Source organism: Streptomyces sp. PA03-5A (assembly GCF_033792725.1).
In the GTDB taxonomy this organism is placed as follows: Bacteria; Actinomycetota; Actinomycetes; order Streptomycetales; family Streptomycetaceae; genus Actinacidiphila.
In genome coordinates this window covers 55,298-101,861 of sequence record NZ_JARAVL010000036.1, presented here as the reverse complement: position 1 = coordinate 101,861, position 46,564 = coordinate 55,298, and the positions used below count along the sequence as shown (strand labels likewise).

Here is a 46,564-nt window from a genome sequence, read left to right as displayed (position 1 = left end):
CGCCGGGGCCGCGGCGGCCGGGGCCGGAGCGGGGGCGGCGGGGGCCGGGGCGGCGGGCGCGGCACCGGCGGCACCGATGACGGCGAGCTTGGCGCCGACCTCGGCGGTCTCGTCCTCGCCGACGAGGATCTCCAGCAGGGTGCCGGCGGCCGGCGACGGGATCTCGGTGTCGACCTTGTCGGTGGAGACCTCGAGCAGCGGCTCGTCGGCCTCGACGCTCTCGCCGACCGACTTCAGCCAGCGGGTGACGGTGCCCTCGGTCACCGACTCGCCCAGCGCAGGCAGCAGCACCGGGGTGCCCTCGGCGCCACCGGCCGGGGCCGGGGCGGGGGCCGCGGCGGCAGGCGCCGGGGCCGGGACGGGGGCGGGGGCCTCCTGCACCGGAGCCGGCGCGGGCTCCGCCGCGGCGGCCGGGGCGGGGGCGGCAGCGGGGGCGCCCGTGCCGTCGTCGATGACGGCCAGCTCGGCGCCGACCTCCACCGTCTCGTCCTCGGCCACCTTGATGGAGGAGAGGATGCCCGAAGCGGGCGCCGGGATCTCGGTGTCGACCTTGTCGGTCGACACCTCGAGCAGCGGCTCGTCGGCCTCGACGCGTTCACCCTCGGCCTTGAGCCAGCGGGTGACGGTGCCCTCGGACACGCTCTCGCCGAGCGCCGGCAGGGTTACGGAAACCGCCATGGTTTCGGTTGCTCCTAACGATCTGTGCGGATCTGTCTGCGTGTCCGTGGGTCAGTCGTGCGAGTGAAGGGGCTTGCCCGCGAGCGCGAGGTGCGCCTCGCCGAGGGCCTCGTTCTGCGTCGGGTGCGCGTGGATGAGCTGCGCGACCTCGGCCGGCAGCGCCTCCCAGTTGTAGACCAGCTGGGCCTCGCCCACCTGCTCGCCCATGCGGTCGCCGACCATGTGGACACCGACCACGGCGCCGTCGCGGACCTGGACGAGCTTGATCTCGCCCGCGGTCTTGAGGATCTTGCTCTTGCCGTTGCCGGCCAGGTTGTACTTCAGGGTGACGACCTTGTCGGCGCCGTACAGCTCCTTGGCCTTGGCCTCGGAGATGCCGACGGAGGCGACCTCCGGGTGGCAGTACGTGACGCGCGGCACGCCGTCGTAGTCGATCGGCACGGTCTTCAGACCGGCCAGCCGCTCCGCGACGAGGATGCCTTCGGCGAAGCCGACGTGGGCCAGCTGCAGGGTCGGGACGAGGTCGCCGACCGCGGAGATGGTGGGCACGTTGGTGCGCATGTACTCGTCGACGAGGACGTAGCCGCGGTCCATGGCGACCCCGGCCTCCTCGTAGCCCAGGCCCTGGGAGACCGGGCCGCGGCCGACGGCCACGAGCAGGACCTCGGCCTCGAACTCCTTGCCGTCGGCCAGGGTGACCTTGACGCCGTCGGCGGTGTACTCGGCCTTGGAGAAGAAGGTGCCGAGGTTGAACTTGATGCCCCGCTTGCGGAAGGCGCGCTCCAGCAGCTTCGAGCTGTTCTCGTCCTCGACCGGCACGAGGTGCGGCAGGCCCTCGACGATGGTGACGTCGGCGCCGAAGGACTTCCACGCCGAGGCGAACTCGACGCCGATGACACCGCCGCCGAGGATGATCGCGGACTTCGGCACACGGTCCAGGACCAGCGCGTGGTCGGAGGAGATGATGCGGTCGCCGTCGATGGCCAGGCCCGGCAGCGACTTCGGCACGGAGCCCGTCGCCAGCAGGACGTGCCGGCCGGTGTAGCGCTGGCCGCCCACGTCCACGGAGGTGGGGGAGGAGAGCCGGCCCTCACCGGTCACGTAGGTGACCTTGCGGGAGGCCACCAGGCCCTGCAGGCCCTTGTAGAGGCCCGAGATCACGTCGTCCTTGTACTTGTGGACCCCGGCGATGTCGATGCCCTCGAAAGTGGCCTTGACACCGAACTGATCGGCCTCGCGGGCCTGGTCCGCGATCTCACCGGCGTGCAGCAGAGCCTTCGTGGGGATGCAGCCGCGGTGCAGGCAGGTGCCGCCGAGCTTGTCCTTCTCGATCAGGGCGACGTCCAGACCGAGCTGCGCCGCACGCAGCGCTGCGGCGTAGCCGCCGCTACCGCCACCGAGGATCACTAGGTCGAAAACGGTGCTGGCGTCGTTCGCCACGTCACGTCCTCCATGCATGGATACGCCGGAGCCGGTCCGTCATGACCGGGCGGCGGCTTTTGTTCGGCCGCTTCTGTTAAACGGGGCCCTGTCGTGCCGAGACAACATCTTCGCACTTGTTCGGGGCCGACGAGGCACCGGGCCGGTGTCTGAGACGTACGGAACGTCCCCGGCCGGGGCTACTCGCCGGTATCCCTTGCGAAATACGGAGCGGTTGCACTCTTTGCTCGCCCTTGGCGAACGCGTACGGCCCCGGATGCCATACCCGGGGCCGTACGGAATGTGCCGAGGCTTACACGCGGTCAGAGCAGCTCGCCCTCGCCGGCCTTCTCGGCCACGCGCACCAGGGTGCGGATGGCGGAGCCGGTGCCGCCCTTGGGGGTGTAGCCGAAGGGGCCGGACTCGTTGAAGGCGGGGCCCGCGATGTCCAGGTGGGCCCAGGTGATGCCCTCGCCGACGAACTCCTTCAGGAACAGGCCGGCCGCCAGGCCGCCGCCCATGCGCTCGCCCATGTTCGCGATGTCCGCGGTGGGGGAGTCCATGGCCTTGCGCAGGTCGGCCGGGAGCGGCATCGGCCAGGACTGCTCGCCGACCTCGGTCGCGACCTCGTGCAGCGCGGTGCGGAAGGCGTCGTCGTTGGCCATGACGCCGAAGATGCGGTTGCCCAGGGCCAGCACCATGGCGCCGGTCAGGGTCGCCACGTCGATGATCGCGTCGGGCTTCTCCTCCGAGGCGCGGGTGAGGGCGTCGGCCATCACCAGGCGGCCCTCGGCGTCGGTGTTGAGCACCTCGACGGTCTTGCCGCTGTACATCTTCAGCACGTCGCCGGGGCGGGCGGCGCTGCCCGAGGGCATGTTCTCGGCGAGCGCCAGCCAGCCGGTGACGTTGACGGGCAGGCCGAGGCGCGCGGCGGCGACCACGGTGGACAGCACGGCGGCGGCACCGCTCATGTCGCACTTCATGGTCTCGTTGTGACCGGCCGGCTTCAGGGAGATGCCGCCCGAGTCGTAGGTGATGCCCTTGCCGACCAGTGCCAGGTGCTTGGCGCCGCGGCCCTTGGCACCCGTGTAGGCGATCTTCACCAGGCGGGGCGGGTTCGCCGAGCCCTGGCCGACGCCCATGATGCCGCCGTAGCCGCCCTTGACCAGCGCCTTCTCGTCCAGCACCTCGATCTTGAGGCCGTGCTCCTTGGCGGCCTCCTGCGCGAGCGCGGCGAAGGACTTCGGGTGGAGGTCGTTCGGCGGCATGTTGATCAGGTCGCGCGCCCGGTTGACCTCCGCCGCGATGACGGCGGCCCGCTCGGCGGCGGCCTTGAACGCCTTGTCCCGCGGCTTCGCGCCCACCAGCGCGACCTCGGCGAGCGGGGCCTTGCCGTTGGACGACTGGTACGCGGTGTACGTGTAGGCGCCGAGCAGCGCGCCCTCGGCGACCGCCTGCGCGGCGTCCGCGTCCTGCACCGGAAGGGCGTAGGCGGCCTTCTTCGACCCGGCCAGCGCGCGGGCGGCGGCGCCGGCGGCCTTGCGCAGCGCCTCGGTGTCGTACGCGGCGCCGTCGGCCGGGGCCTCACCGAGCCCGACCGCCAGCACGACCGGGGACTTCAGGCCGTCCGGGGCGGGGAGCTTGGTCACCTCACCCTCCGCGCCCGAGGCGCCCAGTGTCTCGAGCGTCGCGGCGAGCCGGCCGGAGAAGGCCTGGTCCACCGCCTCCGCCCCGGCGGCGACCTCGGGGCCCTTGGCGCCCTTGGTCACGCCGACGACGACGGCGTCAGCGCGCAGCGCTGCCGCGGAGGAGGTGCTGAGAGTCAGTGCAGTCACGGTGATGCGGATCCTGTTCCTTCGGGGGTCCAATACTTGACGCCGGACTCCGTCCGGCTCCCTCGTGCCCGACGCCGGGCGTCCTTCGCGGCACGGGCGGGGGTGCAGCACCGACCTTACGCTCACTCCTGTCGCTTGCGACCACGACCTGCGCCCATGGCGGCGAAGGCGCGGGTTTTCCCTATGGGAACGCGCCCGCGCGGCACCCCGGGCAGGGTCCCGATCCCCTTCCGCCCGGCGGGAGTCGGGGCGCCGGACCGCATCGCGCCCGGTCGCCGTGCGGCGCTCAGCCCAGGGTGAGCACCAGCAGCGCGGCCGTCGCGGCGGTCTCGCACAACGCGCCGAAGACGTCACCGGTGACGCCGCCCAGGCGCCGGCGGCACCGCCGCAGCAGCAGTTCCGCGGCGGCCAGGGCCACCGCCGCCGCCGCCGCACAGCGCGCCGCGTCCGGCACGCCGAAGGCGGCCCCGCAGCCGGCGCAGACCGCCACTGTCAGCGCGGCCGACGCCCAGGCGGTACGGGCGGGGACCGCGCCCGCCACGGCCGCGCCGAGCCCGCCGGGGCGAGCCGGGGGCACACCGTCACGGCAGGCCAGCGTCATCGCGGCGCGGGCGGTGAGCCCGGCCAGGGCGGCGGCGACCGCACCCCGGGTCCAGGACTGGCCGTACAGCTCGGCGAGCGCGGCGACCTGGGCCAGCAGGACGAGGACCAGGGTGAGCACACCGAAGGGCCCGATGTCGGACTGCTTCATGATGCGCAGCGCGTCCTCGGCGGGCTTGCCGCTGCCCAGCCCGTCGGCGGTGTCGGCCAGCCCGTCCAGGTGCAGCCCCCGCGTCAGGGCGGCCGGTACGGCGGCGCTCGCCACCGCGGCGGGCAGCGGCCCCGAGCCGAGGAGCAGCAGGAGTCCGCCGGCCGCCGCCGCGCACAGCCCCACGACCAGCCCGGCCACGGGCGCCCAGAGCATCCCGGCGCGGGCCGCCGGGCGGTCCCAGCGGGTGACCCGGACCCGCAGCACCGTCAGGGTGCCGAAGGCGAAGCGCAGTCCGTCGGCGGCCGTGACGGCAGGGTCCGCGGGAGCGGGTGCGGGGTCGGCGGTCATGGCGTGCAGGGTAACCGCCGGGCCGGAACCGTATAGTGCCGCGTACGGGGCGAATCTGGAGCAATCGGCATGGGCGACTGGTGGTACCGCAACATCATCGAGCCGGGAAAGCTGCCGCTGCTCCTTGCGCTGGGCGCGTTCGTACTGACCTTCCTGGTCACCCGGATGATCACCCGTCTCATCCGGGCCGGCAGGGGCCCCTTCCGCAACATCTCCTCGGGCGGCACCCACATCCACCACGTGGTGCCCGGGATCATCCTCATGACGATCGGCGGCTTCGGGGGCGTCGCCAGTTCCTCACGGGGCTTCGGCGCCTACCTGTCCGCGGCCCTGTTCGGCGCCGGAGCGGGCCTGGTGCTCGACGAGTTCGCGCTCGTGCTCTACCTCGACGACGTGTACTGGAGCGATCGCGGCCGCAAGAGCGTCGAGGCCGTCGTCGTCACCTTCTCCGTCGTCGTGATGATGCTCCTCGGCCTGGTCCCCTTCGGCGTCAACTCGGTCAGCCCGGACGAGCAGCAGAGCCGCGTCTCGGTGATCCTCACCATCGCCGTCAACTTCCTGTTCGTCCTCGTCGCCCTCGTCAAGGGCAAGCTGCGCTCCGCCGTCGTCGGCGTCTTCGTGCCCTTCGTCGCGCTGTACGCGGCCCTGCGGCTGGCGCGCCCCGACTCGTTGTGGGCCGAGCGGCTCTACTCCCGCAGGCCCGGGGCGGTCCGGCGGGCGGAGGCCCGCGCCGCACGGCACGACGCGCGCTGGTCGGGCCCGTTGCGGCGGCTCCAGGACTGGATCGGCGGCTTCACCGAGCGCTGAGCCCCGGCGCGTCCGCCGGGTGTGCGGCGCGTGTGGTGGCCGCGTGCCGGGTGCAGGCCGCCGCGGCGCCCCGGCAGGGCCCGCCCGCGACGGTTTCCTCGTCGGCACCGCCGGTGGCGGTCGGCCGCTCCAGGTGCCCGATCGTCTCCGTGCCGCCGTGCCGCCGTGCCGCCGTGCCGCCGTGCCGCCGTGGCGTCCCGGCGATCCGGGCCGGCTCAGCGCCGCGGCGAGGGCATCCGGGGCGCGGCGAGGAAGCCCTCGGCCCGTGCGCTCGCCAGTCCGATCCGGGGCAGTTCGCCGCCCTTCTCGAAGAGCAGGAAACGCGGCTCCCAGACCGGCCGGTACTTGGCGTTGGCGCGGTACAGCGACTCGATCTGCCACCACCGGGAGAAGAAGGTCAGCAGCGCCCGCCACATCCGCAGCACCGGCCCGGCGCCCAGCCTCGCCCCGCGCTCGAAGACCGAACGGAACACGGCGAAGTTGAGCGACACGCGCTCGACCCCGGTCTCCTCCGCGCGCCGGATCAGCTCGATCACCATGAACTCCACCAGCCCGTTGTCGGAGTCCCGGTCACGGCGCATCAGGTCCAGCGACAGCCCGTGCCGCCCCCACGGCACGAAACTGAGCAGCGCCCTCGGCTCGCCCTGCCCGTCCGCGCACTCCACCATGACGCACCGGCCGTCCGCCGGGTCGCCGAGCCGCCCCAGCGCCATGGAGAAGCCCCGTTCGGTCTGCCCGTACCGCCAGCGGTCCGCGCGCTCCAGCAGGGCCGTCATCTCCCGCGCCGGGATGTCCTCGTGACGCCGTACGCGGACGGTGTACCCGGCGCGCCCGATCCGGTGGTACGCCTGCCGCACGGTGCGCATCGCGCGGCCCTCCAGGGTGAAGTCGGCGACCTCGACGATCGCCTCGTCGCCGAGCTCCAGGGCGTCCAGCCCGTGCCGTGCGTAGACGGTGCCTGCCTCCTCGCCGGCCCCCACCACCGCCGGTACCCAGGCGTGCTCGCGGGCCTCGGCGAGCCAGGCCTCGATCGCCCCGGGCCAGGCCTCTGGGTCGCCGATGGGGTCGCCGGAGGCGAGGGACACCCCGCCGACGACGCGGTAGGCGATCGCCGACTTGCCCGACGGCGACCAGACGACGCTCTTGTCGCGGCGCAGCGCGAAGTAGCCGAGCGAGTCACGTTCGCCGTGCCGGTCGAGCAGGGCCCGCAGCCGCATCTCGTCCTGCGGGCCCAGCAGTTCGCGGCCGCGGGGCGAGCGGAAGGCCGCGTACAGCACCAGCAGGAACAGCACGGCGCTCATGGCGTTGATGGTGACGTCGACCCAGCCCGGGGTCGAGATCCCCGGGAAGGACTCCTCGGCGTCCGCCAGCGAGACCACGCGGAGCATGGCGTACGCGTACCGCTGGCCGAAGGTCGAGCCGTGCCCCGTGTCGGTGACGGTGACCAGGCCCGCGGCGAGGAGTCCGCCGGCCGCGACGCCGCCGACGGCGACCGCCGCGGCCAGCCGGGGGTTGGAGGGGTCGCCCTTGGCGCGGAACGCACGGCGCCCGGCGAGCAGCGCGGCGCAGAAGGCGGCGGTGATCCCCAGCGACACCCAGTTCTGCGGGTGGCCGCGGAACGCGGGGACGGCCGTCGCCGCGGCCAGGAACAGCAGGTAGAGCCCGGCGAGGACGAGGTTGAGCAGCCAGGCCGCGCGCTTCCTGCGGCGCATCGTGACCGCCAGGAAGAGCGCGAGGAAGGCCGGGGTGTAGCCGGCGGTCAGCAGGTACGGGGTGACGTACTCGTCGACGTCATGACGCCGGATGTCGTTCCCGAAGGACACCCACACCGCACCCAGCAGGTCGACCAGGCCGACCAGGCGCAGGTACCGGACGGTGGACACCGCGCCGCGTTCACGCCAGACCGAGACGGCCGTTCCCATAGGTCCGGATCCTACGGGAACGACCCGGTTCGCGATGGGTCAGAAACGTTCCGGCAGCTCCGCCGACAGGGCCGCCGCCGCCTTCAGAAGGGGCAGCGCCAGCAGCGCGCCGGTGCCCTCACCCGCCGTCACCTTCTGGTCGAGCAGCGGCTCGATGGACAGCCGGTCCAGCGCCTTGACCTGCCCCGGCTCACCGCTGGCCTGCCCCGCCAGCCACCAGTCCGGCGCCCGGAAGGCGATCCGCTGCGCGACCAGCGCGCACGCCGCGGACACCACGCCGTCCAGCACCACCGGCAGCTTCCGCACCGAGGCCTGCAGCAGGAAACCGGTGATCGCCGCCACGTCCGCGCCGCCGACCGCCGCCAGCAGCTCCAGCTGGTCGCCCAGCACGGGCCGGGCCCGGCGCAGCGCGTCGCGGATCGCCGCGCACTTGCGCATCCACGCGATGTCGTCGATGCCCGAACCGCGGCCGGTCACCACGGAGGCGTCGGTACCGCACAGCGCTGCGATCAGCACCCCGGCCACCGTGGTGCCGCCCACGCTCAGATCGCCCAGGAGCACCAGGTCCGTGCCGGAGTCCGCCTCCTCGTCCGCGACGGCCATGCCGGCCCGGAACGCCGCCTCGGCCTCCTCGGCCGTCAGCGCGTCCTCCACGTCGATCCGGCCGGAGCCGCGCCGCACGCGGTGCGCCGTCACGTCGGCGGGCAGGTCATCGGCCGGCGCGTCCACGCCGACGTCCACCACCCGCAGCGCCGCGCCGTACTGACGGGCCAGCACATTGACCGGGGAGGCCCCGTCCAGGACCCGCCGCACCAGCTCGACCGCGGTGCCCCCGGGGCGGGCGGACACCTTCAGTGCCGCCACCCCGTGGTCCGCCGCGAAGAGCACGGCCTTGGGGTGCTCGATCGGGCGTAGGGTCGCCGCGCCCTGGACCGCCGACAGCCAGTCGGCGAGCTCGGCCAGCCCGCCCAGCGCGCTCGCCGGGCGCACCAGCCGCTGCCAACGGTCGCGTGCGTCACGGCGCACACCGGCGTCCGGACGCTCCACCAGGGTCGCGAAGTCATCAAGGTTCAGGCCGCTCACGGGGTCGAACACTACCGGTCCGCGGGGTCGCGCGCCGAGGTCAGCCCCGCAGTGACAGCGCCTGTCCCGCGACCACCAGCACCACGTGCTCGGACTCGTCGGCCAGCGCGAGGTTCAGCCGCCCCAGCTCGTCCCGGAATCTGCGCCCGCTGGCCGTGGCCGGTACGACCCCGGAGCCGACCTCGTTGCTGACCGCCACGGCCGTACGGCGGGTCGCGCGCCACGCCGCGGTCAGTTCCCCGACGCGGCGGCGCAGTTCGCGTTCGGCGCCCTCCGCCCACTTCTCGTCGTCCCACGCGCCGAGTTCGTCCATGGTGTGCGTCAGCCACAGCGACAGGCAGTCGATCAGCAGCGCGGGCCCGTCCTCCTCGGCCAGCAGCGGCAGCAGGTCGCAGGTCTCCACCGTCTGCCACGACTGCGGACGCCGCTCGCGGTGCAGCGCCACGCGCTCCGCCCATTCCGGGTCACCGCCGCGCGTCCCGCCGGTGGCCACGTACAGCACGTCGGGGAAGGCCGACAGCCGCCGCTCCGCCTCCACCGACTTGCCCGACCGCGCCCCGCCCAGCACGAGCGTGCGCCGCGGCACGTCGGGCACGTCGTGCAGGTCGCCGACGGTCAGCGTCGTGCCGTCCGGCACCGCCCGTACGCCGAGCGCGGCCAGCCGGCGCCGCAGCTCCGGCCCGGGGTGGGCACGGTGGTCCAGGTGGACCGCGACGACGTCGGTGGTGCTCCCGACCGCGCCGGCCGCGCGCAGCCGCGCCAGCCCGTCCGGCCGGCCCACGGCGTCCAGCAGCACCATCCGGTACGGCTCCACGGCCTCCGGCAGCCCCGCCGGAGCGCACTCCGGCGGCAGGTACAGCAGCCGCTCGCCGTACGGTCCTGTCACCTCGTAGCCGGTCCCGGGCGCGTCGAGGGGCACCGCCCGCACCCGGTGCCCGGTCAGCAGCGTGATCTCCTGCCCGGCCGCCACCCGGCCCGGCGCGGGCAGCCCCGCCGGGATCTCCACGGCCGGCCCGTCGTGCGGATGCGACAGCAGCACCTGGCGGACCCCGGCGAGCGAGTGACCGGAGCGCGCCGCGGTCAGCGCGAGGCCCGGCGTCAGGTCGAGCAGCAGCACCCCGTCCACGAGCAGCGAGGTCGCCGCCCGCGCCTGGTCGCCCACCGCCGTCGCGCACGCCGCGCACGGGCAGCCGGGGAGGGGCAGGCCGTCGGGGCCACCGGTGCCGAGGAGAGTCAGTTCCACGTGCAGATCCTCTCGCGTCCGCGCACGCTACGCTGCCGGGCAGGCACCCCCAGGGACGAGGAGACGGACATGGCGTGGACGTGGCGTTTCGAGAAGACCGACGGCACGGAGGTCACCCCCGCGGTCGAGCCCGAGGAGTTCCCCACGCAGGGCGATGCCGAGTCCTGGATCGGCGAGGTCTGGAAGGACCTCCTCCAGGGAGGCGCCGACCAGGTGCACCTCTTCGAGGACGGCACGAAGATCTACGGCCCGATGAGCCTGCACGCCGACGAGTAGACCGGTGACCGGGCGGCCGGGGGTCCGGCCGCCGCACCACGGCGGGGGCGGGGTCGTGGGACGTCCCACGGCCCCGCCCCCGGCTGTGCGTCCGGCCGCTACTGGAGCTGCCCGAGCGTGACCTTGACGGTCTTCTCGCTGCCGCCGCGCTGGAAGGTGACGTCCACGGCGTCGCCGGGCGCGTGCTGGACCAGGGCCTCGGAGAGCGACTGAAGGGTCGTGATGTCGTCGCCCCCGACATCGGTGATGACGTCCCCGGGCTTGATCCCGGCCTTGTCCGCCGCTCCGCCCCGGGTCACCTCGACGACGCCCACCCCGGCGGGCTGGAAGTTCTCGTCGAGGACGGTGCGCGCGACGATGCCCAGCGCCGCGCGGCCGGAGTCGACGACCTTGCCGTGCTGGATGATCTGGTCCGCGATGCGGGTGACGGTCGCCGCGGGGATGGCGAAGCCGATGCCCGGGGCCGAGGAGTCGCCCATGGTGGGGTTGACCGCGGCGAGCGTCGGGATGCCGATGACCTGGCCGGAGAGGTTGACCAGTGCGCCGCCGCTGTTGCCGGGGTTGATGGGAGCCGAGGTCTGCACCATGTCGGCCAGGGTGGCGCCGGTGCCGCCCTCGGCCCCGGTCTCGCTGACCGTACGGCCGACGGCCGAGACGATGCCCTGCGTGACGCTGCTGTTCAGGCCGAGCGGACTGCCCATGGCGAGCACGATCTGGCCGACCTGGACGTCGCGTGAGCGGCCGAAGGACGCCGCGCGCAGCCCGCTCGGCGGGTCGTCGAGTTCGATGACGGCGAGGTCCTGCTCGGGGTAGGCGGCCACGAGCCGGCCCTTGTGCGGGGTGTCGCTGTTGGCGAGGGTGACCTCGAAGGTGTGGGAGTTGCCGACGACATGGGCGTTGGTGACGATGTGGCCCTTGGTGTCGTAGACGATGCCGGAGCCCAGTCCCTCGGACGTGTTGATCTGGACGACGGACGGCAGCACCGCCTTGACCACCTGCTGGTAGGAGCGCTCCAGATCACGGGCGCCGGCCAGCTCGGAGGCGGCGACGGGCGCGGGCGCCGAGGATGCCGCGCTGGGGGAGGGGGAGTCCCCCGTGCATCCGGCGGTGACGCCACCGCAGCACGCGACGGCCAGCAGCAGGGCCGCCGCCCGGAGCGCCGTCGGCGGCCGCCATCGGTTGGGCTTCGAATCGCGCATGACCGAAGTGTCGCGTTCGTGACGTCCCGTCCTCGGTATCCCGCCCCGGTCAGTTCCGTACGCCGCACAAATGCAGCAGTGCCGCGACCCCGCGGTAGGGGTCGGTGCGGCCGGCCAGCTCCTCGGCGGCCAGCAACTCCTCCGGCACCTCCACGGAGTCGTCCGGCGCCGTGTCGGTGAAGACCCGCACCCCGTACCAGGCGTGCAGCGGCGCGCCGATGGCGCTGAGGGTCGTCGTCAGGTCCGCGCGCCGGTCGGCACGGGCGGCGAGCCCCAGCCGGTTGGTGTACGTGTCGCCCGCGAAGGCGGACAGCGCACCGGCCCAGTCGCCCTGCAGCGCGGGCCGCATCGCCAGGGCGTCGGCGTTGCGCACCAGCAGCGACAGCAGCCCGCCGGGGGCCAGCACCCGGGCGAGCCCGGCGACCATCGCGTCCGGCTCGGGCACGTACATCAGCACGCCGTGGCAGAGCACGACGTCGAAGCTGCCGGGCCCGAAGTGCCGGCCGGTCTCCCGGCCGTCGCCCTCGACGAGGCTGATCCGCTCGCGTATGCCCTCCGGCTCGGCGGCCACGGCCCCGCGCAGGACCCCCGCCATCTCCGGATCGGCCTCCAGGCCGGTGACCAGGTGGCCGGCACGGGCGAGTCGCAGCGCCTGGGTGCCCTGGCCGGGGCCGACGTCGAGGATCCTGAGCCGGCGCCCCACGGGGAAGCGCGCGGTGATCTGCTCGTCCAGCTGGCGCGCGACCAGCTCCTGGCGCACGGTGTTCCGGAGCCCGCCCAGCCGGTCCAGCCAGGAGCCGGCGGCGCCGGCGAAACCGCCGTTCCCGCTCAGAGCTTGGTGCCGCGCTTGACCTGCGGCTTCGGCAGGCGCAGTCGGCGCATCTGGAGGGTCCGCATGAGGGCGTAGGCGACCGCGCCCTTGGTGGGCTTGTCCGGGAAGCGCTTGGCCAGCTCGCGGCGGAGCAGGAAACCGGTGAAGGCCGAGTCGACGACGATCAGCACGATGACCACGAGCCACAGCAGCAGGGAGAGGTTCTGCAGCGCGGGGTTGCGGAGCATGCTGAGCACGAGGATGACCACGGCGAGCGGCAGGAAGAACTCGGCCATGCGGAAGCGCGAGTCCACGTAGTCGCGCGCGAACTTGCGCACGGGGCCCTTGTCACGGGCGGGCAGGTAGCGCTCGTCCCCGTTCATCAGGGCCTCGCGCTGCTTGGCCAGGTCGGCCCGCCGGGCGTCGCGGGCCTGCCTGGTGGCGGCCTTGCGGTCGGTGGGCGCGGTCACCGCCTTGCGGCGCTGGCCCTGGGCATCGCTGCGCTTGGGCGTGGGGCGACCCTTGGGAGCCTGCGGGTCGCGGGGCTGCCGGTCGTCCACCACAGTGGTGGACGCGGTCTGCTCGCTTTGGGAACGACGTCGGAACACGACTCCAAGGTTACGTGCTCGCCGACGGGACCCCCAGCCCCTCACCTACTCCCTGCGCCTGAGGTCATCGAACTGTGATCGTTCCTAAGGATGAGCGCATCAGCAACAGAACAGTGGGGTAATGGAACCAGGCCCCGTACTGTGGGGTCTGTAGAGGTGTGCTGGCGAGCTGAATGAAGGGGGCGCGCGAGGCCCATGAGCGGTGTCATGAAGCGGATGGGGATGATCTTCCGCGCGAAGGCCAACAAGGCCCTTGACCGGGCCGAGGATCCGCGCGAGACCCTCGACTACTCGTACCAGAAACAGCTGGAGCTGCTGCAGAAGGTTCGGCGCGGTGTGGCCGACGTCGCCACCTCGCGCAAGCGCCTGGAGCTGCAGCTGAACCAGCTGCAGCAGCAGTCCGCGAAGTACGAGGACCAGGGCCGCAAGGCGCTCGCCCTGGGACGGGAGGACCTGGCCCGCGAGGCGCTGTCGCGTCGAGCCGCCCTCCAGCAGCAGGTCACCGACCTGGAGACGCAGCACCAGACGCTGCAGGGCGAGGAGGAGAAGCTCACCCTCGCCGCCCAGCGCCTGCAGGCCAAGGTGGACGCCTTCCGCACCAAGAAGGAGACCATCAAGGCCACCTACAGCGCGGCCAAGGCACAGACCCAGATCGGCGAGGCCTTCTCCGGCATCTCGGAGGAGATGGGCGACGTCGGCCTGGCGATCCAGCGGGCCGAGGACAAGACCGAGCAGCTGCGCGCCCGGGCCGGCGCCCTGGACGAGCTGCTGGCCTCCGGCGCCCTGGACGACCCGACCGGGATCGCCAAGGACGACATCCAGGCGGAGCTCGACCGCCTCTCCGGCGGCAGCGACGTCGAACTGGAGCTGCAGCGCATGAAGGCCGAGCTCGCCGGCGGCTCCCCGCAGCAGGCCATCGAGAGCGGACAGCAGGGCCAGACCCCGTCGCAGACCCAGGACCAGCCCCGGTTCGACAAGCAGTGAGACACCCCTAGAGGAGGGCGTCGTGATCGTGAGGATCATGGGCGAGGGCCAGGTCACGGTGGACGAGAGCCACCTCACCGAACTCAACAAGCTCGACGACGAGCTCCTGGCGGAGATGGAGAGCGGTGACGACGCCGGGTTCCGGCGCACGCTCACCGCGCTCCTCGACGCCGTCCGGCGGCTCGGCACACCTCTGCCGGACGACTCCCTGGAGCCGTCCGAGCTGATCCTGCCGGCCTCGGAGGCCACCTTGGAGGAGGTCCGGGCACTGCTCGGGGACGGCGGGCTCATCCCCGGCTGACACCTCGCCGACCAGCGCACCCGCCGAGTGCCCCGGCCCGGTACCGCACCGGACCGGGGCACGGCCGTTCCTGGGGGACCCGTACCGTTGGTGAGCGTGCAGCATCGATCGATGAAGGACCGGGCCCGGCTGTGGCCGCAGGCCCACCCCGTAGCCCTCGACGCCGGGCTGGCGCTCGCCGTCCTCGCGGTGATCCTCGGCAACATGTTCATCGGGCCGCACACCGAGCGGTACGACGCCTCGGTCCCCGACATCCTGCTGGCCGTCCTCGGCTCCGCCGCGCTGATGGTGCGCCGGCGCAGCCCGCTGGGCGTCCTCGCCTTCACCGGCGCGGTCACCGTCGTCTACCTGCTCACCGCGACCGGGGAGGGCCGCGCCCCGGTGGCCGCCACCGTCGTCGTGGCGCTCTTCTCCGCCTCCACGCGCACCGACCGCACCACCACCTTCCGGCTCGGCCTCGCCACCTGCCTGCTGCTGCCCGCGATCGCCATGCTCTTCGGGGCCCGGCCCTGGTACTCCGCGGAGAACATCGCCCTGTTCGCGTGGAGCGGCATGGCCGCAGCCGCCGGCGAGGCCACCCGGCACCGCCGCGCCTACGTCGCCGCCGTCGAGGAGCGCGCCGAGCGGGCCGAGCGCACCCGGGAGGAGGAGGCCAAGCGCCGCGTCGCCGAGGAGCGGATGCGGATCGCCCGCGAGCTGCACGACGTGGTCGCCCACCACATCGCCCTGGTCAACGTGCAGGCCGGTGTCGCCGCCCACGTCATGGACAGCCGGCCCGACCAGGCGAAGCAGGCCCTCGCACACGTCCGCGAGGCGAGCCGTTCGGCGCTGGACGAGCTCCGTGCGACCGTCGGCCTGCTGCGGCAGTCGGGGGACCCCGCCGCACCCATGGAACCGGCACCCGGCCTCGGTGTGCTGGACCAGCTCGTCGACGGCTTCCGCCGGGCCGGGCTGCCGGTGGAGGTGGCCGAGGAGGACCCCGGCACGCTTCCCGCGAGCGTGGACCTCACCGCGTACCGGGTCATCCAGGAGTCGCTGACCAACGTCCACAAGCACGCCGGCCCGGGTGCACGGGCGCGGATCCGCATCGCGCGCGGCGACGGGACGCTGGAGGTCACCGTGGTCGACCGTGGCGGCAGCCCGCAGGCCCCGGGCACCGCGGGCGGCGGCCACGGCCTGATCGGCATGCGCGAGCGGGCCGCGGCCCTCGGCGGCACCTGCGAGGCCGGCCCCTGCACGCAGGGCGGTTTCCGCGTCCACGCCCGCCTGCCGCTGGTGGTGCCGGGCCAGCCGGCCGCCCGGCGGGGGGATGGGAGGATCCCGGCATGATCAGGGTGTTGCTCGCGGACGACCAGGCGCTGCTGCGGGGCGCGTTCCGCGTCCTCGTGGAGTCCGAACCGGACATGGAGGTCGTGGGGGAGGCCTCGGACGGCGCCGAGGCCGTCGCGCTGGCCCGCAGCACCCGGGCGGACGTCGTCCTGATGGACATCCGGATGCCCGGCACGGACGGCCTCGCCGCCACCCGCGAGATCACCGCCGCCGAGGACCTGACCGGTGTGGCGGTCCTCGTCCTGACGACGTTCGAAGCGGACGAGTACGTCGCGCAGGCGATCCGCGCCGGCGCCGCCGGGTTCCTCGGCAAGGGCGCCGAGCCGGCCGAGCTGCTCGCCGCGATTCGCACCGTCGCCGAGGGCGACGCGCTGCTGTCCCCGTCGGCGACCAAGAGCCTGATCGCCCAGTTCCTGGCGCAGAGCGGCGGCCAGCGCCCGCTGCCCTCGGAGGGCGGATCGGCGGCCCCGGACCTGGACGCGCTGACGGCACGCGAGCGCGAGGTGCTGGTCGAGGTGGCGCTGGGGCTGCCGAACGACGAGATCGCCGAACGCCTCGGGGTGAGCCCGCTCACCGTCAAGACGCACGTGAACCGCACCATGGCCAAACTCGGTGCCCGCGACCGCGCGCAGCTGGTCGTCGCCGCGTACGAGTCGGGCCTGGTGCGGCCCGCGGCGCGCTGAGTACGACCGGCGTGTACCGCATCCGCAGTACGCCCCCGGAACCAATCACGACCTCGGGCTGAGGAAACCACCCTCCGCGACAGGAGAAAGTGGCGTGGGCTGACAAAAGTCCGCAACCCGAGAACACCCGAGCACTCTGAGCACAGAGAAGAGACCGCACCACGATGTCCTGGCTGTCCCGGTTCAGCCTCGCCCAGCGCAGTCTGGTCGCGCTGATGGCGGTGGTCGCCATCGGCTTCGGCGCCATCGCGATACCGTCCCTCAAGCAGCAGTTGCTGCCCTCCATCGACCTGCCCATGGTGTCGGTGATCACGACCTACCCGGGCGCGTCCCCCGACGTCGTCGAGAAGCAGGTCGTCGAGCCGATCGAAGCCGGCGTCAAGGGCGTCGACGGCATCACGGGCATCACGTCCACGGCCAGCGAGGGCGCTGCCGTGATCATGGCCCGGTTCGACTACGGCAACGACAGCGACACGCTGGTGGCCAACGTCCAGCAGGCGGTGAACCGGGTCTCCTCGCGGCTGCCGGAGGACGCGGACCCGCAGGTCATCGCCGGCTCGACGGACGACATCCCGACCGTCGTCCTCGCCGCCACCTCCACCGGCCTGGACCAGCAGGCACTGGCCGACGCGCTCGACCGGTCGGTCGTCCCGGTCCTGCAGGACATCGACGGCGCCGGCCAGGTGACCGTCACCGGCGTCCAGGACCAGATCGTCACCGTCACCCCCGACGACAAGAAGCTCGCCGCCCGCAAGCTCGGCGCCATCGCCCTGGTGCAGGCGCTGCAGGCCGGCGGCCACCCCGTCCCGGCCGGCTCCTTCGACGACAGCGGCAAGAGCCGCACCGTCCAGGTCGGCGGCGAGTACGCCTCCGTGCAGCAGATCGAGGACCTGCGGATCCCCGCCGGCCCGGAGCCCGTGCGCCTCGGCGACGTCGCCACCGTCGCGGAGCGCCCGGACGCCGCCGCCTCCATCACCCGGACCGACGGCGAGCCGAGCCTCGGCGTCGCCGTCACCATGGACCAGGACGGCAGCGCCGTCGCGATCTCCTCGGCGGTCAAGGACAAGCTGGCCGACCTCGAGCGCGACCTCGGCAAGGGCGCCAAGCTCACCGTCGTCAGCGACCAGGGCCCCGCGGTCTCCAAGTCCATCGACGGACTGACCACCGAGGGCCTGCTCGGTCTGCTCTTCGCGGTCGTGATCATCCTGGTCTTCCTGGCGTCTCTGCGCTCGACGCTGGTGACCGCGGTCTCCATCCCGCTCTCCGTCGTGCTGACGCTGATCGTGCTGTGGACCCGCGACCTGTCGCTCAACATGCTCACCCTGGGCGCGCTGACCATCGCCATCGGCCGTGTCGTCGACGACTCGATCGTGGTGCTGGAGAACATCAAGCGGCACCTCGCCTACGGTGAGGAGAAGCAGTCCGCGATCATCGCCGCCGTGCGCGAGGTGGCCGGTGCGGTCACCGCCTCCACGCTCACCACGGTCGCCGTCTTCGTGCCGATCGGCCTGGTCGGCGGCATGGTGGGCGCCCTGTTCGGCTCGTTCTCGCTGACCGTCGCCGCCGCGCTGCTGGCCTCGCTGCTGGTGTCGCTGACGGTCGTCCCGGTGCTCTCGTTCTGGTTCCTCAAGCCCCCGGCCGACGCCGGCACCGTGGACCCGGACGAGATCCGCCGCAGGGCCGAGGAGGAGGAGGCCCGCAGCCTGCTGCAGCGGCTCTACGTGCCGGTGCTGCGCTTCGCCACCCGGCGCCGCCTCACCAGCATCGCGATCGCGGTCGCGGTCCTGCTGGGCACCTTCGGGCTCGCCCCGATGCTCAAGACCAACTTCTTCGACCAGGGCGACCAGGACACCCTGACCGTCAGGCAGGAGCTCCCGCCGGGCACCAGCCTGGCGGCCTCCGACGCGGCGGCCCGCAAGGTCGAGAAGCTCCTCGAGGGTATCGACCAGGTCCAGGACTACCAGGTCACCGTCGGTTCCTCCGGCTTCCTGGCGGCCTTCGGCGGCGGCACCGGCGCCAACCAGGCCAGCTTCCAGGTGAAGCTGAAGAACGCCGACGACAGCGCGGACGTCCTCGACGAGATCCGCGCCGGCCTCAAGACGCTCGACGGCGTCGGCACCACCTCGGTCTCCGGTGGCGGCGGCTTCGGCAGCCAGAACCTGTCGGTCGTGGTCAAGGCCGCGGACGCCGACACCCTGGCCAAGGCCAGTGCCGAGGTCCGCGACGCCGTCGCCGGGCTGGACGACGTCACCGACGTCACCAGCGACCTCGCGCAGAGCGTGCCCCGCATCGAGGTCCACGCCAAGCAGGCCGAGGCCGCCAAGTACGGCCTCAACGACGCCACCATCGGCGCCGCCGTCACCCAGGCCGTGCGCGGTACGACCGTCGGCACCGCGGTGCTCGACGACACCGAGCGCGACGTGCGGGTGGTCTCCGAGCAGAAGGCCGGGACGGTCGCCGAACTGAAGGCCCTCACCATCCCCGCCCCCGCGGGACCGGTGAAGCTCGGCAAGGTCGCCGAGGTCGTCGAGGCCCCCGGCCCGGTGCAGAAGACCCGGATCGACGGCGCCCGCGCCGCGACGATCACGGCGACGCCGGCCGGTGACAACACCGGCGCGGTGAGCACCGCCCTGCAGTCGAAGATCAAGTCGCTCGACCTGCCCAAGGGCGCCACCGCCGAGATCGGCGGTGTCTCCTCGGACCAGGACGACGCCTTCGTGGGGCTCGGGCTCGCGATGCTCGCCGCGATCGCCATCGTCTTCATGCTGCTGGTCGGCACCTTCCGCAGCCTGATCCAGCCGATGGTGCTGCTGGTGTCCATCCCGTTCGCCGCGACCGGCGCGATCGGCCTGCTGCTGATCACCGGCACCCCGATGGGCGTCCCGGCGCTGATCGGCATGCTGATGCTCATCGGCATCGTCGTGACCAACGCGATCGTGCTGATGGACCTCATCAACCAGTACCGCGCCCAGGGGTACGGCGTCGTGGAGGCCGTCATCGAGGGTGGCCGGCACCGTCTGCGGCCGATCCTGATGACCGCGCTGGCGACCATCTTCGCCCTGCTCCCGATGGCCCTCGGGGTGACCGGCGAGGGCGGCTTCATCGCCCAGCCGCTCGCCGTCGTCGTCATCGGCGGTCTGCTCACCTCGACGCTGCTGACCCTGCTGCTCGTCCCGACCCTCTACACGATGGTCGAGATCCGCAAGGAGCGCCGTGCCAAGCGCAAGGCGCTGAAGCGGGCGGCCGGGGCCGCGGGCCCGGGCGAGGAGGAGACGCAGAAGAAGTCGGAGCTGGCCGGGGTCTGAGACCCGGCGCAGTACGACAGGCGGCAGGGCCCGGGGCGTTCACGAACGCCCCGGGCCCTGCCCCGTCTACAGGAAGAACCCGGACGGGATGTACGGCTCCGGCGGACGCATCCCGCGCAGGCAGACCCAGCCGGACGTGCTCAGCTCCAGCCCGGCCGTCAGGCCCACGTCCACCGCCCACTGCTGTTCGGCCGTCAGGTTGGGGACCTGCGCCGTCGTGCCCTCGGGCAGGCTCAGCAGCGCGGCGGTGAGCAGCCGGGACGCCAGGCGACGGGAGGTGGCGGCCAGCAGCCGTACGTTCCCGTCCCGGTCGACGTAGCAGTAGCCGCTCCCGGCGAGGTCGTCCACGACCAACAGGGGGCACTCGGTGAGCAGTTGGTCGTGGTCGGGGCCGTGCGCGCCGCCACGGGTGCGCCGGTCCACGGAGTCCATCAGGTCGCGGTGCTTCGCCGAGCCCTCGTGCACCGCCCCGTCCGGCGCGGGCAGGTCGCCCTTGCGGACGGCGCCTTCCAGGCGCATCGCCGGGTGCAGCGCGAAACCCGCCCGGCGGTAGGTCGCCGCCGCCCGCGGGTCGCGGGAGCTGCAGATGATGCCGCGCAGGCAGCCGCGCCCGTACGCCATCGCCGCGGCGAGCAGTTCGCGCCCGACCCCCTGCCGCTGCGCGGAGGGCAGCACGGCGAAGAGCGACAGCCCCCACGTCCCCTCGCGGCGCGTCGACATGGCGACCCCGAGCGGCATGCCGGAGGTCTCGTCCACGGCCAGCCAGCAGCCACCGGGGTCGGTGCGCGCGACGTACCGGTTGCGCCGTCGCAGCAGGGCGGCCCGCTCGGGAGGCATCTCCTCGGGCGGGCCGCCACCGGGCAGGGCGTCGGAGGCGCCGAACGCGGCGGCGGCCACGACCGCTACGGCGTCGGCGTCCTCGTCGGTGTCGTGCAACGGGCGCAGGATCATGCGCCCATCCTGCCCCTAGGGCAGGGCGAGCATCCGCTCCAGCGCCAGCTTCGCGAAGTGTTCGGTCTCCCGGTCGACTTGGATGCGGTTGACGACCTTGCCGTCGGCCAGCGACTCCAGCGCCCACACCAGGTGCGGCAGGTCGATCCGGTTCATGGTCGAGCAGAAGCAGACGGTCTTGTCGAGGAAGACGATCTGCTTGTCCGGGTGCGCCTTGGCCAGTCGGCGGACCAGGTTGAGCTCGGTGCCGATCGCCCAGGACGAACCGGCCGGCGCCGCCTCCAGGGCCTTGATGATGTACTCGGTCGAGCCGACCTGGTCGGCCGCGGTGACGACCTCGTGCTTGCACTCGGGGTGCACCAGGACGTTGACGCCGGGGATGCGGGCGCGCACGTCCTCCACCGAGTCCAGCGAGAAGCGGCCGTGCACCGAGCAGTGCCCGCGCCACAGGATCATCTTGGCGTCGCGCAGCTGCTCCGCGGTGACCCCGCCGTTCGGCTTGTGCGGGTTGTAGAGGACGCAGTCCTCCAGCGAGAGGCCCATCTCCCGGACCGCGGTGTTGCGGCCGAGGTGCTGGTCGGGGAGGAAGAGCACCTTCTCGCCCTGCTGGAACGCCCACTCCAGGGCGCGCTTGGCGTTGCTGGAGGTGCAGATCGTGCCGCCGTGACGGCCGGTGAAGGACTTGATGTCGGCGGAGGAGTTCATGTACGAGACGGGCACGGTGACGTCGGCGACGCCGGCCTCGGTGAGCACGTCCCAGCACTCGGCGACCTGCTCTGCGGTGGCCATGTCGGCCATGGAGCAGCCGGCCGCCAGGTCGGGGAGGATCACCTGCTGGGCGTCGGAGGTCAGGATGTCCGCGGACTCGGCCATGAAGTGCACACCGCAGAAGACGATGTACTCCGCCTCCGGCCGGGCGGCGGCGTCACGGGCCAGCTTGAAGGAGTCGCCGGTGACGTCGGCGAACTGGATGACCTCGTCGCGCTGGTAGTGGTGGCCCAGGACGAAGACCTTCTCGCCGAGCTTCGCCTTGGCGGCGCGGGCGCGCTCCACCAGATCCGGGTCCGAGGGGAGGGGCAGGTCGCCGGGACAGTCGACGCCGCGCTCGCTGCGCGGGTCGGACTCGCGGCCCAGGAGGAGCAGGGCGAGCGGGGTCGGCTGGACGTCCAGCGGTTCGGATGTGGTGGTCACGGGCCCGAAGCCCTTTCTCTGCGGAACTACGGCTCAAACCTTTTCGTCTATTTGACGCTATCTATCATAACCCGTTCGCGTCAGAATGACGATGGCCCTCGCGTCAATGTGACGCATTACCCGAACAAGGCCCGGTGTGCGAGCATGGATGGCGCCAAGACGCATGGGACCCGGAGGAATGAATCCGGGAAGCCACCGGTTCACCGTTGTGGCAGCATCCGTACAACCCGGGAGTGGATCAGATGACGGTTCAGGACGAGACCAGCCAGAGCGAGGGCATCATCCTGTCCGACGCGGCGGCCTCCAAGGTCAAGAGCCTGCTCGAGCAGGAGGGCCGCGACGACCTCGCGCTGCGCGTCGCCGTCCAGCCGGGCGGTTGCTCCGGCCTGCGCTACCAGCTGTTCTTCGATGAGCGCGCGCTCGACGGCGACGTCGTGAAGGACTTCGGCGGAGTGAAGGTGGTCACCGACCGCATGAGCGCCCCGTACCTCGGCGGCGCCTCCATCGACTTCGTCGACACGATCGAGAAGCAGGGCTTCACGATCGACAACCCGAACGCCACCGGCTCCTGCGCCTGCGGCGACTCGTTCCACTGAGCCCCGCGCGAAAGCGGCGGACACCCGGGGTGCCCGCCGTTTTCGGCATGTCCTGACGCGCCTTCCCGGCGCCCCGGTTACTTCCGCGGCACCGTGCTGCCGTCGGAGAGGTCGACGACCTTGCGGTCGCCCAGCGGCGTGTCGAGCCGGACCGTGCGGGAGAACCGCTCGGCGATCATGATGCAGGCCTTCCCCGGCTCCTTCTCCACCGCAGTGACCTTGACCTTCACCACCGTGCCCGAGCCGTCGGCCGAGACCGTGTAGTCGCTGCACACCCCGCCCCAGAAGCGCAGGGTCAGCTCCGTCCCCTCGGCGCGGTACGACTCGACCTTCGCCGCCCCGGCGGCCGGTGCCGCCGTCCCCCAGGGCGCGGGGGAGGCCGTGCCGCCCCGCACGTACGCCGGGTCCACCGCCGGCTGGGCCAGCACCGAGGTGCGCGTCACGCCCTCCTGCGCCACCTCGAAGAGCCAGGACGGCACGAGCGTCTGCCGCCCGGCCACGAACTGGGCCGACAGGCCGAACTCGGCCTTCCGCACCTCCATCGGCCGGTGCGCCGTCGGTACGCAGGGGAGCACCTGCGGCAGCGTCGGGTCGTCGCCGGGGGCGCGGGAGGGCTTCGGCACCACGGTGGGGCAGTCGCCGATCCCCAGGTCACCGCCCGTCCCGGGGCGCTCCAGCAGCTTCAGCGCCTCCTTCGCCGACACCACCGGGTAGGTGTCACCCCTGGTCAGCGGTGCCATCATGCCGTGCCCGGTGACCAGCAGCCCGTCCGAGGCGACCTGCACCGCCGACCGCCAGCCGTGCGTGGGCAGCCCCGCCACCCGCGGGTCCGCGGTGACCGTGCGCAGGACCCCCGAGACCTCGCCGGCGTCCGTACGTGCGCCCTTCAGTCCCAGCGCCGCGAAGACCGGCGCGGCCCTGCGCAGCGCCTCCGCCGCCGGCACCGCGAGGTCGTCCTGCGCCGGGGCGCGGCCCTCGCGGGGCTTGCCGCCGTAGTACGAGTACGCCCAAGTGCCCGGCGCGTCCTTGTTCACCCGGAGCACCGGACCGCCCCCGTCCGGCGTACCACCGGCCTTCCACACGCCGTGGTCGGACTTCACCGTGCCCGGCACGCCCAGGGCCTGCGCGAGCCGCTCCACGGCGGCACGCGACACGCTGCCCGGCCGCTGCACGGCGGCGGAGGAGGGGCCGTCGGGCAGATCGCCCCGGACGGTGAGCTCGGCACCCGTGCCGCCGGTGGCGGAGTCCAGTTCGAGCGGCTCCGCGGCGTCGCTCCCGCTGCCGCCCGAGGCGCGCGGTACACCGCCCTCGGCACTCGACGAGGCCCAGTAGGCACCACCGCCCCCGGCGGCCAGTACGGCCACGGCCACCGTCGACATCACCCACGGCGGCCTGTGCCGGCGGCGCGTTCGCGTCGGCTCGCTCTCCACGATGGCTCCTTCGGCTCCGCACAGCTGCTGACGTCCCGGTCCTTCAACCGGGGGACGCCACTTGGACGGGCCGGAGCGCTTCGCGGTTCCGATCAGTCGGCGTACTCGGCCATGCCCTCGACGACGTGCGACGACGCGGCCGGCACCGTGATCCCGTGCAGGCTCGCCGGGCTGACCCGCGCGGACTCGTCCTCCGCGGGGACCTCCCAGTGCGCGGCCATCTTGCGGCAGTCGCCGATCAGCTCGGCGAGCGACTCGGGGTCGCCGAGGGGCGCGGGGGGAAGAGGAGTGGTCATGCATACGACCCTAGGCACGTGGCGTCACGGGAGAAAGCCCTACTATCGGGTAGTTTCACCATGTCGGCGTCCACCGGCCCAGCCGGTAGCGTGGACAGGTCCCGTCCGCAGCCCGCCTCCGCAGGAGCGTTCCAGCCGTGCGTATCGCAGTCACCGGCTCCATCGCCACCGACCACCTGATGACCTTCCCCGGCCGATTCGCCGACCAGCTCGTCGCCGACCAGCTGCACACGGTCTCCCTCTCCTTCCTGGTCGACACGCTCGACGTACGCCGCGGTGGCGTCGGTGCGAACATCTGCTTCGGCATGGGCCAGCTGGGTGTCCGGCCCGTCCTCGTCGGCGCCGCCGGCTCCGACTTCGACGAGTACCGCGCCTGGCTCGACCGGCACGGCGTCGACACCGCCTCCGTCCGCATCTCCGAGGTGCTGCACACGGCGCGCTTCGTCTGCACCACCGACGCCGACCACAACCAGATCGGCTCCTTCTACACCGGTGCCATGAGCGAGGCCCGCCTCATCGAGCTGCACTCGGTCGCCGCCCGCGTCGGCGGCCTCGACCTGGTGCTCATCGGCGCCGACGACCCCGAGGCGATGCTCCGCCACACCGAGGAGTGCCGCTCCCGCGACATCCCGTGGGCGGCGGACTTCTCGCAGCAGATCGCCCGCATGAACGGCGACGAGATCCGGATACTGCTGGACGGCGCGGCCTACCTCTTCTCCAACGAGTACGAGAAGGGCCTCATCGAGTCCAAGACCGGCTGGACGGACGAGGAGATCCTCGGCCGGGTCGGCACCCGCGTCACCACGCTGGGCTCGCGCGGCGTCCGCATCGAGCGGGCCGGCGAGGAGCCGATCGTCGTGGGCTGCCCGGAGGAGGACGCCAAGGTCGACCCCACCGGCGTCGGCGACGCCTTCCGCGCCGGCTTCCTCTCCGGCCTCGCCTGGGGCGTCGAGGCGGAGCGCGCGGCACAGGTGGGCTGCATGCTGGCGACGCTGGTGATCGAGACCCTCGGCACGCAGGAGTACCAGCTGCGGCGGGCCCACTTCATGGACCGCTTCACCAAGGCCTACGGCGACGAGGCCGCCGAAGAGGTCCGCACCCACCTGCACTGAGGCTCACCGCGGGGTTGCGGGCGGTCGCCCGCAACCCCCGGGCCCGTCAGGAGACGCGGCGCACCCAGTACGCGACGCCGCGGGGCGCGGCGTGCGCGCCGAGGTACTCCTGCTCGCGCATGTCGCACCACGCGGGGATGTCGAGCCGGGCGGCCTCGTCGTCGGAGAGCACCGACACGACGCCGCCGACCGGCACGTCCCCGATGACCTTCGCCAGCTCGATGACCGGGATCGGGCACCGCTTGCCGAGGGAGTCCACGACGAGGTCGGGCTCGCCCTCCTCCTCCGCAGCCCCCGCTCCACCCGCCGTCCGCGCCGCCCGCGCCGCGGGCCCGGACGCCGGCGCCGGAGCGCCGAGCCGCTCCCGTACCGTCCGCACCACGCCCGGCAGCACCTCGAGGAAGCGGTCCACGTCGCCCGCCTCCGTACCCGCCGGCAGCGAGACCCGGACGTTCCCCTCGGACAGCACGCCCATCGCCTTCAGCACGTGGCTGGGCGTCAGCGTGCTGGAGGTGCACGACGACCCGGAGGAGACGGAGAAGCCCTCCCGGTCCAGTTCGTGCAGCAGCGCCTCGCCGTCCACGTAGAGGCAGGAGAAGGTCACCACGTTCGGCAGCCGCACCTCGGGGTGGCCCACGACCTCCACGTCCGGGAGGAGTTCGGGCACCGCCGTACGGATGCGGTCGACCAGGGCGGAAAGCCGTGCCGCCTCCGCGTCCGCCGCGGCGCGCACCGCCCGCAGGGAGGCCGCCGCGGCGACGATCGCGGGCAGGTTCTCGAAGCCGGGTGCCCGCCCCGACTCCCGTTCGTCCGAGGGGTGCTGGGCGGCGAAGCGGGTGCCCTTGCGGACCGCCAGCAGGCCGACGCCGGACGGTCCGCCCCACTTGTGGGCGCTCGCGGTCAGCAGCGACCAGCCACCCGCCACCGCGCCCCAGCCCAGTGACTGGGCGGCGTCCACGAGCAGCGGCACCCCCGCCGCCCGGCACAGCTCGGCGGCCCGGTCGACCGGCTGCACCGTGCCGACCTCGTGGTTGGCGGACTGCAGGCAGGCCAGCGCGGTGTCCTCGCGCAGCGCGGCGCCGAAGGCGTCGGGGTCGACCAGACCCGTGCGGTCCGTGCCCACCTGCGTGACGTCGGCGTCCTCCACCGCGTGCAGCACGGAGGAGTGCTCGACGGCCGAGACGACCACGTGCCGGCCGATCCGGCGTCGGCCGGCGAGCGCCCCGGCCACCCCCGCGTGCACCGCACGAGTACCCGAAGGAGTGAAAACGAGTTCGTCCGGACGGCACCCGACGGCGTCGGCGGCGGCCTCGCGGGCGGCGTCGAGGAGCAGCCGTGCGCGGCGCCCTTCGCGGTAGAGCCGGGAGGGATCGGCCCACCCTTCGTCGAGCGCGGCGAGGAGTGCCTGCCGGGCGACGGGATGCAGTGGTGCGGCGGACGCGGCGTCGAAGTAGGGCACGTCCTGCACGCTACGCCCCGGCGTCCCCGCGGAGCGTCTGGGGACCAGTCAAAAGCCCCCGAAACGGGGCCCTCCGCAGGTGCGCAGCGGTGCCCGACACCCCTTCGGGGGCAGCCCCGGCGCGTTGGCACCCCTCCCCGCGCGCCCCAAAATCGAGTCCAGTAGGGTTTGGTCCGCATAAACATCCACACCACTGCCCGCGCCAGGGCGACCGACCAGCACAGGCCGGGCATCCGGACGCGTGGGCGAGACTCTCGGGAAGGCGCTACGTGAGTCCCTACGGCTCCGACCGCTCGTCGCGGCGCCCGATGCGGCGGATTCTGCCGCAGGCGCTGGCCGCGGGCCTGGTCCTTGCGACCGCCACCGGTTGCACATACGAGGACTTCCCCCGCCTCGGCATGCCCAGCCCCGTCACGGAACAGGCACCGCGGATCCTGTCGCTCTGGCAGGGTTCCTGGGCTGCCGCGCTGGCGGTCGGCGTGCTCGTGTGGGGCTTGATCCTCTGGAGCATCATCTTCCACCGGCGCAGCCGCACCAAGGTGGAGATCCCGCCCCAGATCCGCTACAACATGCCGATCGAGGCGCTCTTCACCACCGTCCCGCTGGTCATCATCTCGGTGCTCTTCTACTTCACCGCCCGGGACGAGTCCAAGCTCCTGGAGACCTCCGCGCGGCCCGACCACGTCGTCAACGTGGTCGGTTTCCAGTGGAGCTGGGCCTTCAACTACGTCGAGGACGTGGACGGCAACCCGTCGACCCCGGCGGCCGGCACGGTGCCCGCGGAGCTCTCCACGATCTCGGCGAAGAAGCTGGACGCGCCCGCGGGTGCCGACGGCGTCTACGACTTCGGCACGCCGGCCTCCAAGGACCAGGACACCGGCAACCCGGGCCCGACCCTGTGGCTCCCCAAGGGCGAGTCGGTCCGGTTCGTCCTCACCTCGCGTGACGTCATCCACTCCTTCTGGGTGGTTCCCTTCCTGATGAAGATGGACGTCATCCCCGGACACACCAACGTCTTCCAGGTGACCCCCAACAAGGAGGGCACCTTCGTGGGCAAGTGCGCCGAGCTGTGCGGTGTGGACCACTCCCGGATGCTCTTCAACGTCAAGGTCGTCTCCCCGGAGGCCTACAAGCAGCACCTCCAGGACCTGGCGAAGAAGGGCCAGACCGGTTACGTCCCGGCAGGCATTGCCACCACCGGCAACGCCAAGAACGCGGAGACCAAGACCCAGTGAGCATTCTCAACGAACCCCACGGTGCGGCCGCCGCGCACGACGACGCGTACGCGGACGAGATGCCGGTCCGCACGAAGCAGCCGGGCAACGTCATCGTCAAGTGGCTGACCACCACCGACCACAAGACGATCGGCACGCTCTACCTGGCGACGTCGTTCTTCTTCTTCCTCATCGGTGGCGTGATGGCGCTCGTCATGCGCGCCGAACTCGCCCGCCCGGGCACCCAGGTGGTGTCCAACGAGCAGTTCAACCAGCTCTTCACGATGCACGGCACCGTGATGCTGCTGATGTTCGCGACCCCGCTCTTCGCCGGCTTCGCGAACTGGATCATGCCGCTGCAGATCGGCGCCCCCGACGTCGCGTTCCCGCGGCTGAACATGTTCGCCTACTGGCTCTACCTGTTCGGCTCGCTGATCGCGGTCGCCGGCTTCCTCACCCCGAACGGCGCCGCCGACTTCGGCTGGTTCGCCTACTCCCCGCTGACCGACGCGGTCCGCTCGCCGGGCATCGGCAGCGACCTGTGGATCATGGGTCTGGCGTTCTCCGGCTTCGGTACGATCCTCGGCTCGGTCAACTTCATCACCACGATCATCTGCATGCGCGCCCCCGGCATGACGATGTTCCGGATGCCGATCTTCGTCTGGAACGTGCTGCTCACCGGTGTGCTGGTGCTCTTCGCCTTCCCGGTGCTGGCCGCCGCGCTGCTGGCCCTGGAGGCCGACCGGAAGTTCGGTGCGCACGTGTTCGACGCCGCCAACGGCGGCGCCTTGCTATGGCAGCACCTCTTCTGGTTCTTCGGGCACCCAGAGGTGTACATCATCGCGCTGCCGTTCTTCGGCATCATCAGTGAGGTCATCCCGGTCTTCTCCCGGAAGCCGATGTTCGGCTACGTCAGCCTCATCGCGGCGACGATCTCGATCGCCGGCCTCTCGGCGACGGTGTGGGCCCACCACATGTACGTCACCGGTGGTGTGCTGCTGCCGTTCTTCTCCTTCATGACCTTCCTGATCGCGGTACCGACCGGTGTGAAGTTCTTCAACTGGATCGGCACCATGTGGAAGGGCTCACTGAGCTTCGAGACACCCATGCTCTGGGCCATCGGCTTCCTGATCACCTTCACCTTCGGTGGTCTGACCGGTGTCATCCTGGCCTCGCCGCCGCTGGACTTCCACGTCTCCGACTCGTACTTCGTGGTGGCGCACTTCCACTACGTCGTCTTCGGCACGGTCGTCTTCGCGATGTTCTCGGGCTTCCACTTCTGGTGGCCGAAGTTCACCGGCAAGATGCTCGACGAGCGCCTGGGCAAGATCACCTTCTGGACGCTGTTCATCGGCTTCCACGGCACCTTCCTCGTCCAGCACTGGCTGGGTGCCGAGGGCATGCCCCGCCGCTACGCGGACTACCTGGCCGCCGACGGCTTCACCACGCTGAACACCATCTCGACGATCAGCTCCTTCCTGCTGGGCCTGTCGGTCCTGCCGTTCATCTACAACGTGTGGAAGACGGCGAAGTACGGCAAGCCGGTCGAGGTGGACGACCCGTGGGGCTACGGCCGCTCGCTGGAGTGGGCGACCTCCTGCCCGCCGCCGCGGCACAACTTCCTCACGCTGCCCCGCATCCGGTCCGAATCCCCGGCCTTCGACCTCCACCACCCGGAGATGGCCGCTCTGGACCAGCTGGAGAACGTCGGCGCGGCCCCGGCCGTCTCCGGCGGCGATGAGAAGGAGAGCGGCAAGTGAAGTTCCAGGGCAAGCTGTTCCTGTGGCTGTCCGTCTTCTTCCTGGGCATGGCCGTCGTCTACGGCCTGTGGTCCAAGGAGCCGGTCGGCACCACGGCGCTCTTCCTCTCCTTCGGCCTCGCCGTGATGGTCGGTTTCTACCTGGCCTTCACCGCCCGGCGCGCCGACACCGGCGCCCAGGACCGTGAGGACGCGGACGTCGCGGACGACTCCGGCGAGCTGGGCTTCTTCAGCCCGCACAGCTGGCAGCCGCTGCTGCTGGCCTTCGGTGGAGCCACCGCCTTCCTGGGCATCATCTTCGGCTGGTGGCTCATCTACTTCGGCGCGCCCTTCATCCTCGTCGGCCTGTGGGGCTGGGTCTTCGAGTACTACCGGGGTGAGAACCGCACCCAGTGAGCGCCCGGCGCCCACGCACCGCACGGCGATGGCCCGGACCCCGAACGGGGGGTCCGGGCCATCGCCCGTTCGTACGCGCTCGGCGAGCGCCGGAGATCATCTCTGCCTAGCGTGGTGACCATGGGTCACTTTTCTCCGCGCCGCATGGCGACCGCGATCGCTGCAGTGACACTCTCCGCGCCGCTGGCCTCCTGTTCGGGCGGCGGCGATCCCCTCGCCACCGCCCCCTACGACGCCGCCGGCCAGGTCGTGTGGACCGGGGGAACCACCGGGTCGAAGAAGGCCGACCCCAAGAAGCCGCTGGAAATCACCGTCAAGGGTGAGGGCAACCGCATCACCGATGTGACGGCCACCGACGGTTCGGGACGCTACGTGAGCGGCCGCCTGTCCGCGGACGGCAAGAGCTGGCGCAGCACCTCGAAGCTCTCCTCCGCGGCGCACTACGTCGTCAAGGTGACCACCGAGGACGCGAAGGGCCACCAGGGACGCAAGACGCTCGCCGTGGACACCTCGGGCACCAAGCGCCATCTGAAGGTCACCTTCGGCCCGGAGAGCGGCACCTACGGCGTCGGACAGCCCATCACCGCCGAGCTGAGCGCGGCCGTGAAGGACACCCTCGGCCGGAGCGTCGTCGAGCGCAACCTGCACGTCAACGCCTCCCCGGCGGCCGACGAGGGCGCCTGGTACTGGGTCGACGACAAGACCCTGCACTACCGCCCCCGTACCTACTGGCCCGCGCACGCCCGCATCGACGTGCGCAGCACCCTGGACAACGTGCACATCAAGGGCTCGCTCTACGGGGGCGACGTCAAGCCGCTGACGCTGCGCACCGGCGACCGCGTCGAGGCCGTCACCGACGCCGCGACGCACTCCATGACCTTCAAGCGCAACGGCAAGCTCGTCCGCACTATCCCGGTGACCACCGGCAAGCCGGGGTTCTCCACCCGCAACGGCATCAAGGTGGTGCTGGGTCAGGAGGCCAACGTAAGGATGCGCAGCGAGACCGTGGGGATCGCCTCGGGCAGTTCCGACTCCTACGACCTGCCCGTCCAGTGGGCCACCCGTGTGACCTGGAGCGGTGAGTACGTGCACGCGGCGCCCTGGTCGGTGGGCTCTCAGGGGATCGCCAACGTCAGCCACGGCTGCGTCGGCATGAGCACCGAGAACGCCCACTGGTTCTTCGACAACGTGCGGCGCGGCGACCTGGTCTCGGTCGTCCACAGCCTGGGTGAGGACATGCCCGCCTTCAGCAACGGCTTCGGCGACTGGAACCTGTCCTGGAGCGAGTGGCGCAAGGGCAGTGCGACGGGAACGCGCAAGGGCGCCGACCCGGCCGTCGCCGACCGTACCGACGCCCCTGAGGCCCGTCTTCAGCCCGAGATGTGACGCTACGCGTCGACGGCCAGCCGCTGCCTCAGCAGCCCCGCCAGGGCCTCGTTCAGCGCGACCGGGTCGACCGGGTGGCTCACCGCCGCGTCGGCCCGGCTCCAGCTGGCCAGCCAGGCGTCCTGGGGGCGCCCGATGAGCACCAGCACCGGCGGGCAGCGGAAGATCTCGTCCTTCACCTGGCGGCACACTCCCATGCCGCCGGCCGGGACGGCCTCGCCGTCGAACACGCACGCGTCGATGCCGCCGTTCTCCAGCGCGCTGAGGACCGCCGGGAGGGTCGCGCACTCCATGTACTCCACCGGCGGCAGGTCGCTCGCCAGGCGGCGGCCGACGGCCAGACGGACCTGTTCCCGGGTGTTCCTGTCGTCGCTGTAGACCAGCACCGTCGCGGTCGTCTGCATCCGTGCCTCCTCGCCCTCGTGGAGTCGCCTGCCTGTGGCCGAACCTTACTCCCGGGCAGGGTGCTTCGAGGAGGGTTAGCTCCTTCGGGCGACGCCTTTCCCTACCTCAAGGGCCTTGACACACCGAATGGCACCCCCCGGAGTGAGCGCGAGATAAGCGACCGACATAATGTCGGTCGTGGCGACAGCAACAGCAGTAGAAACCGGGCACGCGCACCCGTCGGTCAACCGGCCGAACCTCACCAGCGTCGGAACCATCATCTGGCTGAGTTCCGAGCTGATGTTCTTCGCGGCCCTCTTCGCGATGTACTTCACCCTTCGCTCGGTGACGGGTGCCGAGTACTGGAAGGCGCACGCCGACGTCCTGGACATCCCGTTCTCGGCGACGAACACCACGATCCTCGTGCTCTCCTCCTTCACCTGCCAGATGGGTGTCTTCGCCGCCGAGCGCGGCGATGTGAAGAAGCTGCGCGCGTGGTTCATCGTGACGTTCATCATGGGCGCGATCTTCGTCGGCGGTCAGATCTTCGAGTACACCAACCTGGTCAAGGAGGACGGCCTCTCGCTCTCCTCCGACCCGTACGGTTCGGTGTTCTACCTGACCACCGGATTCCACGGTCTGCACGTGACGGGTGGTCTCATCGCCTTCCTGCTGGTCCTCGGACGGACCTACGCGGCACGGCGGTTCACCCACGAGCAGGCCACCGCGGCCATCGTCGTGTCCTACTACTGGCACTTCGTCGATGTCGTCTGGATCGGCCTCTTCGCCACGATCTACCTGATCAAGTAGTCGGGGCCCCGCGCGAGTTGCGCACACGGTCAACGACATCCAGAACCATCGACGCAAGAGATCCTGACACCGGGGTAATCCGTGAAAAAGCTCTCCGCACGACGGCGCCACCCGCTGGCGGCGCTCGTCGTCCTACTTGTCGCGCTCACGGCCATCGGGGGGCTGTACGCCGCGCTCGCGCCGGCGCCCAAGGCGCAGGCCGACGACAGCTCTCAGTCCCTCGCCATCGAAGAGGGCAAGAAGCTGTTCGCCGTCGGCTGCTCCAGCTGCCACGGTACGTCGGGGCAGGGCGGCAGTGACGGCCCCAGCCTCGTCGGCGTCGGCTCCGCGGCCGTGGACTTCCAGGTCGGCACCGGTCGCATGCCGGCCCAGCAGCCCGGCGCCCAGGTGCCGCGCAAGAAGGTCATCTACGACCAGAAGCAGATCGACCAGCTCGCGGCGTACATCGCCTCGCTGGGCCCCGGTCCGGTCACGCCCACCGAGGAGCAGTACGACCCGGCCGGCGCCAACGCCGCGCGCGGCGGGGAGCTCTTCCGCACCAACTGCGCCCAGTGCCACAACTACCAGGGCAAGGGCGGAGCGCTGACGCACGGCAAGTACGCGCCCACGCTGGAAGGCGTGAGCGACAAGCACCTGTACGAGGCCATGCTGACCGGCCCGCAGAACATGCCGTCCTTCCCCGACACGACGATGCCGGAGGAGAACAAGCGGGAGATCATCGCTTACCTCGACGCCGTCAACGGCGAGGGCGCGCCGAGCCCCGGCGGCATGTCGCTGGGCAGCCTCGGCCCGGTCACCGAGGGTCTCTTCGGCTGGATCTTCGGCCTCGGGGCCCTGATCGCCTGCGCCATTTGGCTCGCGGCCCACACCACCAAGGCGAAGAAGTCATGAGTCAGGACATGTCACAAGAGAACCTGCCGGACAGGCCGGCACACCAGGGCGGCGGCCAGCTCGCGACCGCGGAGAACCCGTTCGCGGACCCGGGCTTCCCGGCCCACCTGCCGCGCCGCCAGGACATCGACGAGAAGGCCGCGAGGTCCTCCGAGCGCACGGTGGCCTTCCTGTTCACCGTGTCGATGCTCGCCACGCTGGCCTTCATCGCCAGCTTCGTGGTCATCCCGATCGACAAGATCGTCTACATCTGGCCGCTGGGTCACATCAGCGCGCTGAACTTCGCGCTGGGCATGACCCTCGGCGTCTCGCTCTTCGCCATCGGCGCCGGCGCGGTCCACTGGGCCCGCACGCTGATGTCGGACGTCGAGGTCGCCGACGACCGCCACCCGATCGAGGCGAGCCCCGAGGTCAGCGCCAAGGTCAAGGCCGACTTCGCCACCGGGGCCGGGGAGAGCCAGATCGGCCGCCGCAAGCTGATCCGCAACACCATGCTCGGCGCGCTGACCCTGGTGCCGCTCTCCGGTGTGTTCCTGCTGCGCGACCTCGGCCCGCTGCCGGAGGACAAGCTCCGCCACACGCTGTGGTCCAAGGGCAGGCTGCTGATCAACCAGAACACCAACAAGCCGCTGCGTCCCGAGGACGTCGCCGTCGGCTCGCTCACCTTCGCCGTGCCCGAGGGCCTGGAGGAGGAGCAGCACGACTACCAGGAGCAGCTCGCCAAGGCGGCCCTGATGATCGTCCGCATCCAGCCGGACGACATCAAGGACAAGAAGTCCCGCGAGTGGGCGCACCAGGGCATCCTGGCGTTCTCCAAGATCTGCACCCACGTCGGCTGCCCGATCAGCCTCTACGAGCAGCAGACGCACCACGTGCTCTGCCCGTGCCACCAGTCGACGTTCGACCTTTCCGACGGTGCCCGGGTGATCTTCGGTCCCGCCGGTCACGCCCTGCCGCAGCTGCACATCAGCGTGAACGGTGAGGGTTACCTCGAGGCACTGGGCGACTTCGAAGAGCCCGTGGGCCCTGCGTTTTGGGAGCGTGGATGAGCACCAACACGAGCGCGAGCGCGAAGCAGCGCGGAAAGGCGCCCGCCGGCGAACGTGTCGCCGACTGGGCCGACGGCCGGCTGGGCATCTACAGCCTGGGCAAGGCCAACCTGCGGAAGATCTTCCCGGACCACTGGTCCTTCATGCTGGGCGAGATCGCCCTCTACAGCTTCATCATCATCATCCTGACCGGTGTCTACCTGACGCTGTTCTTCCACCCGGCGATGAACGAGGTCGTCTACGACGGCTCCTACGCGCCGCTGCAGGGCATCACGATGTCCGATGCGTACGCGTCGACCCTGCACATCAGCTTCGACGTGCGCGGCGGTCTGCTCGTCCGCCAGATCCACCACTGGGCGGCCATCGTCTTCGTGGCCGCGATGCTCGTGCACATGATGCGCATCTTCTTCACCGGTGCGTTCCGCAAGCCGCGCGAGGTCAACTGGGTCTTCGGCTTCCTGCTGCTGTTCCTCGGCATGTTCGACGGCTTCATGGGCTACTCGCTGCCGGACGACCTGCTGTCGGGCACCGGTATCCGCTTCATGGAAGGCGCCGTGCTGTCCGTGCCGATCGTCGGCACGTACCTCTCGTTCTTCCTCTTCGGCGGTGAGTTCCCCGGCACCGACATCGTGCCGCGGTTCTACACGATCCACGTGCTGCTGATCCCCGGCATCATGGCGGGCCTGCTGGTGGCCCACCTGATCCTGATCGTCTACCACAAGCACACGCAGTGGGCCGGCCCCGGCAAGTCGGAGAAGAACGTCGTGGGCATGCCGTTCTTCCCGGTCTACACGGCCAAGGCGGGCGGCTTCTTCTTCATCGTCTTCGGTGTCATCGCGGCCATGTCCGCGCTGGTCTCCGTGAACCCGGTGTGGGCGTACGGCCCCTACCGTCCGGACCAGGTGTCGACCGACGCCCAGCCCGACTGGTACATGGGCTTCTCCGAGGGCCTGATCCGCATCATGCCGGGCTGGGAGATCAACTTCGCGGGCCACACGCTCGTCCTGGGCGTGTTCATCCCGCTGGTGATCTTCCCGCTGGTCCTGGGCTTCATGGGCGTCTACCCGTTCCTGGAATCCTGGGTCACCGGTGACAAGCGCGAGCACCACCTGCTCGACCGGCCGCGCAACCGGCCCGTCCGCACGGGCATCGGCGCCGCCTGGATCAGCCTCTACCTGATCCTGCTCGTCGGCGGTGGCAACGACCTCTTCGCCACCCGCTTCCATCTGTCGATCAACGCGATCACCTGGGTGGTCCGGATCTCGTTCTTCGTGCTGCCGGTGCTGGTCTTCGTCGTCACCAAGCGGATCTGCCTGGGTCTGCAGCGACGCGACCGCGACAAGGTGCTGCACGGTCGCGAGACCGGCATCATCAAGCGGCTCCCGCACGGTGAGTTCATCGAGATCCACGAGCCGCTGGAGCAGGGCTCGCTGTTCAAGCTCACCCAGCACGAGCAGCCCAAGCCGCTCGAGGTCGGCCCCGAGGTCGACGAGAACGGCGTGGAGAAGAAGGTCGGCCCCACGGCGAAGCTGCGCGCGAAGCTGTCCCGCGGCTACTACGGCGAGGGGACGCAGATCGACAAGCCCACGGTCGAGGAGTACGAGGAGATCACGAGCGGCCACGGTCACCACTGATCACTGAAGCTGTGCCACCGGGCAGGGTCCCGTCCATCCGATGGACGGGGCCCTTTCCCGTTCCCCGGCGCCGATAGGCTGGAGCCGAAGGATTCCCGTCGCACGTCAGACCCCATGGAGTGTGGACCATGAGCGTTGTGAACCCCGCCGGAGGCGCATCAATGGCGGGCGGCTCCTGGCCCGACGTCCTGGGTGCACTGCTGAACGGCAAGGACCTGACCGCCGCGGAGGCGGCGTGGGCGATGGACCGGATCATGAGCGGTGAGGCCTCGGACGCCCAGGTCGCCGGCTTCATGGTGGCGCTGCGGGCCAAGGGGGAGACCGTCGAGGAGGTCACCGGCCTCGTCGAGTCGATGTACGCGCACGCGGAGCCGCTGCACATCCCCGGCCCCGCCGTGGACATCGTCGGCACCGGCGGCGACCGGGCCAGGACGGTGAACATCTCGACGATGTCCGCCATCGTCATCGCCGGCACGGGGGCCAAGGTCGTCAAGCACGGCAACCGCGCCGCCAGCAGCGCCAGCGGCGCCTCCGACGTCCTGGAGAAGCTCGGCATCAACCTCGACCTGCCCGCCGACCGGGTGGCGAAGGTCGCCGAGGACACCGGGATCACCTTCTGCTTCGCGGCGAAGTTCCACCCCGCGATGCGGTTCGCCGCCCCGGCCCGCCGCGACCTGGGCATCCCCACCTCGTTCAACATCCTCGGCCCGCTGACCAACCCGGCACGCGTGGGCGCCTCCGCCGTGGGGTGCTTCGACACCCGGATGGCCGGGCTGATCGCCGGCGTGCTGGCCCGCCGCGGCTCCTCCGCGCTGGTGTTCCGGGGCGACGACGGGCTGGACGAGCTCACCGTCACGTCCACCTCCCAGGTGTGGGTGGTGCGGGACGGGAAGGTCGAGCAGGAGTCCTTCGACCCGCGCGACGTCGGCATCGAACTGGTGCCGATCGAGGCGCTGCGGGGCGCGGACGCGGCGTACAACGCCGACGTCGCCCGGCGACTGCTGGCCGGCGAGACGGGCCCGGTGCGTGACGCGGTGCTGCTCAACTCGGCGGCCGCGCTGGTGGCGCTGGAGGGCGCGGGCGGCTCGCTGACCGACCGGATCGCGGCCGGGATCGCCCGGGCGGCCGAGTCGGTCGACTCGGGTGCGGCCGCGCGGACGCTGGAGCGGTGGGCGGCGGCCACGCAGGCGTAGTCGCGGGAACGACCGCGGAGGGCCGGGGCCGTTGCCCCGGCCCTCCGTGCTGTCCGCCCGCGGGCGGACCGTCCGGGATGCGGACCGCGGCTTGCGGCGCCCCGCGCGTGTGGCATGATGCTGCGCAGGTCACGAGTGACAGCGACACGGCCCCGGCCCGCTGTCCGGCAACCCTCCTTCCGTGGCGGGGTGCCCCGGGTGATGACCAGGCCGCAGGCAGCGAGGTCTGCGGCAAGCGCGGTCAGAGGAGTTCCTCCATGAGCAAGCGAATGCGCTAGGGCCTTTCGGGCCCCCAGCCGTCCTCCCCCCTCCCCGGGCCTTCGCCCGTCGTGCCGAGGGCTGTTCCGTCATCACTGACGTCCCGTCACTCCCGCATGCTCCCAGGAGAGTTCGCCATGTCGCTGCGCCCTGCCCTGCCCTCGTCCGTCCACGCCGCGCTGCCCGTGCTCGGGCGCGACGTCCTCGTGCCGCTCGTGACCGGGGGCGAGGTCGGCTACGCCGCCCTCGACTACGCGGCCAGCGCGCCCGCCCTGCAGCGGGTCTGGGACGACGTGGCGGCCTACGCGCCGTACTACGGCAGTGTCCACCGGGGGGCCGGCTACCTCTCGCAGCTGTCGACGGACCTGTTCGAGCAGAGCCGCGCCACGGTCGCGGAGTTCCTCGGCTGCCGCCCCGACGACCAGGTGGTCTTCACCCGTTCGACCACCGACTCGCTGAACCTGCTGGCCGCCGCCGTACCGGCCGGCACGAGCGTCTTCGTCTTCGAGACCGAGCACCACGCGTCCCTGCTGCCGTGGCGGAACGCCGACGTGACCTACCTGGGCGCCCCCCGCACCCCGGGGGAGGCCGTGGCGACACTGGAGCGGGCACTGGCCGCCCGGGAGTCGTACGGACCGGCGCTGGTCTGCGTGACCGGGGCGTCCAACGTGACCGGCGAGCTGTGGCCGGTGCGGGAGCTGGCCGCGGCGGCCCACGCGCACGGGGCCCGGATCGTGCTGGACGCGGCGCAGCTGGCCCCGCACCACCCGGTGGACATCGCCGAACTCGACGTGGACTGGGTGGCCTTCTCCGGGCACAAGCTGTACGCGCCGTTCGGCTCCGGTGTGCTCGCCGGCCGCGCCGACTGGCTGTGCGCGGCCGAGCCCTACCTGGCCGGGGGCGGCGCCTCGCGGCGGGTGGCCCGGCGAGCGGACGGCGGCGTGGACGTCGACTGGCACACCACGGCCGCCCGGCACGAGGCCGGCTCGCCCAACGTCATCGGCGCCTACGCGATCGCCTCGGCCTGCCGCGTGCTGACGGAGGCCGGGTTCGACCGGCTGGTCGAGCGCGAGCAGGCGCTGGTGGCGCGGGTGCGGGCCGGACTGGCCGAGGTGCCCGAGGTGAAGGTGCTGTCGCTGTTCGGCGACGACGCCCCCCGGGTCGGCGTCATCTCCTTCGTCGTCGAGGGCTGGAACAGCTCCCACTTCGCGGCGGCGCTCTCCGCCGAGTACGGCATCGGCGTCCGCGACGGCCTCTTCTGCGCGCACCCCCTGGTGCGCACCCTGCTCGGCGGCGTTGACCAGGAGCCGGGTGAGTGCGGGGCCCCCGACGCCGCCCCCGGCGAGCCCGCCCGGCCTTCGGCCGGGGGTGCCCCCACGCTCAACGCCATCCGCGTCTCGTTCGGCGCGGGCACCCCGGACGAGCACGTGGAGCGCTTCGTCGCCGCGGTGCGGGAGCTCGTGGCGGACGGTGCCAAGTGGCGCTACCGCACCGAGGACGGCCGCTGCGTCCCGGACCGGGACCAGGCCTGAGCGTCCCGGTCCGCCCCGCAGCGCCGCGCCGGGCGGACCGGTTACGCGTCCAGGCCGATGGCGAAGGCCGTCTCGAGGTCGTGCTGGGAGTAGGTGCGGAAGGCCACGTGCGTGTCCGTGGCCTCGACACCGGGGATCTTGCTGATCCGGCCGGGGATGACGTCCGCGAGCTCGTCGTGCCGGGCCACCCGCACCATGGCGACCAGGTCGTACGTGCCCGTGACGGAGTAGACCTCGCTGACGCTGTCGAGCGCGGCGATGGACTCCGCGATCTCGGGGATACGGTCGACGCTGGTCTTGATGAGCACGATCGCGGTGATCACGGCTGTAGGTCTCCTTGGGTCGCCCTGGCTGCGGGCTCAAGCTTAGGCGTTGCGCGATAGCACACCCACGCGCACAGGAAGCCGAAGACGAAGCCGGTGATGTGGGCGAGGTAGGCCACCCCGGGACCGGTCTGCTGGATCTCGCCGGCGAGCCACTGCAGCACGAACCAGAAGATCAGCACCATCCAGGCCGGGAAGCGCAGCGGCAGGAAGAAGAGGAAGGGGAAGACACTGGTGACCCGGGCCTTGGGGTAGAGGTAGAGGTACGCGCCGAGCACCCCCGAGATCGCGCCGGACGCCCCGACCAGGGTCTGGGTCGAGGAGGCGTGCCCGAGCGCATAGCCGTACGTCGCCAGGTAGCCCGAGACGACGTAGAAGAGCAGGAACCGGAAGCGGCCCATGCGGTTCTCGACGTTGTCGCCGAAGACCCAGAGGAACAGCATGTTGCCGAGCAGGTGGACCCAACTGCCGTGGACGAACAGTGCGGTGAGCACCGACACGAACGGCGAGGTGGCGAAGGACCCCAGCGGCGGGCAGTCCGCCGGCATCGGCACCTGCGCCAGGGGGATCCGGCCGTGCCAGAGCTCGGCGGGGATGACACCCCAGCGGGCGAAGTACGTCGCCTGGGCGCACACCTGATCGTGGCCCATGCCGTACATGTAGTTGAGCCCGGAGGACGGGCTGATGAGGAAGAGCGACGCGCACAGCCCGATCAGGGCGTACGTCACCACGGGTGTGCGGTGGACGGGGTTCTTGTCGTACACCGGGATGACCATGGACCGATCATGGCGGAACGGGCGTAACGGTCGCGGGGCGCCTCGCCGCAGCGCGGGGGACCACCGAGGCCGTAGGGTGACCGGAACGCATCCGCGCGACCGAGGAGACGACCGATGCCGGTGCCCCTGCCGACCGCCACGACCCGCTGGCGTTGCTCCCTGTGCGGCAACCTGACCCGGTTCGACGTCACCCGTTCCAGCAAGGTCGTCGAGTACGTCCACCTGGACCTGGCGGGCGAGCCCACGGTCGAGGAGCGCGAGGTGCTCAGCGAGTCCGTGGAGTCGGTGCGCTGCCGCTGGTGCAACGCCGTGGACCAGGTCGAGCTGGTCGACCGCCCCGGCGCGGCGGCGGCGACGCAGGCCTGAGCGCCGCCGGGGACAATAGAAGAATGCGGCGCGGCCAGAGAGGTTGAAGGAGGCCGGGGAGGCGCCCACGGACTGGACGGGAGTGACGGGTGGACGGGACCGGCGGTAACCCGGGCCGCGGCGACGAAGCGGCCGCGCCCGAGGCTACGGCTGCGCCGGAGGAGTCCGTCCACGGCGAGTCGCTGGACCGGCCGCTACCCGAGGGCGTACGGCACCGCGTGGTCGCCCTGGCGGCGGAGGCCTTCGGCGGGCTGACCCCGGGCGAGCTTCCCGCGGTGCTGCGCCCGTACGCCCGGTTCACCCCGAGCCGTCGCGCCAAGTTCGCCGCCACCGCGCTCGCCACGGCCCTGGAGGGCGACCCGTCCTTCCGGCAGCGGGTGGGCGCACGGCTACGCGAGTCCGAGCCGGACCTGTGCGAGGCGCTGGACGCCGGCACCCCGCCCCCCGCGGTCGACCCGCTGGACGTGGCGGCCGCCGCGTACCTGCTGCGTCCCGCGGGCTGGGCCAAGCTGGTGGCCGCCGCGGGCGAGGAGGCGCAGCGGGTCAGCGCCGAACGGGCCGGCGAGGAAACGCAGCGTGAGCTGCGGCAGCTGAAGGCGGAACTGGACGAGGCCCGCGCCCAGGCGCGTACCGAGGGCGTGCGGGTCCGCACCGAGCTGGAGGCGGCCCGCAAGGAGGCCGAGTCGCTGCAGCGCAAGCTGCGCAGTGCGGCGAGCGATGTGAAGCGGGCCGAGGCGGCGCTGCGCAAGGTCGAGGCCGAACTGGACGAGACCCGCGCGGCCGCGGCCGCGGAGAAGGCCTCGGCCGACGGCGAGGCCCGCCGGCTGCGGGCCCGGCTCGCCGAGGCCGAGCAGGCCGTGGAGGCGTCCCGCCGGGCGGCCCGGGAGGGCCGCAGCACCGAGGACATGCGGCTGCGCCTGCTGCTGGATACCGTGCTCGACGCCGCCTCGGGACTGCGCCGGGAGCTCGCGCTGCCGCCGCGCGACACCCTGGGCGCCCGGCCCGCGGACACCGTCGACGCGGTCATGCCGGGGGCGATCAGCCCCAAGGACATCGCGCGGCGCGCCCTGTCCGAGGACGACCCGGCGCTGCTGGACCAGCTGCTGGCGCTGCCGCAGTCCCATCTGGTGGTCGACGGCTACAACGTGACCAAGACCGGTTATCCGGCGCTGCCGTTGGAGAAGCAGCGGCTGCGGCTGCTGGGCGGCCTGGCCGTGCTGGCGGCGCAGAGCGGTTCCGAGGTCACCTGCGTCTTCGACGGCGCCGACCTGGACGCCCCGGTGCTGCTGGCACCGCCGCGCGGGGTGCGGGTGCTGTTCAGCAAGGCCGGTGAGACGGCGGACGAGTTGATCCGGCGTCTGGTTCGGGCGGAACCTCCCGGTCGTCCGATTGTGGTGGTTTCTTCCGATCGCGAAGTTGCTGACGGTGTGGCCCGTGTAGGCGCCCGCCCGGTCGCATCCACCTTGCTGCTGAAGCGACTTGCCCGGGTGTGACCTGGAGCACACCGTGGGGCGCGTGAGGCGCTTTTCGGGGACGCAGTGTCAACTCGTCATCACTGCACGTGCGATGTATGTAAAGAAAACGCTGCCGAGCGACTTTTTTTCTTCAGGGATTTGATCCGATCACAAGATGGTCACTAGGGTCGTGCCTCGAACCTCTGCCCAGTCGATCATCCAGCCCGGATGGCGGCGGAGGTCCCGCCGATCTGAAGTGCCGCGCGTACGACGGGGGACGCCGACACTTGGAGCCGGGGAACGCAGTTCCCGATGCATGCGGCAGGCGGCTGGAGGAAGAAGGAGCTCGCCCGAGTGGCGTCCCACCGTCGTCCCAAGCAGGCCAGTCGCACACGTGTCACCGTGCTCACCGCGACCGCCGCCGCAGCCGTCGCCCTGTCCGCGCAGGCAGCCCAGGCGGCGCCGGCCAAGCCGTCCGTCAAGAGCGTCAAGGCCAAGGTCGACGGTCTCTACGAGCAGGCCGAGCAGGCGACCGAGAAGTTCAACGGCGCCAAGGAGAAGCAGCAGAAGCTGCAGAAGCAGGTCGAGGACCTGCAGGACGAGGTGGCCCGCGAGCAGTCGGAGCTCAACGACCTCCAGGACGACCTCGGCACCCTCGCCAGCGCCCAGTACCGCAGCGGCGGCATCGACCCGACGCTGCAGCTCTTCCTCTCCGCCGACCCGGACACCTACCTCGACAAGGCGTCCACCCTCGACCAGCTGAGCACCAAGCAGGCCGAGGCGCTCCAGCAGATCGCCGAGAAGAAGCGCACCCTCAACCAGCAGAAGGCGGAGGCCGCGAGCAAGCTCAACGAGCTCGACGAGACCCGCACGGAACTGGGCAAGAAGAAGAAGGAAGTCCAGGCGAAGCTGGCCGAGGCGCAGAAGCTCCTCAACTCGCTGACCGCCGCCCAGCGTGCTTCCCTCACCGCCGCGGAGAACCGGGCCAACCGCTCCAACGAGCGCGTCGACCTGGGCAACGTTCCGCCGGCCTCCTCGCTCGCCGCCGCCGCCCTCTCGGCCGCGCAGAGCAAGATCGGTTCGCCGTACGTCTACGGCGCGACCGGCCCGAGCTCCTTCGACTGCTCCGGCCTCACCTCCTGGGCCTACGCCCAGGCCGGCGCCTCGATACCGCGCACCTCCCAGTCCCAGGCCAACGCGGGCACGCGCCTGTCGATGGGCCAGCTCGCGCCCGGCGACCTCGTCATCTTCTACGGCGACCAGCACCACGTGGCCCTGTACGCGGGCAACGGCATGGTCCTGCACGCGCCGCGCACCGGTACGGTCGTGCGCTACGAGTCCATCAACAACATGCCGTTCCAGTTCGGCGTCCGGATCTGACCGGAAGCGCCGACGCCCGTTGAACCTATCGGGTGATCTCGTACGGTGACGGTCCGGCGGTGACCTGCGCAAGCGGAGTCCCGCCCGGCCGCCCGGCGGTACCCGGTCTTTGAACTCCCCGTGTCCGGCTGACTACTGTCAGCCGACGTGCCATCTCATCGACGCATCCCGCAGCCCGGCCGGGCCCCGCGTACCTCCAGGGCCACGGTCCTGACGGCGGCGGCCACCGCCGCCGCCGCGATGGCGGGCGCGGCCGGCACCGCGCAGACGGCCGCCGCCGACCCGGCGGACACCCCCGTCGATGTCGCTGCCCGCATCGACCACCTCTACACCCAGGCCGAACGGGCCACCGAGCAGTTCAACGCCGCCCGTGAGAACACCCAGCGGCTCCGGCGCGAGGTGGAGGTGCTCCAGGACCGGGCCGCGCGCGGCCAGGAGCGGGTCAACCGGCTCCGCGACGACCTCGGCACGCTCGCCGGGGCCCAGTACCGCGGCGGGGGAGTGGACCCCACCCTCGCCCTGCTGCTCTCTGCCGACCCCGCGACCTACCTCGACCGGGCCGCCACCCTCGACCGGATCAGCAGCCGTGGCGACGCGCGGCTGGGCGAACTCCGCTCCGCCCAGCGGTTCCTGGACCAGGAACGCTCCCGGGCCACCGAACGCCTCGACGAACTCGAGCGGGCCCGCACCAGCCTCACGGCCCGCAAGAAGGCCGTGCAGCGCAAGCTGATGGCGGCCGCCCGCCTGGTCAACTCCCTCTCCCCGGAGGACCGGGCCCGGCTCGCCCGCCGCCTGGAGGCCCGTGCCTCCCGTTCCGGCCGGATGGTCGACATCCCCGACCTCGGCCCCCTGTCCGTACGCGCCGCGACGGCCGTCGCCGCCGCGCGCTCCGCCGTCGGCTCCCCCTACGTCTGGGGTGCCACCGGCCCCGGCTCCTTCGACTGCTCCGGCCTGATGGTCTGGGCGTACCGCCAGGCCGGCGTGGGCCTGCCCCGCACCTCCCAGGCCCAGCTGCACGCCGGGCGTCACGTGCCGCTCGGCCAGGCCCGCCCCGGCGACCTGGTCATCTACCGCGGCGACGCCAGTCACGTCGCCATGTACGTCGGTGACGGCCAGGTCATCCACGCCCCGTACCCCGGCGCCCGGGTCCGCTACGACCCCGTCGCCATGCTGCCGATCTCGGCGGTGACCCGGCCCACGTGACCGCCCCTGCCCAGACCGTACGATCGGCGGCGTGGCCCTCTTCCGCTCGCCGACCCGCGCCGTGGCCGCCGCGCTGTGCTGCGCGGCGGTGCTGCTCGCGGGCTGCGGACCCGCGGGCGACGGGACGGCGGAGCACGGGGGGCCCGGGGAACCGGTCGTAAGGCAGCTGCTGGAACGGCGGGCCGACGCGGTCCTGGGGCACGACGAGAAGGCGTACCTGGCCGATGTGACGCCCGCCCGGCACGCCGCCGAGCGCCAGGTCTTCCGCAACCTGGAGGAGCTCCCGCTCGTCTCCTGGTCGTACCGGCTGGTCTCCACCGAGGGCGCGGACCCGGTGACCGCCCGCGTCCAGCTGCGCTACCGCCTGGGGGGCTACGACAGCACCCCGGTCACCACCGACGAGTCCCTGCTGCTGCGCGCGGACGGCACCGGACGCTGGCGGGTGGCCGGCGACGGCGACCCGGGCGGCCTGCTGTGGGAACAGGGCCCGCTGCACGTCGTCCGCGGCAGCCACAGCCTCGTCCTCGGCACCGGCGACCGAACCGAACTGGCCGGGTACGCCACCGACGCGGACCGGGCCGTCCCGCAGGTGCGGCGGGCCTGGGGCGGACAGGGCTGGACCGGGCGGGTGGTGCTGGAAGTGCCGTCCTCGCTGCGGCGGATGGGGCAGCTCCTGGACGCCCCGGCGCAGACGTACGCGGGCGTCGCGGCCGTCACCACCGGGGAGGTCGGCGGCAGCGGGACCGCGCCCGCCGGACGCGTCATAGTCAACCCCGAGGCCTTCGCGGGGCTGTCGGCCTTCGGCCGCCAGGTCGTGCTCACCCACGAGACCACCCACGTCGCCACGCGCGCCGCGACGACCTCCCGCACCCCGCTGTGGCTCTCCGAGGGCTTCGCCGACTGGGTCGCCTACCGGGACTCCGGCCGTACGGCGGCGAGCCTGGCACCCGAGCTGCGCCGGGACGTCACGGCCTCGGGGCCGCCCGGTCACCTCCCCGCGGACGCCGACTTCGCGCCCGGTGCGCTCGCGCAGGCCCAGGCGTACGAGGGCGCCTGGCTGGCCTGCCGGCTCATCGCCGACACCTGGGGCGCCGACCGGCTGGTCGCGCTGTACCGTTCCGGTGCGGATCTGCGCGGCACGCTCGGCATCGACGGGGACGCCTTCACCGAGCGCTGGCGGGCCTACGTCAAGGGGGAGTTGGGATGAGCGCCACGGACGGGGACTTCACGCCGGAGGAGACCGCGCGCGGCAGGGCGCTGCGCCGCGCGCAACTGCCCTTCCTGCTCGGCGGCCGCCTCGCCGGGCTCGCGCTGCTGCTCGTGCTGGGGCTGACCCCCGCGGGCGCCGCCCTCACCGGGCTGTTCGGCGACGCCTGGGCCTCCCGCGTAGCGGCCGGCGGCCTGCTGCTGGTGCTGCTCCAGCAGGCGGTCACCCTGCCGTTCTCCGCCCGGGTCCGCGTCGTCCGGCGCCGCTACGGGCTCGTCACCCAGGGCTGGGGCGGCTGGGCCGTCGACGTCCTGCGCGGGCTGCTCGTCTCCGTACCGCTCGTGCTGGCCGCGCTGTACGGCTACTACGGCCTCGGCTGGGCCTGGGCCGCCCTGGGTGCCGTCTGCGCGGCCGTCGTGCTGTCCTGGCTCGCCCCGGTCGTGCTGGAACCGCTCTTCAACCGCTTCCGGCCGATGGAGGACGGGCCCCTGCGCGACGCGCTGCTGGCCCTGGCCGAGCGCGACGGGATCCCCGTGCGGGCGGTGCTCGTCGCCGACGCGTCCCGGCGGACGACCGCGCTCAACGCGTACGTCTCCGGCTTCGGCCGCACCCGGCGGATCGTCGCCTACGACACGCTGCTCGGCACGGCCCCGGCGGAGGAGGTCGAACTCGTCGTCGCCCACGAACTGGGCCACGTCAAGCACCGCGACGTACCGCGCGGCACGCTGCTCG

Annotated in this window: 43 protein-coding genes and 1 riboswitch (1 of these 44 only partly in view); of the genes, 25 read left to right on the top strand and 18 right to left on the bottom strand. The window is 72.0% G+C overall.

Features of this window, described 5'->3' with window-relative positions:
* From PV410_RS35035 to PV410_RS35020, 4 genes are all read right to left on the bottom strand, one after another.
* A partial coding sequence (locus PV410_RS35035; RefSeq protein ID WP_500329950.1) for a biotin/lipoyl-containing protein occupies positions 1–678 on the bottom strand: 678 nt, incomplete at its 3' end.
* Between the two features lie 51 nt (positions 679–729).
* Positions 730–2,118: a dihydrolipoyl dehydrogenase gene (gene lpdA, locus PV410_RS35030; protein WP_499511451.1), complete on the bottom strand. Its 1,389-nt coding sequence runs from the start codon at positions 2,116–2,118 to the stop codon at positions 730–732.
* A 302-nt stretch (positions 2,119–2,420) separates the two neighbouring features.
* Positions 2,421–3,932, bottom strand: coding sequence for a leucyl aminopeptidase family protein (locus PV410_RS35025; protein ID WP_499511450.1), 1,512 nt, complete (start codon positions 3,930–3,932; stop codon positions 2,421–2,423).
* Between the two features lie 286 nt (positions 3,933–4,218).
* Positions 4,219–5,031, bottom strand: coding sequence for an adenosylcobinamide-GDP ribazoletransferase (locus tag PV410_RS35020; protein ID WP_500329948.1), 813 nt, complete (start codon positions 5,029–5,031; stop codon positions 4,219–4,221).
* Between the two features lie 69 nt (positions 5,032–5,100).
* Here PV410_RS35020 and PV410_RS35015 point away from each other — a divergent pair, with 69 nt between their 5' ends.
* Positions 5,101–5,838, top strand: coding sequence for a hypothetical protein (locus PV410_RS35015; protein ID WP_500329947.1), 738 nt, complete (start codon positions 5,101–5,103; stop codon positions 5,836–5,838).
* Positions 5,839–6,053: 215 nt separating this feature from the next.
* On the opposite strand, the gene PV410_RS35010 is transcribed toward PV410_RS35015, so the two are convergent.
* From PV410_RS35010 to PV410_RS35000, 3 genes are read right to left on the bottom strand one after another with little or no spacing between them, the layout of a single operon-like run.
* Positions 6,054–7,760 (bottom strand): phosphatidylglycerol lysyltransferase domain-containing protein, encoded by a 1,707-nt coding sequence (locus tag PV410_RS35010; protein ID WP_500329945.1) that lies wholly within the window; start codon positions 7,758–7,760, stop codon positions 6,054–6,056.
* A gap of 39 nt (positions 7,761–7,799) precedes the next feature.
* A complete protein-coding gene (cobT, locus tag PV410_RS35005; RefSeq protein WP_500329943.1) occupies positions 7,800–8,843 on the bottom strand; it encodes a nicotinate-nucleotide--dimethylbenzimidazole phosphoribosyltransferase in 1,044 nt (347 codons plus the stop codon).
* Between the two features lie 40 nt (positions 8,844–8,883).
* Complete coding sequence (locus tag PV410_RS35000; RefSeq protein WP_500329942.1) at positions 8,884–10,086, bottom strand: bifunctional adenosylcobinamide kinase/adenosylcobinamide-phosphate guanylyltransferase; 1,203 nt, start codon at positions 10,084–10,086, stop codon at positions 8,884–8,886.
* A 69-nt stretch (positions 10,087–10,155) separates the two neighbouring features.
* Here PV410_RS35000 and PV410_RS34995 point away from each other — a divergent pair, with 69 nt between their 5' ends.
* Positions 10,156–10,362 (top strand): hypothetical protein, encoded by a 207-nt coding sequence (locus PV410_RS34995; protein ID WP_500329941.1) that lies wholly within the window; start codon positions 10,156–10,158, stop codon positions 10,360–10,362.
* Between the two features lie 98 nt (positions 10,363–10,460).
* On the opposite strand, the gene PV410_RS34990 is transcribed toward PV410_RS34995, so the two are convergent.
* From PV410_RS34990 to PV410_RS34980, 3 genes are all read right to left on the bottom strand, one after another.
* Positions 10,461–11,561, bottom strand: a complete 1,101-nt coding sequence (locus PV410_RS34990; protein WP_500329940.1) for a S1C family serine protease — start codon at positions 11,559–11,561, stop codon at positions 10,461–10,463.
* Positions 11,562–11,610: 49 nt separating this feature from the next.
* Positions 11,611–12,321 (bottom strand): class I SAM-dependent methyltransferase, encoded by a 711-nt coding sequence (locus PV410_RS34985; RefSeq protein WP_500329939.1) that lies wholly within the window; start codon positions 12,319–12,321, stop codon positions 11,611–11,613.
* 68 nt (positions 12,322–12,389) lie between these two features.
* A complete protein-coding gene (locus PV410_RS34980; RefSeq protein ID WP_500329937.1) occupies positions 12,390–12,980 on the bottom strand; it encodes a DUF3043 domain-containing protein in 591 nt (196 codons plus the stop codon).
* Between the two features lie 195 nt (positions 12,981–13,175).
* Here PV410_RS34980 and PV410_RS34975 point away from each other — a divergent pair, with 195 nt between their 5' ends.
* From PV410_RS34975 to PV410_RS34955, 5 genes are all read left to right on the top strand, one after another.
* The gene (locus tag PV410_RS34975) at positions 13,176–13,964 is read left to right on the top strand and encodes a PspA/IM30 family protein (RefSeq protein WP_499511440.1); all 789 of its coding nucleotides are present in this window, start codon (positions 13,176–13,178) and stop codon (positions 13,962–13,964) included.
* Positions 13,965–13,986: 22 nt separating this feature from the next.
* A complete protein-coding gene (gene pspAA / locus PV410_RS34970; protein ID WP_499511439.1) occupies positions 13,987–14,265 on the top strand; it encodes a PspA-associated protein PspAA in 279 nt (92 codons plus the stop codon).
* Between the two features lie 111 nt (positions 14,266–14,376).
* The gene (locus PV410_RS34965) at positions 14,377–15,594 is read left to right on the top strand and encodes a sensor histidine kinase (protein ID WP_500329957.1); all 1,218 of its coding nucleotides are present in this window, start codon (positions 14,377–14,379) and stop codon (positions 15,592–15,594) included.
* Positions 15,591–16,277: a response regulator transcription factor gene (locus tag PV410_RS34960; RefSeq protein ID WP_500329935.1), complete on the top strand. Its 687-nt coding sequence runs from the start codon at positions 15,591–15,593 to the stop codon at positions 16,275–16,277. The genes PV410_RS34965 and PV410_RS34960 overlap by 4 nt, the downstream gene beginning before the upstream one ends.
* A 164-nt stretch (positions 16,278–16,441) precedes the next feature.
* Entirely contained in the window at positions 16,442–19,582 is a 3,141-nt protein-coding gene (locus PV410_RS34955; RefSeq protein ID WP_500329934.1) for an efflux RND transporter permease subunit, read from the top strand.
* Positions 19,583–19,648: 66 nt separating this feature from the next.
* On the opposite strand, the gene PV410_RS34950 is transcribed toward PV410_RS34955, so the two are convergent.
* Complete coding sequence (locus PV410_RS34950; RefSeq protein ID WP_500329932.1) at positions 19,649–20,533, bottom strand: GNAT family N-acetyltransferase; 885 nt, start codon at positions 20,531–20,533, stop codon at positions 19,649–19,651.
* 15 nt (positions 20,534–20,548) lie between these two features.
* Complete coding sequence (gene nadA, locus PV410_RS34945; RefSeq protein WP_500329931.1) at positions 20,549–21,724, bottom strand: quinolinate synthase NadA; 1,176 nt, start codon at positions 21,722–21,724, stop codon at positions 20,549–20,551.
* Between the two features lie 242 nt (positions 21,725–21,966).
* On the opposite strand from nadA, the gene PV410_RS34940 reads away from it, so the two are divergent.
* The gene (locus PV410_RS34940) at positions 21,967–22,320 is read left to right on the top strand and encodes a HesB/IscA family protein (RefSeq protein WP_499511434.1); all 354 of its coding nucleotides are present in this window, start codon (positions 21,967–21,969) and stop codon (positions 22,318–22,320) included.
* A 77-nt stretch (positions 22,321–22,397) separates the two neighbouring features.
* Here the strand turns inward: PV410_RS34940 and PV410_RS34935 are convergent, their stop codons facing one another.
* Together PV410_RS34935 and PV410_RS34930 are read right to left on the bottom strand one after the other, a co-directional pair.
* A complete protein-coding gene (locus tag PV410_RS34935; protein ID WP_500329929.1) occupies positions 22,398–23,750 on the bottom strand; it encodes a hypothetical protein in 1,353 nt (450 codons plus the stop codon).
* Positions 23,751–23,842: 92 nt separating this feature from the next.
* A complete protein-coding gene (locus PV410_RS34930) occupies positions 23,843–24,046 on the bottom strand; it encodes a hypothetical protein (RefSeq protein WP_499511432.1) in 204 nt (67 codons plus the stop codon).
* A 137-nt stretch (positions 24,047–24,183) separates the two neighbouring features.
* Between PV410_RS34930 and PV410_RS34925 the strand changes: the two genes are divergently transcribed.
* Positions 24,184–25,158: a carbohydrate kinase family protein gene (locus PV410_RS34925; RefSeq protein ID WP_499511431.1), complete on the top strand. Its 975-nt coding sequence runs from the start codon at positions 24,184–24,186 to the stop codon at positions 25,156–25,158.
* Between the two features lie 46 nt (positions 25,159–25,204).
* Here the strand turns inward: PV410_RS34925 and PV410_RS34920 are convergent, their stop codons facing one another.
* Positions 25,205–26,617 (bottom strand): cysteine desulfurase/sulfurtransferase TusA family protein, encoded by a 1,413-nt coding sequence (locus tag PV410_RS34920; protein ID WP_500329927.1) that lies wholly within the window; start codon positions 26,615–26,617, stop codon positions 25,205–25,207.
* A 269-nt stretch (positions 26,618–26,886) separates the two neighbouring features.
* Between PV410_RS34920 and ctaC the strand changes: the two genes are divergently transcribed.
* The 4 genes from ctaC to PV410_RS34900 all read left to right on the top strand — a co-directional run bounded on the left by ctaC (position 26,887) and on the right by PV410_RS34900 (position 31,372).
* Positions 26,887–27,852, top strand: coding sequence for a cytochrome c oxidase subunit II (gene ctaC, locus PV410_RS34915; protein WP_499511429.1), 966 nt, complete (start codon positions 26,887–26,889; stop codon positions 27,850–27,852).
* Positions 27,849–29,591: an aa3-type cytochrome oxidase subunit I gene (ctaD, locus tag PV410_RS34910; protein ID WP_499511428.1), complete on the top strand. Its 1,743-nt coding sequence runs from the start codon at positions 27,849–27,851 to the stop codon at positions 29,589–29,591. The genes ctaC and ctaD overlap by 4 nt, the downstream gene beginning before the upstream one ends.
* Positions 29,588–29,986: a cytochrome c oxidase subunit 4 gene (locus PV410_RS34905; RefSeq protein WP_499511427.1), complete on the top strand. Its 399-nt coding sequence runs from the start codon at positions 29,588–29,590 to the stop codon at positions 29,984–29,986. Before ctaD ends, PV410_RS34905 begins: the two co-directional genes overlap by 4 nt.
* Before the next feature lie 120 nt (positions 29,987–30,106).
* Positions 30,107–31,372, top strand: a complete 1,266-nt coding sequence (locus PV410_RS34900) for a L,D-transpeptidase (protein ID WP_500329925.1) — start codon at positions 30,107–30,109, stop codon at positions 31,370–31,372.
* A gap of 2 nt (positions 31,373–31,374) precedes the next feature.
* Here the strand turns inward: PV410_RS34900 and PV410_RS34895 are convergent, their stop codons facing one another.
* Positions 31,375–31,776: a hypothetical protein gene (locus PV410_RS34895; RefSeq protein WP_499511425.1), complete on the bottom strand. Its 402-nt coding sequence runs from the start codon at positions 31,774–31,776 to the stop codon at positions 31,375–31,377.
* 169 nt (positions 31,777–31,945) lie between these two features.
* On the opposite strand from PV410_RS34895, the gene ctaE reads away from it, so the two are divergent.
* From ctaE to PV410_RS34865, 6 genes are all read left to right on the top strand, one after another.
* On the top strand, positions 31,946–32,566 hold the full coding sequence (ctaE, locus tag PV410_RS34890) for an aa3-type cytochrome oxidase subunit III (RefSeq protein ID WP_500329923.1): 621 nt from the start codon (positions 31,946–31,948) through the stop codon (positions 32,564–32,566).
* An 81-nt stretch (positions 32,567–32,647) separates the two neighbouring features.
* Positions 32,648–33,457: a cytochrome bc1 complex diheme cytochrome c subunit gene (gene qcrC, locus PV410_RS34885; RefSeq protein ID WP_500329921.1), complete on the top strand. Its 810-nt coding sequence runs from the start codon at positions 32,648–32,650 to the stop codon at positions 33,455–33,457.
* Between the two features lie 8 nt (positions 33,458–33,465).
* A complete protein-coding gene (gene qcrA, locus PV410_RS34880; protein WP_500329920.1) occupies positions 33,466–34,506 on the top strand; it encodes a cytochrome bc1 complex Rieske iron-sulfur subunit in 1,041 nt (346 codons plus the stop codon).
* Positions 34,503–36,140 carry a cytochrome bc1 complex cytochrome b subunit gene (gene qcrB / locus PV410_RS34875; protein WP_499511422.1) on the top strand — a complete coding sequence of 546 codons (1,638 nt, stop codon included), beginning with the start codon at positions 34,503–34,505 and terminating at the stop codon, positions 36,138–36,140. Before qcrA ends, qcrB begins: the two co-directional genes overlap by 4 nt.
* Positions 36,141–36,268: 128 nt before the next feature.
* A complete protein-coding gene (gene trpD / locus PV410_RS34870; RefSeq protein ID WP_500329918.1) occupies positions 36,269–37,333 on the top strand; it encodes an anthranilate phosphoribosyltransferase in 1,065 nt (354 codons plus the stop codon).
* 127 nt (positions 37,334–37,460) lie between these two features.
* A riboswitch (SAM riboswitch) is annotated at positions 37,461–37,577 on the top strand.
* Positions 37,578–37,728: 151 nt separating this feature from the next.
* Entirely contained in the window at positions 37,729–39,123 is a 1,395-nt protein-coding gene (locus PV410_RS34865) for an aminotransferase class V-fold PLP-dependent enzyme (protein WP_500329916.1), read from the top strand.
* 41 nt (positions 39,124–39,164) lie between these two features.
* Here PV410_RS34865 and PV410_RS34860 read toward each other — a convergent pair whose 3' ends face one another.
* Positions 39,165–39,446: an Lrp/AsnC family transcriptional regulator gene (locus PV410_RS34860; protein ID WP_018557042.1), complete on the bottom strand. Its 282-nt coding sequence runs from the start codon at positions 39,444–39,446 to the stop codon at positions 39,165–39,167.
* Complete coding sequence (locus PV410_RS34855; protein ID WP_500329914.1) at positions 39,443–40,222, bottom strand: rhomboid family intramembrane serine protease; 780 nt, start codon at positions 40,220–40,222, stop codon at positions 39,443–39,445. Before PV410_RS34855 ends, PV410_RS34860 begins: the two co-directional genes overlap by 4 nt.
* Positions 40,223–40,336: 114 nt before the next feature.
* On the opposite strand from PV410_RS34855, the gene PV410_RS34850 reads away from it, so the two are divergent.
* The 6 genes from PV410_RS34850 to PV410_RS34825 all read left to right on the top strand — a co-directional run.
* Complete coding sequence (locus PV410_RS34850) at positions 40,337–40,588, top strand: hypothetical protein (RefSeq protein WP_499511418.1); 252 nt, start codon at positions 40,337–40,339, stop codon at positions 40,586–40,588.
* Positions 40,589–40,677: 89 nt separating this feature from the next.
* A complete protein-coding gene (locus tag PV410_RS34845; RefSeq protein WP_500329913.1) occupies positions 40,678–42,081 on the top strand; it encodes an NYN domain-containing protein in 1,404 nt (467 codons plus the stop codon).
* Between the two features lie 315 nt (positions 42,082–42,396).
* Positions 42,397–43,422, top strand: a complete 1,026-nt coding sequence (locus tag PV410_RS34840) for a C40 family peptidase (RefSeq protein WP_500329912.1) — start codon at positions 42,397–42,399, stop codon at positions 43,420–43,422.
* Positions 43,423–43,569: 147 nt separating this feature from the next.
* The gene (locus PV410_RS34835) at positions 43,570–44,625 is read left to right on the top strand and encodes a C40 family peptidase (RefSeq protein WP_500329911.1); all 1,056 of its coding nucleotides are present in this window, start codon (positions 43,570–43,572) and stop codon (positions 44,623–44,625) included.
* A 31-nt stretch (positions 44,626–44,656) separates the two neighbouring features.
* Complete coding sequence (locus PV410_RS34830) at positions 44,657–45,832, top strand: hypothetical protein (protein WP_500329910.1); 1,176 nt, start codon at positions 44,657–44,659, stop codon at positions 45,830–45,832.
* A protein-coding gene (locus tag PV410_RS34825) for a M48 family metallopeptidase (RefSeq protein ID WP_500329909.1) crosses the window boundary here: on the top strand, positions 45,829–46,564 show its 5' portion. It continues 356 nt past the right edge of the window; only the first 736 of its 1,092 coding nucleotides appear in the window; the start codon lies at positions 45,829–45,831; its stop codon lies beyond the right edge, outside the window. Before PV410_RS34830 ends, PV410_RS34825 begins: the two co-directional genes overlap by 4 nt.

Bases quoted from the DNA above. Each gene is read 5' to 3' on its own strand.
- PV410_RS35020 (WP_500329948.1), bottom strand. From the start codon at position 5,031: ATGACCGCCGACCCCGCACCCGCTCCCGCGGACCCTGCCGTCACGGCC.
- PV410_RS35015 (WP_500329947.1), top strand. From the start codon at position 5,101: ATGGGCGACTGGTGGTACCGCAACATCATCGAGCCGGGAAAGCTGCCG.
- PV410_RS35010 (WP_500329945.1), bottom strand. From the start codon at position 7,760: ATGGGAACGGCCGTCTCGGTCTGGCGTGAACGCGGCGCGGTGTCCACC.
- PV410_RS34995 (WP_500329941.1), top strand. From the start codon at position 10,156: ATGGCGTGGACGTGGCGTTTCGAGAAGACCGACGGCACGGAGGTCACC.
- PV410_RS34990 (WP_500329940.1), bottom strand. From the start codon at position 11,561: ATGCGCGATTCGAAGCCCAACCGATGGCGGCCGCCGACGGCGCTCCGG.
- PV410_RS34975 (WP_499511440.1), top strand. From the start codon at position 13,176: ATGAGCGGTGTCATGAAGCGGATGGGGATGATCTTCCGCGCGAAGGCC.
- PV410_RS34965 (WP_500329957.1), top strand. From the start codon at position 14,377: ATGAAGGACCGGGCCCGGCTGTGGCCGCAGGCCCACCCCGTAGCCCTC.
- PV410_RS34960 (WP_500329935.1), top strand. From the start codon at position 15,591: ATGATCAGGGTGTTGCTCGCGGACGACCAGGCGCTGCTGCGGGGCGCG.
- PV410_RS34955 (WP_500329934.1), top strand. From the start codon at position 16,442: ATGTCCTGGCTGTCCCGGTTCAGCCTCGCCCAGCGCAGTCTGGTCGCG.
- PV410_RS34950 (WP_500329932.1), bottom strand. From the start codon at position 20,533: ATGATCCTGCGCCCGTTGCACGACACCGACGAGGACGCCGACGCCGTA.
- PV410_RS34940 (WP_499511434.1), top strand. From the start codon at position 21,967: ATGACGGTTCAGGACGAGACCAGCCAGAGCGAGGGCATCATCCTGTCC.
- PV410_RS34930 (WP_499511432.1), bottom strand. From the start codon at position 24,046: ATGACCACTCCTCTTCCCCCCGCGCCCCTCGGCGACCCCGAGTCGCTC.
- PV410_RS34900 (WP_500329925.1), top strand. From the start codon at position 30,107: ATGGGTCACTTTTCTCCGCGCCGCATGGCGACCGCGATCGCTGCAGTG.
- PV410_RS34895 (WP_499511425.1), bottom strand. From the start codon at position 31,776: ATGCAGACGACCGCGACGGTGCTGGTCTACAGCGACGACAGGAACACC.
- ctaE (WP_500329923.1), top strand. From the start codon at position 31,946: ATGTCGGTCGTGGCGACAGCAACAGCAGTAGAAACCGGGCACGCGCAC.
- qcrA (WP_500329920.1), top strand. From the start codon at position 33,466: ATGTCACAAGAGAACCTGCCGGACAGGCCGGCACACCAGGGCGGCGGC.
- qcrB (WP_499511422.1), top strand. From the start codon at position 34,503: ATGAGCACCAACACGAGCGCGAGCGCGAAGCAGCGCGGAAAGGCGCCC.
- trpD (WP_500329918.1), top strand. From the start codon at position 36,269: ATGAGCGTTGTGAACCCCGCCGGAGGCGCATCAATGGCGGGCGGCTCC.
- PV410_RS34865 (WP_500329916.1), top strand. From the start codon at position 37,729: ATGTCGCTGCGCCCTGCCCTGCCCTCGTCCGTCCACGCCGCGCTGCCC.
- PV410_RS34855 (WP_500329914.1), bottom strand. From the start codon at position 40,222: ATGGTCATCCCGGTGTACGACAAGAACCCCGTCCACCGCACACCCGTG.
- PV410_RS34850 (WP_499511418.1), top strand. From the start codon at position 40,337: ATGCCGGTGCCCCTGCCGACCGCCACGACCCGCTGGCGTTGCTCCCTG.